The organism is Streptomyces sp. NBC_00654, from assembly GCF_026341775.1.
Classification (GTDB): Bacteria; Actinomycetota; Actinomycetes; order Streptomycetales; family Streptomycetaceae; genus Streptomyces.
Map to the genome: position 1 here is coordinate 516,975 of NZ_JAPEOB010000001.1, position 56,842 is coordinate 573,816.

General features: G+C 71.4%; 52 protein-coding genes (2 of these 52 only partly in view). 30 read left to right on the forward strand and 22 right to left on the reverse strand.

Annotated elements, in window-relative coordinates; translation table 11 throughout:
* Positions 1-108, reverse strand: partial view of an NAD(P)-dependent oxidoreductase gene (locus OHA98_RS02340; protein WP_266922424.1) — the start only. Its footprint begins 828 nt before the window's first position; 108 of the gene's 936 nt are visible here — the first part of the coding sequence; the start codon lies at positions 106-108; its stop codon lies off the left edge, out of view.
* The gene (locus OHA98_RS02345) at positions 105-764 is read right to left on the reverse strand and encodes a ScbR family autoregulator-binding transcription factor (protein WP_266922425.1); all 660 of its coding nucleotides are present in this window, start codon (positions 762-764) and stop codon (positions 105-107) included. The genes OHA98_RS02340 and OHA98_RS02345 overlap by 4 nt, the downstream gene beginning before the upstream one ends.
* Before the next feature lie 84 nt (positions 765-848).
* Here OHA98_RS02345 and OHA98_RS02350 point away from each other — a divergent pair, with 84 nt between their 5' ends.
* On the forward strand, positions 849-1,907 hold the full coding sequence (locus tag OHA98_RS02350) for a ScbA/BarX family gamma-butyrolactone biosynthesis protein (RefSeq protein ID WP_266922426.1): 1,059 nt from the start codon (positions 849-851) through the stop codon (positions 1,905-1,907).
* Positions 1,904-2,974, forward strand: a complete 1,071-nt coding sequence (locus OHA98_RS02355; protein ID WP_266922427.1) for a LysR family transcriptional regulator — start codon at positions 1,904-1,906, stop codon at positions 2,972-2,974. The genes OHA98_RS02350 and OHA98_RS02355 overlap by 4 nt, the downstream gene beginning before the upstream one ends.
* 88 nt (positions 2,975-3,062) lie before the next feature.
* Here OHA98_RS02355 and OHA98_RS02360 read toward each other — a convergent pair whose 3' ends face one another.
* Together OHA98_RS02360 and hemA are read right to left on the reverse strand one after the other, a co-directional pair.
* Complete coding sequence (locus OHA98_RS02360; RefSeq protein WP_266922428.1) at positions 3,063-3,506, reverse strand: NAD(P)-dependent oxidoreductase; 444 nt, start codon at positions 3,504-3,506, stop codon at positions 3,063-3,065.
* Entirely contained in the window at positions 3,503-4,732 is a 1,230-nt protein-coding gene (gene hemA, locus OHA98_RS02365) for a 5-aminolevulinate synthase (RefSeq protein ID WP_266922429.1), read from the reverse strand. Before hemA ends, OHA98_RS02360 begins: the two co-directional genes overlap by 4 nt.
* A gap of 209 nt (positions 4,733-4,941) precedes the next feature.
* Between hemA and OHA98_RS02370 the strand changes: the two genes are divergently transcribed.
* The 3 genes from OHA98_RS02370 (at position 4,942) to asnB (ending at position 8,605) form a co-directional block, all read left to right on the forward strand.
* Positions 4,942-5,469, forward strand: a complete 528-nt coding sequence (locus OHA98_RS02370; protein WP_266922430.1) for a GNAT family N-acetyltransferase — start codon at positions 4,942-4,944, stop codon at positions 5,467-5,469.
* Positions 5,470-5,472: 3 nt separating this feature from the next.
* Complete coding sequence (locus tag OHA98_RS02375; protein ID WP_266922431.1) at positions 5,473-6,528, forward strand: Gfo/Idh/MocA family oxidoreductase; 1,056 nt, start codon at positions 5,473-5,475, stop codon at positions 6,526-6,528.
* Between the two features lie 226 nt (positions 6,529-6,754).
* Entirely contained in the window at positions 6,755-8,605 is a 1,851-nt protein-coding gene (gene asnB / locus OHA98_RS02380) for an asparagine synthase (glutamine-hydrolyzing) (RefSeq protein WP_266922432.1), read from the forward strand.
* 108 nt (positions 8,606-8,713) lie between these two features.
* On the opposite strand, the gene OHA98_RS02385 is transcribed toward asnB, so the two are convergent.
* On the reverse strand, positions 8,714-9,049 hold the full coding sequence (locus tag OHA98_RS02385) for a helix-turn-helix transcriptional regulator (protein ID WP_266922433.1): 336 nt from the start codon (positions 9,047-9,049) through the stop codon (positions 8,714-8,716).
* 125 nt (positions 9,050-9,174) lie between these two features.
* On the opposite strand from OHA98_RS02385, the gene OHA98_RS02390 reads away from it, so the two are divergent.
* Positions 9,175-10,380, forward strand: coding sequence for an MFS transporter (locus tag OHA98_RS02390; protein WP_266922434.1), 1,206 nt, complete (start codon positions 9,175-9,177; stop codon positions 10,378-10,380).
* A 25-nt stretch (positions 10,381-10,405) separates the two neighbouring features.
* On the opposite strand, the gene OHA98_RS02395 is transcribed toward OHA98_RS02390, so the two are convergent.
* Both OHA98_RS02395 and OHA98_RS02400 read right to left on the reverse strand, forming a co-directional pair.
* Entirely contained in the window at positions 10,406-12,031 is a 1,626-nt protein-coding gene (locus OHA98_RS02395) for an ABC transporter permease (RefSeq protein WP_266922435.1), read from the reverse strand.
* Positions 12,028-12,939: an ABC transporter ATP-binding protein gene (locus tag OHA98_RS02400; RefSeq protein ID WP_266922436.1), complete on the reverse strand. Its 912-nt coding sequence runs from the start codon at positions 12,937-12,939 to the stop codon at positions 12,028-12,030. The genes OHA98_RS02395 and OHA98_RS02400 overlap by 4 nt, the downstream gene beginning before the upstream one ends.
* An 89-nt stretch (positions 12,940-13,028) precedes the next feature.
* Between OHA98_RS02400 and OHA98_RS02405 the strand changes: the two genes are divergently transcribed.
* Complete coding sequence (locus OHA98_RS02405) at positions 13,029-13,562, forward strand: GbsR/MarR family transcriptional regulator (RefSeq protein WP_266922437.1); 534 nt, start codon at positions 13,029-13,031, stop codon at positions 13,560-13,562.
* A 114-nt stretch (positions 13,563-13,676) separates the two neighbouring features.
* Here the strand turns inward: OHA98_RS02405 and OHA98_RS02410 are convergent, their stop codons facing one another.
* Entirely contained in the window at positions 13,677-13,949 is a 273-nt protein-coding gene (locus OHA98_RS02410; RefSeq protein ID WP_266922438.1) for a DUF1876 domain-containing protein, read from the reverse strand.
* 149 nt (positions 13,950-14,098) lie between these two features.
* The gene (locus OHA98_RS02415) at positions 14,099-15,004 is read right to left on the reverse strand and encodes a diacylglycerol kinase (RefSeq protein ID WP_266922439.1); all 906 of its coding nucleotides are present in this window, start codon (positions 15,002-15,004) and stop codon (positions 14,099-14,101) included.
* A gap of 186 nt (positions 15,005-15,190) precedes the next feature.
* On the opposite strand from OHA98_RS02415, the gene OHA98_RS02420 reads away from it, so the two are divergent.
* Complete coding sequence (locus tag OHA98_RS02420; protein WP_266922440.1) at positions 15,191-16,474, forward strand: adenylosuccinate synthase; 1,284 nt, start codon at positions 15,191-15,193, stop codon at positions 16,472-16,474.
* Positions 16,475-16,557: 83 nt separating this feature from the next.
* Here the strand turns inward: OHA98_RS02420 and OHA98_RS02425 are convergent, their stop codons facing one another.
* Positions 16,558-16,686: a hypothetical protein gene (locus OHA98_RS02425; protein ID WP_266922441.1), complete on the reverse strand. Its 129-nt coding sequence runs from the start codon at positions 16,684-16,686 to the stop codon at positions 16,558-16,560.
* A gap of 196 nt (positions 16,687-16,882) precedes the next feature.
* On the opposite strand from OHA98_RS02425, the gene OHA98_RS02430 reads away from it, so the two are divergent.
* From OHA98_RS02430 to OHA98_RS02450, 5 genes are all read left to right on the forward strand, one after another.
* Entirely contained in the window at positions 16,883-17,806 is a 924-nt protein-coding gene (locus tag OHA98_RS02430; protein WP_266927659.1) for a glycoside hydrolase family 19 protein, read from the forward strand.
* 311 nt (positions 17,807-18,117) lie between these two features.
* Positions 18,118-19,005 carry a glycoside hydrolase family 19 protein gene (locus OHA98_RS02435; protein ID WP_266922442.1) on the forward strand — a complete coding sequence of 296 codons (888 nt, stop codon included), beginning with the start codon at positions 18,118-18,120 and terminating at the stop codon, positions 19,003-19,005.
* A 276-nt stretch (positions 19,006-19,281) separates the two neighbouring features.
* Complete coding sequence (locus tag OHA98_RS02440) at positions 19,282-20,478, forward strand: hypothetical protein (protein WP_266922443.1); 1,197 nt, start codon at positions 19,282-19,284, stop codon at positions 20,476-20,478.
* Positions 20,475-24,050 (forward strand): CHAT domain-containing tetratricopeptide repeat protein, encoded by a 3,576-nt coding sequence (locus tag OHA98_RS02445; protein ID WP_266922444.1) that lies wholly within the window; start codon positions 20,475-20,477, stop codon positions 24,048-24,050. Before OHA98_RS02440 ends, OHA98_RS02445 begins: the two co-directional genes overlap by 4 nt.
* 2 nt (positions 24,051-24,052) lie before the next feature.
* Positions 24,053-24,541, forward strand: coding sequence for a hypothetical protein (locus OHA98_RS02450; RefSeq protein WP_266922445.1), 489 nt, complete (start codon positions 24,053-24,055; stop codon positions 24,539-24,541).
* Positions 24,542-24,562: 21 nt separating this feature from the next.
* On the opposite strand, the gene OHA98_RS02455 is transcribed toward OHA98_RS02450, so the two are convergent.
* A complete protein-coding gene (locus OHA98_RS02455) occupies positions 24,563-25,099 on the reverse strand; it encodes a nucleotidyltransferase domain-containing protein (protein WP_266922446.1) in 537 nt (178 codons plus the stop codon).
* 383 nt (positions 25,100-25,482) lie between these two features.
* On the opposite strand from OHA98_RS02455, the gene OHA98_RS02460 reads away from it, so the two are divergent.
* Positions 25,483-27,039: a helix-turn-helix domain-containing protein gene (locus OHA98_RS02460; RefSeq protein ID WP_266927660.1), complete on the forward strand. Its 1,557-nt coding sequence runs from the start codon at positions 25,483-25,485 to the stop codon at positions 27,037-27,039.
* On the opposite strand, the gene OHA98_RS02465 is transcribed toward OHA98_RS02460, so the two are convergent.
* The 4 genes from OHA98_RS02465 to OHA98_RS02480 all read right to left on the reverse strand — a co-directional run bounded on the left by OHA98_RS02465 (position 27,029) and on the right by OHA98_RS02480 (position 31,912).
* The gene (locus tag OHA98_RS02465) at positions 27,029-29,047 is read right to left on the reverse strand and encodes a YncE family protein (RefSeq protein ID WP_266922447.1); all 2,019 of its coding nucleotides are present in this window, start codon (positions 29,045-29,047) and stop codon (positions 27,029-27,031) included. The genes OHA98_RS02460 and OHA98_RS02465 overlap by 11 nt on opposite strands.
* Positions 29,048-29,316: 269 nt before the next feature.
* The gene (locus OHA98_RS02470; RefSeq protein WP_266922448.1) at positions 29,317-30,744 is read right to left on the reverse strand and encodes an FG-GAP repeat protein; all 1,428 of its coding nucleotides are present in this window, start codon (positions 30,742-30,744) and stop codon (positions 29,317-29,319) included.
* A gap of 98 nt (positions 30,745-30,842) precedes the next feature.
* On the reverse strand, positions 30,843-31,079 hold the full coding sequence (locus OHA98_RS02475; protein ID WP_266922449.1) for a DUF397 domain-containing protein: 237 nt from the start codon (positions 31,077-31,079) through the stop codon (positions 30,843-30,845).
* Positions 31,076-31,912 (reverse strand): helix-turn-helix transcriptional regulator, encoded by an 837-nt coding sequence (locus OHA98_RS02480; RefSeq protein ID WP_266922450.1) that lies wholly within the window; start codon positions 31,910-31,912, stop codon positions 31,076-31,078. Before OHA98_RS02480 ends, OHA98_RS02475 begins: the two co-directional genes overlap by 4 nt.
* 154 nt (positions 31,913-32,066) lie before the next feature.
* Here OHA98_RS02480 and OHA98_RS02485 point away from each other — a divergent pair, with 154 nt between their 5' ends.
* Positions 32,067-32,474 carry a hypothetical protein gene (locus OHA98_RS02485; RefSeq protein WP_266922451.1) on the forward strand — a complete coding sequence of 136 codons (408 nt, stop codon included), beginning with the start codon at positions 32,067-32,069 and terminating at the stop codon, positions 32,472-32,474.
* A 58-nt stretch (positions 32,475-32,532) separates the two neighbouring features.
* Here OHA98_RS02485 and OHA98_RS02490 read toward each other — a convergent pair whose 3' ends face one another.
* Both OHA98_RS02490 and OHA98_RS02495 read right to left on the reverse strand, forming a co-directional pair.
* A complete protein-coding gene (locus tag OHA98_RS02490) occupies positions 32,533-33,174 on the reverse strand; it encodes a hypothetical protein (RefSeq protein WP_266922452.1) in 642 nt (213 codons plus the stop codon).
* Positions 33,175-33,254: 80 nt separating this feature from the next.
* On the reverse strand, positions 33,255-33,926 hold the full coding sequence (locus tag OHA98_RS02495) for a hypothetical protein (protein WP_266922453.1): 672 nt from the start codon (positions 33,924-33,926) through the stop codon (positions 33,255-33,257).
* A 300-nt stretch (positions 33,927-34,226) separates the two neighbouring features.
* Between OHA98_RS02495 and OHA98_RS02500 the strand changes: the two genes are divergently transcribed.
* Genes OHA98_RS02500 through OHA98_RS02510 form a run of 3 tightly spaced genes read left to right on the forward strand, consistent with a single transcriptional unit; the run spans position 34,227 to position 38,694 of the window.
* The gene (locus OHA98_RS02500) at positions 34,227-35,735 is read left to right on the forward strand and encodes a DUF4331 domain-containing protein (protein ID WP_266922454.1); all 1,509 of its coding nucleotides are present in this window, start codon (positions 34,227-34,229) and stop codon (positions 35,733-35,735) included.
* Positions 35,732-37,099, forward strand: coding sequence for a lipopolysaccharide assembly protein LapB (locus OHA98_RS02505; RefSeq protein WP_266922455.1), 1,368 nt, complete (start codon positions 35,732-35,734; stop codon positions 37,097-37,099). The genes OHA98_RS02500 and OHA98_RS02505 overlap by 4 nt, the downstream gene beginning before the upstream one ends.
* Positions 37,096-38,694, forward strand: a complete 1,599-nt coding sequence (locus tag OHA98_RS02510) for a nickel transporter (RefSeq protein WP_266922456.1) — start codon at positions 37,096-37,098, stop codon at positions 38,692-38,694. Before OHA98_RS02505 ends, OHA98_RS02510 begins: the two co-directional genes overlap by 4 nt.
* A 25-nt stretch (positions 38,695-38,719) precedes the next feature.
* On the opposite strand, the gene OHA98_RS02515 is transcribed toward OHA98_RS02510, so the two are convergent.
* A complete protein-coding gene (locus OHA98_RS02515; protein ID WP_266922457.1) occupies positions 38,720-40,537 on the reverse strand; it encodes a serine/threonine-protein kinase in 1,818 nt (605 codons plus the stop codon).
* 195 nt (positions 40,538-40,732) lie between these two features.
* On the opposite strand from OHA98_RS02515, the gene OHA98_RS02520 reads away from it, so the two are divergent.
* Both OHA98_RS02520 and OHA98_RS02525 read left to right on the forward strand, forming a co-directional pair.
* Positions 40,733-41,557 carry a mycofactocin-coupled SDR family oxidoreductase gene (locus OHA98_RS02520; RefSeq protein ID WP_266922458.1) on the forward strand — a complete coding sequence of 275 codons (825 nt, stop codon included), beginning with the start codon at positions 40,733-40,735 and terminating at the stop codon, positions 41,555-41,557.
* A 115-nt stretch (positions 41,558-41,672) separates the two neighbouring features.
* Positions 41,673-44,849 carry an amino acid adenylation domain-containing protein gene (locus tag OHA98_RS02525; protein ID WP_266922459.1) on the forward strand — a complete coding sequence of 1,059 codons (3,177 nt, stop codon included), beginning with the start codon at positions 41,673-41,675 and terminating at the stop codon, positions 44,847-44,849.
* A 22-nt stretch (positions 44,850-44,871) separates the two neighbouring features.
* On the opposite strand, the gene OHA98_RS02530 is transcribed toward OHA98_RS02525, so the two are convergent.
* Complete coding sequence (locus OHA98_RS02530) at positions 44,872-45,393, reverse strand: MarR family winged helix-turn-helix transcriptional regulator (protein ID WP_266922460.1); 522 nt, start codon at positions 45,391-45,393, stop codon at positions 44,872-44,874.
* On the reverse strand, positions 45,390-45,986 hold the full coding sequence (locus OHA98_RS02535; RefSeq protein ID WP_266922461.1) for a DJ-1/PfpI family protein: 597 nt from the start codon (positions 45,984-45,986) through the stop codon (positions 45,390-45,392). Before OHA98_RS02535 ends, OHA98_RS02530 begins: the two co-directional genes overlap by 4 nt.
* 160 nt (positions 45,987-46,146) lie before the next feature.
* On the opposite strand from OHA98_RS02535, the gene OHA98_RS02540 reads away from it, so the two are divergent.
* The 3 genes from OHA98_RS02540 to OHA98_RS02550 all read left to right on the forward strand — a co-directional run bounded on the left by OHA98_RS02540 (position 46,147) and on the right by OHA98_RS02550 (position 49,283).
* Positions 46,147-47,520 (forward strand): aspartate aminotransferase family protein, encoded by a 1,374-nt coding sequence (locus OHA98_RS02540; protein WP_266922462.1) that lies wholly within the window; start codon positions 46,147-46,149, stop codon positions 47,518-47,520.
* Positions 47,521-47,630: 110 nt separating this feature from the next.
* Positions 47,631-48,428 (forward strand): GntR family transcriptional regulator, encoded by a 798-nt coding sequence (locus tag OHA98_RS02545; RefSeq protein WP_266922463.1) that lies wholly within the window; start codon positions 47,631-47,633, stop codon positions 48,426-48,428.
* Between the two features lie 204 nt (positions 48,429-48,632).
* Positions 48,633-49,283, forward strand: coding sequence for a hypothetical protein (locus OHA98_RS02550; protein WP_266922464.1), 651 nt, complete (start codon positions 48,633-48,635; stop codon positions 49,281-49,283).
* A 92-nt stretch (positions 49,284-49,375) separates the two neighbouring features.
* Here the strand turns inward: OHA98_RS02550 and OHA98_RS02555 are convergent, their stop codons facing one another.
* On the reverse strand, positions 49,376-50,167 hold the full coding sequence (locus OHA98_RS02555) for an SLATT domain-containing protein (protein ID WP_266922465.1): 792 nt from the start codon (positions 50,165-50,167) through the stop codon (positions 49,376-49,378).
* Between the two features lie 419 nt (positions 50,168-50,586).
* On the opposite strand from OHA98_RS02555, the gene OHA98_RS02560 reads away from it, so the two are divergent.
* The 3 genes from OHA98_RS02560 (at position 50,587) to OHA98_RS02570 (ending at position 52,313) form a co-directional block, all read left to right on the forward strand.
* A complete protein-coding gene (locus tag OHA98_RS02560; RefSeq protein ID WP_266927662.1) occupies positions 50,587-50,922 on the forward strand; it encodes a YbaB/EbfC family nucleoid-associated protein in 336 nt (111 codons plus the stop codon).
* A gap of 66 nt (positions 50,923-50,988) precedes the next feature.
* Positions 50,989-51,588 carry a recombination mediator RecR gene (gene recR / locus OHA98_RS02565; protein ID WP_266922466.1) on the forward strand — a complete coding sequence of 200 codons (600 nt, stop codon included), beginning with the start codon at positions 50,989-50,991 and terminating at the stop codon, positions 51,586-51,588.
* A gap of 65 nt (positions 51,589-51,653) precedes the next feature.
* A complete protein-coding gene (locus OHA98_RS02570; RefSeq protein ID WP_266922467.1) occupies positions 51,654-52,313 on the forward strand; it encodes a DUF5063 domain-containing protein in 660 nt (219 codons plus the stop codon).
* Between the two features lie 76 nt (positions 52,314-52,389).
* On the opposite strand, the gene OHA98_RS02575 is transcribed toward OHA98_RS02570, so the two are convergent.
* A complete protein-coding gene (locus tag OHA98_RS02575) occupies positions 52,390-52,764 on the reverse strand; it encodes a PaaI family thioesterase (RefSeq protein ID WP_266927663.1) in 375 nt (124 codons plus the stop codon).
* 655 nt (positions 52,765-53,419) lie between these two features.
* On the opposite strand from OHA98_RS02575, the gene OHA98_RS02580 reads away from it, so the two are divergent.
* The 4 genes from OHA98_RS02580 to OHA98_RS02595 form a co-directional block, all read left to right on the forward strand.
* Positions 53,420-54,430, forward strand: a complete 1,011-nt coding sequence (locus OHA98_RS02580) for a hypothetical protein (protein WP_266922468.1) — start codon at positions 53,420-53,422, stop codon at positions 54,428-54,430.
* Positions 54,431-54,480: 50 nt separating this feature from the next.
* Entirely contained in the window at positions 54,481-55,059 is a 579-nt protein-coding gene (locus OHA98_RS02585) for a Uma2 family endonuclease (RefSeq protein ID WP_266922469.1), read from the forward strand.
* A gap of 208 nt (positions 55,060-55,267) precedes the next feature.
* Positions 55,268-56,539, forward strand: coding sequence for an aspartate kinase (locus OHA98_RS02590; RefSeq protein WP_266922470.1), 1,272 nt, complete (start codon positions 55,268-55,270; stop codon positions 56,537-56,539).
* A protein-coding gene (locus tag OHA98_RS02595; protein ID WP_266922471.1) for an aspartate-semialdehyde dehydrogenase crosses the window boundary here: on the forward strand, positions 56,536-56,842 show its start. The gene runs 758 nt beyond the window's last position; 307 of the gene's 1,065 nt are visible here — the first part of the coding sequence; its start codon is at positions 56,536-56,538; its stop codon lies off the right edge, out of view. The genes OHA98_RS02590 and OHA98_RS02595 overlap by 4 nt, the downstream gene beginning before the upstream one ends.

A 56,842-nucleotide genomic window follows, 5' to 3' on the forward strand; every position in this document is an offset into this window, starting at 1 on the left:
CCGGCCGGCGAGGCGGACGGTCACCCCGTCGCGGGCGGCCAGTGCCCTGACGACGTGTGTGCCGACGAACCCCGTGCCACCGGTGACGACGATCCGGGTGCTGTTCATCCCGCACTCATGACGGGCTCGCCGTTCAGGTCGAGTGCGGCGAGCATGTCCGGTGTGGCGATGCCGGGCAGCAGGAAGCGCCACAGGGTCATGATGCGCGGGGTCAGGTCCGAGCGGCCCGTCGTTATCTCCGACATCAGCTGCGTCCCGGTGTACGCGCCGACCAGGGTGAGCGAGAAGCTCTCCTCGTCGACCTCCGGCCGGAGTTCGCCCGCCTCGCGGGCCACGACCAGCTCCTTGTGGAAGAGCGCCGCCCACCAGGCGTAGATCGAGTCGTCGTTCCGGGCCGGCCCTCCGGGGTCCACGGCGAGCCGTACTCCGGCGCGCAGCAGGACATTGTGCTGCATCTCCACGGCCAGCATGAGGGTGATGTTCACCAGCTGTTGCAACCCGCGTGGTTCCGGCGGGAGTACGAGGTCGGCCGCCTGCTCCAGCATGACGGCGTGGGCCAGTTCCTCCTTCGACTTGAAGTGGAAGTACATGGCCCCCTGCGTCATGCCCGCACGGGCGAGGATCTTGTTGGTGCCCGCTCCGTAGTACCCGCTTTCGTCGAAACACTCGGCTGCGGCCTTGAGGAGAGCCCTCCGCGTGCGGATGGCTCGTTCCTGCGGTTGTTTGGACTTCATCTGGATGACCCATGCTTTCTCGACAAACAAACAGACCTCCCTCTATGTTAAATGAAATGATGATCGCCGCTCAACTAGGCGGCGACGGTTCTTACTCGGAGGGGGGCGGTCCTCGTGCCCGCACACGACGCTGCCGGAAACTGCATCCTCGATCCAGTCATCGACCAAGTGCCGCAGCACTACGTCCATAAGTCGAACGCCGCCGAGGTCTACCTCGCGGAATGGACCAGGACGGGCCCCGACGCCTTTCGCATCGCCGCGAACTGGCCGTCCACACACACTTTCTACCGTGCGGGGGCGGCCCTCGACCCGCTGTTGCTCTGCGAGGCGATCCGTCAGACGTTCCCGCTGCTGTGCCACGCCGCGTACGAGGTTCCGGTCGGACACCAGCTCATCTGGGAGGACTTCGCCTATCGGATCGACAGTGCCGCGTACGGTGCCGATCTCGGCCATCAGGTCGAACTCCAGGTCGAGTGCTTCGATCTGTCGTACCGGGGAAGCCGGCCCACCGCCCTTTCCCTGCGCATGGTCATCACCCGGGGCGGGGTCCGCGTGGCCACGGCGCGGACCCGGTTCACCACGCACACCGCGGGGGTCTACCGGCGGCTGCGCGGCGACCGGGCCGACGCGTCCGCGGTGATGGCCCGTTCCGTGCCCGCCCCGATACCGGCCGCCGCCGGGGACGTACGGCGTTCCCGCGCGGACGATGTCGTGATCGGCCCCGGCGGCTCCGGCGTTCAGGGCGGCTCCGGCGTTCAGGGCGGTCCCGGTGTCCAGGGCGGTCCCGGTGTCCGGGGCGGGGCGGACGGCGGCAGGCGGCTCAGGGTCCCCGTCCCGCACCCCATCTATTTCGATCACCCCGTGGACCATGTGCCGGGGATGATACTGCTGGAGGCGGCCCACCAACTGACCTACGACCACGTGCGTTTCACTGACGCCAGGGTCGAAATAGCCGCCCTGGACTGTGCGTTCTTCCACTACGTGGAGCTGGACGAGCCCTGTGCGCTCCGCTCCGAGCCCCTCGACCCCGATGCCGCGGGCCGCGCCCGGCTCCGGGTCGAAGCCGTGCAGGCCGGCCGGGTCGCCTTCGCGGCCACGGTCACGGTCACCGCGCCGGTGACGGCCGCCGAGACCGGGGCCGACGGACCGGCAGGGGACGGTAGAGCGGCATGAGACAGCAGCCCGAGGACATACCCCGGACACCCGACCGCCCCGGCCCCGGCAACGGCTCCGCCTCCGCCTCCGGTGAGGGAATCGCCCCCGGCGACGGATACGCCCCCGGCCCCGGCCCCGGAAAGGGAACCGGCCCCGGCACCGTCCCCGCCGCGCGCCTCGCAGGCGTCAGCCTGCGCCATCTGCACGCCTTCCTCGCCGTCGCCGACACCTTGAGCTTCACCGACGCCGCCGCCAGGATGTCGAGCAACCAGCCCGCACTGACCCGTTCCATCCGCCGGCTCGAAGAACACATGGGCGTACGCCTCTTCCACCGCACCACCCGCCAGGTCTGCCTGACCCCGGCGGGCGCGACCCTGCGTGAAGAACTCCAGGTGCTGCTGCCCCGCTTCGAGAAGGCCCTGTTCCCCGACGGCTCCGCGCCCGGCCTGCGGCTCGGGTTCGCCTGGCTGCTCCCCGACGAGTGGGTCCATGAGGCCATCCGGCGCTTCGAGGCGGAGACCGGTGCCCGGGTCGAACTGCGGCGCTGCGACGACGCGGGCGCCGGAGTGGGCCGGGCGACGGTCGATGTCGCGATCCTGCGCGGCCGGCTGCGGCGCAGCGGGGTGAAGGAGACCCCGCTCGGCACCGAGCGCTATGTCGCCGCCGTGCCGCGCCGGCATCCGCTCGCCGCCCGGGAGCGGGTGGACTGGTTCGAACTGGCCGAGTACCCCTTGGTCCTCAACGAGGTCACCGGTCCGATCCAGCAGCGGGACTGGGGTATCGCCCGTCGCCCCAGCACCGTCCTGCACTGCCTCAACTTCGACGAGTGCATCGAGTCGGTGGCCGCGGGCAAGGGCATCAGCGTGGTGCCCGACCTGGTGCTCCGGCGCAACGTCCACCCCTCCGTCGCCTTCGTGCCCCTGCGCGGAGGCCCCTCCATCGGTATCTCGCTGATCCAGCCGGTGCAGGGCAGTCATCCCCTGGCCGACCGGTTCGTCCGGGTGGTCCAGCAGGTCCTGGCACCGGCCGGGCGGCGGGGCGGAGCCGCCGAATCGGCCCTGGCGGCTCCGGCGGCGGGGGACTGACCGCGCGGGCCGGCGGACGGCGTTGATGACATGTGTGGGGTGACCGTCCGGCACGACGGCCACCCCACACGCTCCTGCCGCCCGCTGCTCAGACCCGGCCGGGCGCCCCCGGCGTACGGGCGCCCGCGGCACGGGAGTTGACCGCGTGGTCGGGGACACCTCCCGTGAGGGCCCGCACCACGGCCTCCACCGCGACCCGCCCGGCCCGCTCCTGGGCCTCCGCGGTACCGGCGCCCAGACGGGGGGTGGCGACCACGGAGTCGAAGGCCAACAGGGGGTTTCCCACCGTCGGGTCGATCTCGAGGACATCGAGTGCGGCGCCCGCCACCCGGCCTTCCTTGAGGGCGAGGGCGAGGGCGAGCGCGTTCTCGTCGACGATGCCGCCCCGGGCGGTGTCCACCAGCCGGAGGGACGGTTTGGCCGGCCGCAGCTCCCGCTCCCCGATGAGCCCCACGGTCGCGGGAGGGGCGGCGGGGCCCGGAGGCACGGGGGCGGGCGCTTCGGTGGGGGACGCGGGGCCCGGCGAGGTCACGCGGGTACCCGGGTGAGTGTGCGGGGCAGGTTCTCCCGCTCCCATATGGAGTCCAGCGCACGGGCGAACCCGACGATCTCGTCATCGCTGTGGTGCGGTGTGGGCGTGACGCGCAGCCGTTCCGAACCCACCGGCACACTCGGCGCGTTGATGGGCTGGACGTAGCAGCCGTACTGGTCCAGGAGCTGACGGGCGACATTGCGGCACTTGACGGCGTCGCCGACGAGGACGGGCACGATGTGCGCGGCCTCGGACGCCACGGGGATGCCGCTGTCGCGCAGCAGGCCCTGGAGGAGCGCCGCCTTGTGGTGCAGCGCCGCCCGCTCCGTCTCCGAGCGCTTGAGATGACGTACGGCGGCGAGCGCCCCGGCCGCGACGGCGGGGGGCAGCGAGGTGGTGAAGATGAACGCGGAGGCGAAGCTCCGGATCGCGTCGATCGCCGGGGCGGACCCGGCGACATAGCCGCCCGCCGTGCCGAACGCCTTCGCCAGTGTTCCCTGGACGACGTCGAAGTGTGCGCCGATACCTCGCTCGGCGGCCAGACCGGCACCTCGCGGCCCGTACATGCCCACCGCGTGCACCTCATCGAGATAGGTGAACGCCCCGTGCTGCGCGGCGAGTTCGGCGATCCGCTCCAGTGGGGCCATGTCGCTCTCCATGGAGTAGACGCTCTCCAGGGCGATGATCTTCGGCAGCGACGGATCCGTACCGGCCAGCAGCTCCTCCAGATGATCGGTGTCGTTGTGCCGGAAGACGTGCTTCTCGGCGCCGCTGTGCCGGATACCGGCGATCATCGAGGCGTGGTTGAGGGCGTCCGAGAACACGACGCATCCGGGCAGCCGCCCCGCCAGCACCGTCAGCGCGGCGTCGTTCGCCGAGTAGCCGGAGGGGAAGATGAGTGCCGACTCCATGCCGTGGAGGTCCGCCAACTCCTCCTCCAGCGCCACATGGTGACGGTTGTTGCCCGAGATGTTGCGCGAGCCGCCGCTGCCGGCGCCCGCCTCGTCCACGGCCTTCTTCATCGCGGCCAGGACGAGCGGGTGCTGCCCCATCCCGAGGTAGTCGTTGCTGCACCACACACTGATCCGCCTGCCGTCACCGGGCCCGTACTTCAGTGCGGTGGGGAAGGAACCGGCGCGGCGTTCGATCTCCAGGAACGTGCGGTATCCGCCCTGTTCCTTGAGTGTGTCAATCTCGGACGTGAAGAATTCATCGTAACGAAACATTGATCCTCCGGTGAACTCGGCTTTCCGGATCTGGCGCCAGGAACGTATAGGCCGTCCCCGGGTGCAGGGAAATGTCGAATCCGCTGGGTCATGGCAGGACTGTATAAATCGAGGTCGGAGCGGAGCCGGGAACACTCATTCCGAAAGTGCATAGACGGTCGAGCGGACCCATTTCTCATGGTGCGGATATCGCCCTAGAGTCCCTCGGTATGAGTTCCCAGCAGAAACCGCAGCCGCGGTCGGCCGGCATGGGTGACATAGAAGAACTCGTGCGCCTGCGCGGCTATTTGCTCAGCTCCGGGAGCGGTGCCTATGTGGCCCGCACCCCCGAGGAGGACGCCCTCTGGAAGCGCGCCTACCGGGCCTGGCTCCGCCGTGTGCTCGCCAGTGACGGTGACGGTGACGGTGACGCCGGCGGCGGCGCCGTGCAGGTGTCGGTGATCGGCGCGGCGCCCGCCCTGCTCGCCTGCGCCGTCGCTGTCGTGGACCAGCGCGCCCCCACCGCGCACTGTCCCAGCGGCAGGTCGGGCTGGGTGCAGACGGTGGTCGTCGACCCGGCGGCGCGCCGGGGCGGACTCGGGGGGCTCGTGATGGACCACGCTCTCGGCTGGCTCCGGGGCGCCGGCGCCGAGGAGGTCGTCCTGCAGACCACCGACGCCGGTTCCCCGCTGTACCGCAAGCTCGGGTTCCGGCCGTCGGGTGAGGAGCTTCTTTCCCTGAGCCTTGGAGGTGCCTGACCCATGAAGGTTCTGATCGTCGGACTCGGATATGCGGGGACGCGTTTCCGTACCGCCTTCGCCAACACCCGGGTGCCGATGGAAGTCTCGTATGTGGGGCGCACGCGCAAGGACGTGGACATCCCCTATTTTCCGTCCGTTTCCGATGCGCTGCGCGACGGCCGTCCCGATGTCGTTGTCGTCACCGTGCCCGACATGGCGCACGCGGGTATCCTCTCCGAGCTCGACGGCTATGACGGGTTCGTGGTCGCGGAGAAGCCACTGGCGATACCGGGGGACGACCTGACCGCCGTGGAGTCCGCGCTCGGCAAGGCGTCAGGATTCTGTCTGGATCTGGTGGAACGCTATTCCGAGGCGTCCCGCTTTCTGCGTACCCATGTCCTGCGGAACGGTCTGGAACTGGTCCGGGCGCACTTCACCTGGGGCAAGGACCGGATCAATGACCACCGCCCCACCAGCGGGGTGCAGAGCGAGGTCGTCCATCCGCTGGACCTGGTCCAGTGGATCGCGGGGCGCAGCGGCGAACTCGTCCTGGAATCCGCCCTGGGGACCCGCTCGGACTTCTCCGTCTCGGGCCCTCGGGTGCTCGACAGCGTCGCCCTGTCCGGGACGCTCGGGCCCGGGACCGTCACCGGCTACAGCAGCTTCGTGAACATCACGCGCAAGCGCGAGGTCGACTTCGTCTTCCGCGACGCCCGGGGGGACATCCTCTACGCGGCCCTGGTCCTCGACACCCCGGCCTGGGACGCGGACCGGCTGCGCCTGTGGCGCCGTACGTCCGGGGGCGACGAGGTGATCCACGAGCTCGACACCGGGGACCGGCCGGTGCCCGCGGGTTTCGAGACCGTCGTGAAGCTGGGCCGCATGGCCCTGGACGTCACCGAGTTCGTCACGCGCGGGCGGACCCCGGAGTTCGCCTTTCCCGGCATCGCCGACGCGCTGGCCCTCCAGCACCGGCTGAACGAGATGGACGGGCAGGTACGCCGAGTGCGCCCCGTCAGCTACTTCCCGCACGGCCGGACGGTCCTTGAGGAAGCCGACTGGGAGCGGCTGGGCTGACGGAGCCCCGCATCCCGGATCGCCCCCGCCGTACCGCCCCGTACGCGGTACCCGCCCCGTATGCGGTACCCGCCCCGTACGCCGTACCGACCGTGCGCCGTGCCGACCGTGCGCCGTGCCGACCGTACGGCGTACCGCCCCGAACGACCCGTACGAATCCGACCCGTAGGACCCGTACCACGTCCGGCGGCGCGCCCCCGCGCCGTCGTCGAGCAAGGAGACAGCCATGTGTGGAATCGCCGGTTGGGTGGACTTCGCCCGCGACGTACGTCAGCAGCAGGAGACGCTGGAGGCCGTCACACAGACGATGGCCTGCCGGGGTCCCGACGCCGAGGGCAGGTGGACGGACGAGCACGTGGCCCTCGGCCACCGGCGGCTGTCCATCATCGACCTGGACGGTGGCCGCCAGCCGATGACGGCGGACGCGGACGGGCGCACCCTCGCCTGCCTGACCTACAGCGGCGAGGTCTACAACTTCAAGGAGCTGCGTGCCGAACTGATCTCGCGAGGGCACTCCTTCCGCACGCGCAGCGACACCGAGGTCGTGGTACGGGGCTACCTCGAATGGGGCGAGGGCGTCGTCGACCGCCTCAACGGCATGTTCGCCTTCGCGCTCTGGGACGTCAGGACGCAGACGCTGCTCCTGGTGCGCGACCGGATGGGCGTCAAGCCGCTCTACTACTACCCGACGCCGGACGGGGTGGTGTTCGGGTCCGAGCCGAAGGCCATTCTCGGACATCCCACGGTGCCCCGGAAGGTCGGGGCCGAGGGGCTGCGCGAGGTGCTGGAGATGGTGAAGACGCCTGAGCAGGGCATATTCGCAGGGATGTACGAGGTCCGCCCCGGCCAGATCGTGAAGGTGGGGCGCTCCGGGCTGACCAAGCGGGTGTACTGGGCCCTGGAGGCCAAGGAGCACACCGACGACCTCCCCACCACCATCGACACCGTCCGGGGACTCCTTGAGGACATCGTCGAGCGGCAGATCATCTCGGACGTCCCGCTCTGCTCCCTGCTCTCCGGCGGACTGGACTCCTCCGTCATCACCGCGCTGGCCTCGCAGAAGCTCGCGGCGCGCGGCGACGGCCCGGTGCGGTCCTTCTCCGTCGACTTCGAGGAGCACGGCGCGGGCTTCGTGGTGGACCCGGTGCGCGGCTCCTCGGACGCGCCCTTCGTCCGGGACCTCGTGGAGCACGTCGGGGCAGACCACTCCGAGATCATCATGAACAGCGCCTCGCTGGCCGATCCCGGGCTGCGGGCGAAGGTGCTGCGGGCGCTCGACCTCCCGCCGGCCTACTGGGGGGACATGTGGCCCTCGCTCTACCGGCTCTTCCAGTCCGTGCGGGAACGGTCGACGGTCGCGCTCTCCGGGGAGTCGGCCGACGAGGTGTTCGGCGGGTACCGGTGGTTCTTCGACGACGAGGCCGTCGAGGCGGAGACCTTTCCCTGGCTCACCTCGGCGACCGGCAAGTACTTCGACGGCAAGTCGCTCTTCGACCCCGGCCTCATCCAGAAGCTGGACATGGGCGGCTTCCTGCGGGACAGCTACGCGCAGGCGGTCGCCGAGACGCCGGTCCTGGCCGGGGAGGGCGCGACCGAGCGCCGGATGCGCCAAATGGGATACGTGAACCTCACCCGGTTCGTACAGACCCTGCTGGACCGGAAGGACCGGATGAGCATGGCCGTCGGCCTGGAGGTCCGGGTGCCGTTCTGCGACCACCGGCTCGTGGAGTACGTCTTCAACACGCCGTGGGAGATGAAGTCCTTCGACGGGCGGGAGAAGAGCCTGCTCAGGGCGGCCACGAAGGATCTGCTGCCGGAGTCCATCGTGCGGCGGGTCAAGAGCCCGTACCCCACCACGCAGGACCCGGCCTATGAGACCGGCCTGCGGAACGCGTTCACCGAGGTCCTCGCCGACTCCTCGTCGCCGGTGCTGCCGCTGCTCGACCACGCCGCGGGCCGCGCTCTGCTGGCGCGGCCGGTGGGTGACATGAGCGCCCAGTACGACCGTTCGGGGCTGGAGATGGCGCTGGGGCTGAACTCCTGGCTGTCGGCCTACGGGATCGAACTGGACCTCTGATCCCCGGCGGAACGCCCGCCGTCCGGCGTCCGTCGCTGTGGCCGTCCTCGGCCCGGCCGCTCATCGATGCGGCCGCTCATCGCTGCGGCGGCTCAGCGGCTCAGCGGCTCAGCGCCGGGCGTCGGCGGAGGTGTAGCCGCATCTGACCGCGAAGCCGAGGAGCTGGTCGAGCAGACCGGGGAAGCGGGACTCCAGCTCCTCCAGGCGCAGGGAGTTGAAGCAGCGGGTGCCCTCGGACCGCACGTACAGGGTGCCGGCCTCGCGAAGAATCTTGAGGTGGTGGGTCATGGTCGACTTGGCGATGGAGCCGCCGAGCTCTCCTGCGGTCCGCTCCTGGCCGTCCGCGAGCGTGACGGCGATGCCCAGGCGGGTCGCGTCGCTCAGCGCGAAGAGGACGTCGGGCAGACAGACGTCCTCGATGTCCGGGTGGAAGTAGTGGCGCACCCTTCAAGAATCGCACAGCCAATCGTGTGGACGCGGTGTCCGATTTTCGCTCCCTCCGGTTGCGCGGCGGTCCCGCACCGGCATGATGTCTGTATGTCCTGCGACCTTCGAACATTGAGGAACCGGTGAAACTCGTCTATCTGTTGGGCCTCGGAGCGTTCGCGCTCGGCCTGGACGCCTACGTCACAGCGGGTCTGCTGCCGTCCATCGCGGACGACTTCGACTCGTCCGTCTCGGCCACCGGCCAGATGGTCACCGCCTTCACGCTCGCGTACGCCATCGCCTCCCCGATCTTCGCCACACTGCTGTCCGCCTCCCGCGTGCGGGCCGGGCTGCTGGCCTCGCTGGCCGTCTTCGCCCTGGCCAACGCCGCCTCCGCGGTCTCCACCTCCCTGACCTTCCTCCTGGTCACACGGGCCTTCGCGGGCGTCGGCGCGGGTCTCTACCTGGCTCTCGCCGCGGCGGCCGCGGCGTCCCTGGTCGATCGTGAGCGCCGCGGCAGGGCACTCGCCGTGATCATGGGCGGGATGAGCTCGGGCACCGTCCTCGGTGTCCCCGCGGGTGTCTACATCGCCGAGCACACCAGCTGGCGGGCGACTCTCTGGCTCGTCACCGTCATCGGCGCCGTGTCGTTCGTCGGGCTCGCCGTCCGGCTGCCGGCGCTGCCCGCCACCGAGTCGGTGACCCTCCGGCAGCGTGCCCAGGTCGTCACCGACCCGCGCGTCGCGTCGATCGTCGGCGTCTCGCTCCTCGCCGCCATCGCCAGCCTCGGCCTGTACACCTACTTCGTGCCCGTCATGGCGACCGGGGCCATGGGCGGCGTCGAGACCATCACCCCCTATCTCTGGGCCTGGGGCATCGGCGGTGTGGTGGGCAGTTTCCTGATCGGATCCCTCGTCGACCGTGTCCGCCGTCCCGCGACGCTGGTCGTCGGCATCCTGGCCATCCTCGTCGTGGCCCTGCTCGCCTTCCGGCTCGCGGCGTCCATCACGCCACTGCTGGCACTGCTGCCCATCGCGGTCTGGGGTGCGGTCGGCTGGGCCCTTCAGGTGCCGCAGCAGAGCGACCTGCTCGCCGCCCGCAGCGAACGCGGCGGTCCTGTCGCCGTCGCGCTCAACGAATCGGCGCTCTACCTCGGCAGCGCCATCGGTTCGGGCCTCGGTGGCGTGGCCTTCGCCTTCGGCTGGAGCGGATCGGTCCTCCCCCTCTGGGCCGCGGGCTTCGCCGCCGCCGCGCTGCTCCTCCAGCTCACGGCGGTCCGCGCCGCCGCCGTGAAACACCCCGTCCCCGCCACCGCCGCCGCCCCGGCCGCGGTCTCCGAACGGCCGTGACGACAGCGGGACCTCGGTAGCGGGGTCAGGTCACTATGTCGCGGCGTCGCAGCGCCACCAGCCCCGCCGCGACCACGGCCGCCGCGACCGCGGTCAGCAGCAGCACCGGGGTCCAGGCCATCTCCCCGCCCGGCAGCTTCGGCAGATGGCTGAACGGGGAGAGGTTCGTCGCCGCCCGGGGCAGGTCCACCGCCGGGCCGATCCAGCCGATCGCCAGGCAGATCCCGGCGACGCCCCACGAGGCCGATGCCAGCTTCGGCGCGGCCCCGTGGAGCAGGACCGCGAGACCGCCGAGCAGCCAGATCGCGGGCAGCTGGACCAGGGCCGCGCCGAGGATCTCCGGCAGCCGGTGGCCGTAGCCGAGGGCCAGGCCGAGGCCTCCGACCGCCATGATGAGCGCGGCCCCGCCGAAGGCGATGACCAGGTGTCCGGCGGCCCAGGCGATACGTCCCACGCCGCCCGCGAGAACGGGTTCGGCGCGCTGGGCGCTCTCCTCGCCGTGCAGCCGGAGCACCGAGGAGACGATGTAGAGCGCGGCCACCATCCCGAGCATCCCGGTCATCGCCGCCAGGAAGGCGTCGGTCAGCCCGGACTGGCCGCCCATCCGCTCGAAGATCTGCCGCGTCTTCTCGTTGTCGCCGACCAGGTCCGCCGCGCCGGCGGTCAGCCCGCCGAAGATCACGCCGACCGCGGCGAAGGAGAGTGTCCAGCCGGCCAGCGAACCGCGCTGGAGCCGCAGTGCCAGACCGGACGCCGTGGCGATCCGCCCGGTGGCCGGACCGGGGCGCGTCGGCAGGAAGCTCATGCCCACATCGCGCCGGCCCGCCAGCGTGTACGCCAGGGCGGCCTGCGCCCCGATCGCAGCGGCCAGGACCAGCAGGACCCACCAGCGCTCGTCGGCGTAGGCGCGGACGTTCTCCGCCCAGCCGATGGGGGAGAGCCAGGTCAGCACGGAGGAGCCGTCGCCCGTGGCCGAGTCGCCGGCCGCCTTCAGGACGAACGCGGCCCCGATCGCCGCCGCCGTGAGCCCCTTCGCCGGCCGCGCGCTCTCGGTGAACTGGGCGGCGACGCCGGCCGTGCAGGCGAAGAGCACACCGGTGCCGGACACCGACAGGGCCAGGGCCACCGCACCCGCGCCGCCCACACCCGCCCCCGCCAGCGCGCCGACGATCACCAGGGCCAGCGCGGCGTTGGCGATCACGGCGGCCAGCAGAGCGGCGGTCAGCGGCGCGCGCCGCCCCACCATGGCGGAGGAGAGCATCTCCTGGCGGCCGGTCTCCTCCTCCTCACGGGTGTGCCGGATCACGATGATCAGGCTCATCACGGCGGCCAGCGCGGCCCCGAAGCCGACCATGCGCCAGGTGACGAGCCCGCCGAGCGAGTCGTCGAAGATCGGCCCGTACAGCGCGCGGAACGAGCTGTTGCCGCTCATCGAGGCGGCCATTTCGGCGCGCTGGGCGGCCGTCCCGTACAGCGAGGAGAAGGAGGTGGCCACGGAGGAGAAGGACGCTCCGAGCGCCAGCACCCAGACCGGCATCATCAGCCGGTCGCGGCGCAGGGCGAGCCGCAGCAGGGCCCCGGTCCCGGCGAGCGGGCCGTGGCGGGGCGCCGGACGCGGCACGGCGGCGGGGACGGTCGTGAGGGCGGTCATCGCGCCGTCACCCCCTCGGGCGCCTCGTCCGCCGCGTAATGCCGCAGGAACAGCTCCTCCAGCGTGGGCGGGGTGCTGGTCAGTGAGCGGACCCCGGAGGCGGTGAGCGAGACGAGCACCGCGTCCAGCTTGTCCGTGTCCACCTGGAGCGTGACCCGGCTGCCCCGGACGTTCAGATCGTGCACCCCGGGCAGGTGGGCGAGCCCGTCGGGCGCGCCGGACAGCTCGGCGGTGATGCTCGTACGGGTCAGGTGGCGCATGTCCGCCAGCGAACCCGTCTCCACCGTCCGGCCCTGCCGGATGATGCTGATCCGGTCGCAGAGCGCCTCGACCTCGCTGAGGATGTGGCTGGAGAGCAGCACGGTCCGCCCGCGCTCCCGCTCCTCCTCGACACAGCTCTGGAAGACCTCCTCCATGAGCGGGTCGAGCCCGCTGGTCGGCTCGTCCAGGATCAGCAGGTCGACATCGGAGGCGAACGCGGCGACCAGGGCGACCTTCTGCCGGTTGCCCTTGGAGTACGTACGCCCCTTCTTCGTCGGGTCCAGCTCGAACCGCTCGACCAGATCGGCGCGGCGGGAGCGGTCCAGGCCGCCGCGCAGCCGCCCGTAGAGGTCTATGACCTCACCGCCGGAGAGGTTGCGCCACAGGGTGACATCACCGGGGACGTACGCCACGCGCCGGTGCAGGGCTACCGCGTCGTGCCACGGGTCCCCGCCCAGCAGCTGCGCGGCGCCCGAGTCGGCCCGCAACAGCCCGAGCAGGACCCGGATGGTGGTGGACTTCCCGGCGCCGTTCGGCCCGAGGAAGCCGTGAACCTCACCGGTCTCGACCGTGAGGTCGAGGCCGTCCAGCGCGTGTGTCCGCCCGAACGACTTGTGCAGTCCGGCCACGGTGATTGCCTTCGTCATGTTCTGAACGTACGCTACTTTCACAAACTTGTGAAGTTAAGGAAGCGTATAAAATTGAGGCAGGACCGGCCAGGGGAGACGATGGGGCGATGAGCAGCGACAACGGCGCGGACACGCGCGACGAGCAGGACGGGCGGGACATGGAGGCCGTGTCGCGGTTCGTCGAGCGGTTCGCCGCGGACATGACCGACGCAGGCATGCAGCGCATGGCTTCCCGCGTCTTCGCGGCGCTCCTCGTCGACGACGACGCCTCGATGACCTCGGCCGAGCTGGCCCTCGCGCTCCAGATCTCCCCGGCCGCGGTGTCCGGTGCGGTCAGCTATCTCACTCAGGTCAGCATGGTCAGCCGCGAGCGCGAGCCGGGCTCGCGCCGGGACCGCTACCGCCTGCAGAACGAGGTCTGGTACACCGCGTTCGCCAGCCGGGACCGAGTGCTCACGCGCTGGGAGGACACCCTCCGGGAGGGCGCCCGCACGCTGGGCGTGGATTCACCGGCAGGGGCCCGGCTCGCGGAGACGGCGGCGTTCTTCGAGTTCGTCCAGGCGGAGTTGGTGGGGATGCTGGACCGTTGGAAGGCCCACCGCGAGACGCTGGGCCTCACGCCGGACGCGGTGAAGCGCTGAAGGCTTCCCCGCGCCGGCGGGCGCGGCGCCCTGTACGCGGCGCCCTGTACGCGGCGCCTTGTGCGCGGTGCCTTGTCCGCGACGCCCTGTAGGCGATGCCCTGTACGCGGTGCCCTACACCAGCGGGTGCGACGTCCTGCCGGACGCCTCGTCGATCTCCTCGTGCGCCTTGGTCAGCAGCCTCATCGCCAGTTCGTTGAGCGCCCGCGCGCCCGCGATCTCCTCGCCGACCCTCTGCTGGTCGGAGTCGGAGGGGTGGCGGCTGGCGTAGCCGTGCGCCCGCATCTCCGTACCGTCGGAGAGCCTCACCATGGCCGCCGCACGGGTGCGGTGGGTGTCTTCCTCGAATTCCAGCTCGATGTGCCAGCCCACAGCGGTCCGGGTCATGACGGTCACCTCCGAAACCTCAGAACCTCAGCAACGCGGAACCTCGGTGACTCGGAACCTCGGAACCCCGAAACCTCAGTAACTCGGAAACCTGAGGGCCCCACGGTCCCCAGGGTCCCCCGCAGCCCCCAAAGCCCCCGGCCTCTCTCTCAGAGTGCGCCCGTTGCCCCGTCCGCGCTCGCCGGGCACGGCAGCATCAGCCCCCACGCCCCCGCCCGCACCGTCCAGGTCCGGGTCCGCACCGGGCCGCCGACCTGTATGTCCGCCCGGTAGCGGAAGTCCGCGCCGGAGACCGTGACGGACAACGCCTCCGCCGTGACCTTCTCGCCCGACGAGGTGTGCACCACCACACCGGCGAGGCCGCCGTCGCCCCGGGCGGCCACCGAGACGCACTCGACCGGCCGGTCCAGGTCATTGAGCAGGACCCCGTCGGCCTCGACGCGCAGCCGGTGCCTGCGCGGCGGCGCGGCATGGCCGGGCGGCGCCGGGCGGACGAGGGACGCGACCAGCGAGCGGCAGGTGTCCCAGACCGCCGTGACGCCCGTGTGCGGCTCGCCCGGGTCCGGATCGGCGTGGTCCGCGCCGGTGCCGGGAGCCGGGGGCGGGCCGGGGATGCGCAGATGGCCCAGGACCACGCCGTCGCTGTCGTCCACCAGCAGGTCCAGCTTCCGTACGGCCCCGTCGAGGGCCGTCCTCGCGGCCGCCACCGCGCCCCGGGGCACGCCGAGCGCATACGCCAGCTCCAGCGCATGCGCGGCGCCGACCGGGATGAGGGACAGCGCGCCGTCGGACAGCTCCCGCTCGCGGTGCAGCTGGGCCACCGCGCGCAGCAGCGCGTGATCGTCGCCGACGACCACCGGCCTGCGATTGCCCCGCCGGGCCAGGGCCCGCGCGAACTCCTCCGGACTGTCCGGAAGGCAGATCTTGGCGTGCGAGCCGGCGCTCAGCACGTCCTTGGCGATACGTACGGACTCGCCGTCGGTCCGGCGGGCAACCGGGTCGATGAGCACCAGGAGCTGGTGGTCGCCGTCGCCGGGGGGCTCTGCAGCCGACACCTCGGTCCTTCCTCGGGTAGCATCTTGGTGCAAGAGCCCCTTGCGCTATTGCGCCAGGGGCTTCGTCTATTCCGGGGCACCCGGTTCGACGGCTCAGGCTTTGCCGTACATCGTCGTGCGGCAGGTACGACCTTTACGTACGCCCCCTGGCCTTGGACATGCCCCGCCCGGAAGGGGTGTACGCCTGTGCCCGCACTTGTGCTGCTCGGTGCTCAGTGGGGTGACGAGGGCAAGGGGAAGGCCACCGACCTCCTCGGTGGATCCGTGGACTATGTGGTGCGTTACCAAGGCGGCAACAACGCCGGTCACACGGTCGTCGTAGGCGACCAGAAGTACGCACTGCATCTCCTCCCCTCCGGAATCCTGTCGCCGGGATGTACTCCGGTCATCGGTAACGGTGTCGTGGTCGACCCGGCGGTCCTGCTCTCCGAGCTGAGCGGTCTGAACGAGCGTGGCGTCGACACGTCCAAGCTTCTGATCAGCGGCAACGCTCATTTGATCACTCCGTACAACGTCACGCTCGACAAGGTGACGGAACGCTTCCTCGGGAAGCGCAAGATCGGCACGACCGGCCGCGGCATCGGCCCGACGTACGCCGACAAGATCAACCGTGTGGGCATCCGTGTCCAGGACCTCTACGACGAGTCGATCCTGGAGCAGAAGGTCGAAGCGGCCCTGGAGCAGAAGAACCAGCTCCTGGCCAAGGTCTTCAACCGGCGCGCGATCGAGGCCGGGAAGATCGTCGAGGAGATGCTCCAGTACGCGGAGCAGATCAAGCCCTACGTCGCCGACACGACGCTGATCCTGAACGACGCCATCGACGAGGGCAAGGTCGTCCTGTTCGAGGGCGGCCAGGGCACCCTGCTCGACGTCGACCACGGCACGTACCCCTTCGTCACCTCGTCGAACCCGACCGCCGGCGGTGCCTGCACCGGTTCCGGCGTGGGCCCGACGAAGATCAGCCGGGTCATCGGCATCCTCAAGGCCTATACGACGCGCGTCGGCGCCGGTCCGTTCCCCACGGAGCTGCTCGACGAGGACGGCGAGGCGCTGCGGCGCATCGGTGGCGAGCGCGGTGTGACCACCGGCCGTGACCGTCGCTGCGGCTGGTTCGACGCCCCGATCGCGCGGTACGCGACCCGGGTCAACGGCCTCACCGACTTCTTCCTCACCAAGCTCGACGTGCTCACCGGCTGGGAGCAGATCCCGGTCTGTGTGGCGTACGAGATCGACGGCAAGCGCGTCGAGGAACTCCCGTACAGCCAGACCGACTTCCACCACGCGAAGCCGATCTACGAGATGCTGCCGGGCTGGTCCGAGGACATCACCAAGGCCAAGACCTTCGACGACCTGCCGAAGAACGCGCGGGCGTACGTGAAGGCACTGGAGGAGATGTCGGGCGCGCCGATCTCCGCGATCGGTGTCGGCCCCGGCCGCACCGAGACCATCGAGATCAACTCGTTCCTGTAAGGGGAGCGGGCGCCCGTAGCACTGTGTGGGGAAGGGCCCCCGGACCGGTACGCCGGTCCGGGGGCCCTTCCGTGCGCCGCGGGTCAGCGGACGCGCCGGCAGGAGGAGGGCGCGGATGCCGGATGCACCTCGCCCATGCCGTCCGCGCCGAGCCGGGCAAGCAGTCGGTAGGGGCCGATATGTGAGGGGTCGTCATGTGTCAGCTGATCCACTCGGGAATCCTCGCACAGGGGCTGTTTCGCGGCTCCGGGGAGCGTGACCAGTGGTGCCGGTGGCCAGGATGCTCCTGTCTGGTCCAGACCTTGACAGGTCCAGACCAGTAGGGCTTGAGTGTTCGGCACGCCGAGTCGGCCCGTCGGCTCCGCCGGTCGCGGCGTTCGGCGCGCCGCGCCGAAGGAGTGAGCAGCGCTGAACCGCATCAAGAGCCTTCTGACCGTCCTGAGCGCCGTTGTCGCGACGGCCGTCCTCGCCCCCGGCGCCTCGGCCTCCCCGGCCGCCGGGCCTTCCGTCACCGCCCGGCCTTCCGCTGCCGCCGCACCCTCCGGTGCCACGGAGCCGTGCGCGCCGCTGTGGAGTTCCTCCACCGCCTACACGGCCGGTGGCACCGTCTCGCACCACGGGCGCAACTGGAGCGCCAAGTGGTGGACGCGGAACGAGAATCCGGGGGCCACCTCCGTCTGGTCCGACCTCGGTGCCTGTACGGGCGGGGTCTCGGACTTCGTGATCAGTGAGGCGCAGTTCGACGAGATCTTCCCGGACCGCGCCTCCTTCTACACGTACCAGGGTCTGATCGACGCCCTGCACGCCTACCCGCGCTTCGCGAACACCGGGACTCCCGCGACGCGCGCCCGCGAGGCCGCGGCCTTCCTGACGCACGCGGACTTCGAGTCGGTCGGACTGAAGTACGTGAAGGAGATCAACGAGGCCAACTACTGGCGCAAGTGCGACTACAGCCGGCCCTATGGCTGCCCGGCGGGCCAGAAGGCGTACTACGGGCGCGGCCCGATCATGTTCAGCTGGAACTTCAACTACAAGGCCGCCGGGGACGCGTTGGGCCTCGATCTGCTGAACAACCCGTGGCTCGTCGAGCAGGACCCGTCGGTCGCCTGGCAGACCGCCCTCTGGTACTGGAACACCCAGAACGGCCCCGGCACCATGACCTCCCACGAGGCCATGGTCAGCGGCGCGGGCTTCGGTGAGACCATCCGCTCGCTCAACGGCGCGCTGGAGTGCGACGGCGGCAACCCCGAATCGGTGGCAGCGCGGGTCGCCGCGTACGAGCGCGTCACCGGGATCATCGGTACGGCCCCGGGGGCTGGGCTCACCTGCTGAGCCGCGCCCGGACGGGCCCGTCCACATGCTGGACGGGCCCGAAGGTTTTCTCCCCGGGTCCGCCGGTTCCTCCGGGGCCGCGACCTGTTGATCCGGACCGACCACCTCCGGAATTCCCGCTGTTGAGAGCGCTTCCAGCCGTACGGTCCGGACGTCGGGGTGTCCGCCGCGCGCGCGTGGACCTCGGATCCGCAGATGTGTTCGACATGGTCTAGACCTTGACAGGTCCAGACCATGTCGCTTGAGTGACGGGCACCCCCATGGCGGCGTTTCACAGTCGGACGTGGCGCCGCGCCCTAAGGAGTGTTCACGTGGTCAAACGCGTCATGAGTCTTCTGGCCGCACTCGGCGCGATCGTCGCGACGATCGTCGTTCTCCCCGCCTCCACGGCCGTGGCGGCCGACTGCGCCCCGGCCTGGAACTCCTCGTCCGTGTACACGGGCGGCGGGTCCGCCTCGTACAACGGGCACAACTGGTCCGCCAAGTGGTGGACCCAGAACGAGACTCCGGGCACCTCGGACGTCTGGGCGGACAAGGGCGCCTGCGGCGGCGGTACGGACCCGGGTGAGCCCAACCCCTCGGGCTTCGTCGTCAGCGAGGCGCAGTTCAACCAGATGTTCCCGAACCGGAATTCGTTCTACACCTACAGCGGTCTGACCGCCGCGCTGAGCGCCTACCCGGCCTTCGCCAACACCGGCAGCGACACGGTCAAGCGCCAGGAGGCGGCGGCGTTCCTCGCCAACGTCAGCCACGAGACCGGTGGTCTGGTGCACATCGTCGAGCAGAACCAGTCCAACTACCCGCACTACTGCGACGCGACCCAGCCCTACGGCTGCCCGGCGGGACAGGCCGCCTACTACGGCCGTGGTCCCATCCAGCTCAGCTGGAACTTCAACTACAAGGCGGCGGGTGACGCCCTCGGCATCGACCTGCTCGGCAACCCGTACCTGGTGGAGCAGAACGCTTCCGTGGCCTGGAAGACCGGCCTCTGGTACTGGAACACGCAGAACGGCCCCGGCACCATGACGCCCCACAACGCCATGGTCAACGGCGCCGGTTTCGGCGAGACGATCCGCTCGATCAACGGCAGCCTGGAGTGCAACGGCGGCAACCCCGGCCAGGTCCAGAGCCGCATCGACAAGTACACGGCCTTCACCCAGATCCTCGGCACGACCACCGGTTCGAACCTGAGCTGCTGACTCCACGGTCCCCCACCCGGGCGGGGGGTGCGTCCGGCTCCGGCCGGATGCACCCCCCGCTTCGGCGTTCCGCCCCCGTACGCCGAAGGGCCTGTACTCGCTGTACGTCGAAGGGCCCTACGCCGGAGGGTTCCGTACGCCGGAGGTTCCGTACGCCGGAGGTTCCGTACGCCGGAGGGGCGCTCGGGGGGTGGGCGCTCGGGCCGAGTGCGCCTCTTGTGCGGTGCGGCGGGGCCTGACCATCATGGATTTTCGACCAGCCTCGGGGGACGGCGTATGGATGTGGCTTCTTCGGCACGGGAGTGGTCGTTCCCGTTCTCCACGGCGGCCCTGCCCCGGCGCAGCCTCACGACGGTCCACGGCATCGGCCTGAGCCCGGGGCCCGACCGGATGCGCGGCATGGAACTGCTGGCGTCCGAGGCCGGCCTGAGCCCGGCGCACCGCCACGCCCACGGAGTGGCGGCCCTGCTGTGCGGCATGCCCTGCCGGGCGGTTCACACGCTGATGCAGGCAACCGGCGAGAACCCCGACGAGTGCGCGGCCTGGGTCGACCTGGCGACCGCGCTGGCCCGCGCGGGACGGCCCGAGCCGGCCGCCTGGGCCCTGTCGCGGACGCTGGCCCCCACGGTGTCCGGCCCGGACGACGGCGGAGCCCGTCCGGCCCGGCCCTATCCGGCCGGGAGCGGGGAGGAGCACGAGGCCGCCCGGCGGCTGCGGTCGCTCATGGGACTGATCGAACGGCAGGAAGTGGAACGGGACTTCCTGCGCCTGCGGATCGCCGCCTTCGCGGAGGTCTTCGAGAAGGGTGAGGGAACGCCCGTCGTGGAGGTGTTCATGGCGCTGGCCACGGCCCTCATGGAACTGGGCCGGAGCCTCGACGCCGCACAGCCGTACCACGAGGCGGCGTCGGTGCTGGACGAAGCCCTGGCGGCGCATCCGGGCGCGCAGGTGCTCGAACACCTCGCGACCGCCCGGATGGCCGGGGGGCCGGTCGCCGAGCGGGACCGGGTGCTGGCCGAGCTCAACCGGGTCATGCCCGGATCACGCGTGGCCCGCGAGGCCCGTCAGCCGTCCATGGCCGACCGGTACTTCAAGCAGTCGGAGGCCGAGTTCGAGGCCTCGCTACTGTACACCGAGATCTGCCAGGACCAGCAGGGCGGCCAGAACCCGGTGGAGCGGATACATCTGCGCTTCGTCTCCTCCGACCACCCGGCCCCGTATCTGGTGGCCTGGATCCGGGCCTCGGTGGACTCCGGCCGGCTCGACAGTGCCCGGGGGCTGTCGAGGGCCTCGCTGAGCGGCTCGTTCCTGTCCGGCCAGGACCATCTGGTCCTGGCCCTCGAATTCGGGAAGGGCGGCGTGGCGGACGAGACCCGCGCCCACGCGGAACGGGCGCTGGAGCTGTGCGAGGACGAGGGGGAGCGCGCGGTCGCCGCGGAGCTGCTGACGAGGACCGGCGGGGGAGGCTCATGAGGGACCGGGGCGGCGCGATGATGAGCGTCGCGCTGCGCATGCTGCACATGCCCACCTTCGACGAGGTCCTGGCGGCCATCGACCAGGTTCCGGAGTCGCAACGGCTCGATCTGGCCGCGTCGTTGAGGTCGATGTCGGAGATCCACCGGGACATCGGGCGGCCCGTCTTCGCCGATCTGGGGGACTTCCTCGCCACGCTCTGCACGCGGGACGTGCCCGGCGGTTCCGGCGACAAACACCCGGAGCCGGAGCCGGAGCCGGAGCCGGTCCCGGTCCCCGAGCAGGGCCGCCCTGGAGGCCGGTGGCGCGGATTCGGGCAGGGCCGGCGGAACGACCGGCGGAAAGCCCGGGAGGAGGGCCGGGAGGAAGCCCGGGAAGGCCGGGACGAAGCCCGGGAGAGGAGCCTGCCGGCGGAGCCCCAGGACTTCCGGACGCTGATACGGATGGCCCACGCCGCCGACAGCCCGCTCACCGCCCATACGCTGCTGCGCCGCCACCGGCACCTGCTGCCGCCCTCCCCGGTGCGGGCCGTGCTCCACCTCATCGGCGACGACACCGAGGCGCGGAACACCTACGCCCATGTGATGGGCGCCCTCGCCCTGCTGGCCGAGGACGGAGCGGGACGTGTCACCGCCCGGTCCGACTGGGCGACGCACCTGCGCGCCCGGGGGCGGTACCGAAGGGCGCTGTTCCATGCCTCGCGGGCCGTGGCGGAGCAGCGTGCCGCCGGGGATTCCGGCTCCCTCACGAACGCGTATCTGGGGCTGGCCGCCGTCCTGGCCGAGATGGGTGACGCGGTGGCCGCGGCACAGGTGTACGTCGACGCGGTCGCCGCGGTGGAGGCCGACGGCACCGTGGACCGGCCCCATGAGAAGGCGCTCCGGGTCGAATGCGCCGGTGCCCTGGCCGGGGTGCACCGCTACCGCGAGGCGCTCCGGCAGCTCGACGCGGCGCAGGCCCTGCCCGACGCCCCCGCCGGCGTTCCGCTGCACACCCCGGTCGCCATCCTGGCTCTGCACGCCCGGGTCTGGCGGGAGGCGGGTGCGCTCGGGGCGGCCACCGATGTCTACCGCCGGATTCTCGAAGCCGTCGACCGGGCGCATCCGTCGCAGGAGGCGGTCTGGTACGAGACGGTGCTGGAGCTCGCCGGGTGCCTGGAGGAGCGGGGCAGGGGCCGGGAGGCCGCGGAGCTGGTGGAGGAGTCCGTCCTCACCGGTGAACGGACGGACTCCCGCTTCCTCGCCCCGCTGCGGCACGAGCTGGGCCGGGTCCACATCCGGCAGGGCCGGTTCGCCGAGGCCGCGCGGCAGTTGCTGCTGAGTCTGTTCGCCGGAATGACGCCCGGCCCCTTCTGGCCCGGCGTGGGGAACGTCTTCGTGGCGCTGGGCGATCTCGCCCGCGAGGACGACCGCCCGGAGGAGGCCGCGGGCTACTACCGGGACGCGCTGCTCTTCGAACCGGGAAGCGCCGCAGGTACGGGAGGCCCGGGAAGCGTCGCAGCCACGGGAGGCCCGGGAAGCGGGGAAGGGGAGCGGTCCGCCGTCCATGTCACGGAGCGTCTTCTCCTCGTGCTTCCCGAGGGCGAGGAGAGGGACGGGCTCACCGACGTGGTCACCACCGGCTGCGCCCGCATCCGTGAACGGCTCGACAGGCTCGATGCCGTCGACGGTGTCCCGCCGCTCCGGATGCGGGTCATGGAGCGGCTGTGGCAGGTCTCCGAGGACGACGGGGAACGCCGGGAGCTGGCGCGCGAACTGCGGTCCGGCATCGAGGGGGCCGTCGAGCGCGACGCCTGGAGCGCCCTGAAGGAACTGGCGGTCCGGGCCGCCGGGGTGGTGGCGGACAGCGAGGGCGCCGAAGGTGAGGTGGCCCTGCTGCGCACCGTCCTGGCCCATGAGGAGAGGCAGGGCCGCTCCGAGGACAGCATGTGGGTCAGGCTCCCGCTGGCCCGGCTGCTCGCCGGGCTCCCCGGCCATGACCAGGAAGCGTTCGACGAACTGTGGACCTGCCGTGAACTGCTGGGGAAACGCGGTGTCTTCGGTCCGGTCCGGATGTCCAGCGACGAGCTGGCGGGCCAGGCACTGCCCGTGTACGAGGAACTGATCGGGCTGCTCCTGGACCGGGGGGAGCGGCTGAGCCTGCCGGACGGCGGCACGGCCGAACAGCTCGCGTTCGTCCTGCACGAGGAGGGGAAGTCCCGTTCCGTGGTCGAGGGGCTGGCCCTCCATCCGCTGCCGCCGCCCCTGGGGGTGTCCCGGGAGGTGCTGGCGGAGGAGGCCGGACTGCTCCTGACCGTGCGCCGGATTCTGGCGGGTCTGGAGAGCGGGGCGCCGACGGCCCGCGTCGGTGCCTCGTACGTGACGTCGTTCCAGCAGCGGCTCGACAGCATCAGCGCGTCCATCGGCAGGGTCGCCCCGGGGTACGAGCGGCTGCGCCGCGCCCTCGGCGCCGATGTGCGGGACGCCGCCCGGCTGGTGGAGCGGCACGCACCGGACGAGGGGATGCTCCTCGTCTCGTACTTCGTGGGGCACCGCGAGACGTTCTGCTTCGTCATCGCCTCGGGCGAACTCCGGCTGCGCACCTACCGCATCGCGCTGGGCCGGGCGGAGCTGCACACGAGGGTGGAGGCCGTGAGGCGGCTGGTGGACGGGGACGGGTCCGTGTTCCCCAGCATTCCGCCCATCCGGCCCCGCCGCCCGGTGCCGCTGCCCCTGGAGGAGCTGTCCGCGTTGCTGCTGCCGTTCCAGGACGCGCTGGGTGACCGGGAGCTGATCTGTGCGGCGCCGCACGGTCCGCTCGCCGTTCTTCCGCTCACCGCGCTCCGGCTGGCGGACGGGGCGTACGTCGGGGAGCGCGCGGCCACGGTGTACGCCCCCAGCGTCTCGGCCCTGGAGTACCTGCTCGGCGCCGGGCCCGTACCGCGCGGACGCGCCCTGTGCGTGAACGTGGCGGCGGACGAGGACCTGGCGGCCTCGGGCGACACGGACTTCGAGTCGTACCGGCTGCCCGGGGCGGACGGCTGGCAGGTGACCGAGCTGTCCGGGCTCGCGGCGACACCCCACGCGGTGCTGAGCGCGTTCGAGGAGTGCGACCTGGCGTACGTCGCCTGCCACGGGTACGCCGGGGGCAGCGACCCCCGGGACGCGGCGCTGATCCTCTCCGACGGCCGGAGGCGCCCGAGCCGGGACCTGTCCACCGGTTCCCCGGACGCCCTGCCCTTCCTGCTGCGGGCCCGTGAACTCACCACGCCGCGCGGCCTGCCGGGCACGGTGGTCCTGCGGGCCTGTTCGGCGGGCTGGCAGGCCCCCGCCCACCGGGGCGAGGACTTCACGGGGCTGACCCGGTCCCTGTTCCGCGAGGGAACCAGGACGGTGGTGGCTCCCGTCTGGCGTGTGTACAGCCGCAGTTCGGCGGAGCTGCTGGACCTGTTCATCCGCAACCGCATGGCGGGGCTGCCGGTCTGGAAGGCCATGTGGCGGGCGCAGCAGAGCTTTCTGACCGACACCGAGCGGCCGTATCTTTCGCATCCGTACCACTGGGCGGGCTTCGTCCCGCTGGGAGACTGGAGATGACCATGAGGGAAGCTGACCTCGACACTCTGGACGACCGTGCCGTGGTCCTGGCGCTCGAAGAGATCTCGTACGCCCTGGCGGCACGGCATCCGGACGGTCCCCGGGATCAGTTCGAGGCGTGGGACGTGCTGGAGGCGGTCTGTGCGGCGGCCGGTGAACTGGGCCCCACGCGCAGGGAACTGGCGTCACCGGAGACCGCGCGCCGGGTCCTCTCCGCGCTCGCGGAGGACGAGCGCAGCGCCGATCTGGTCGGTCCCGTCCTCGCCGATCCGCCCGCCGACGACCAGATGGCGCTGGAGAATCTGACCGACGACCTGATCGTGCTGGGCGCGGTGGTCGGCTGGCTCCGGCTCCGGGTCGGTGTCTCGTTCAAGCGGAAGGACGGCAGGAACACGGTCTCCTTCGAGGTGGAACAGAAGCCGGCCTCCGACCGGGTCCTCCAGTCGCTGGCCCGCGCCGTCCTGGAATTCATCCAGCAGCGCCAGCCCTGACGACCGGCTTCCGGACCGCGGTCAGGCCCCGGCGGCCAGGTCGGCGTACGGCGGCGGCAGCGGCATGCCGAAGCGCCGGTGCAGTGCCAGCACATCGCGGATGTCGTTGTCGTCGATGGCGTAGCCGGTGTGCGACTGCACCTGGAACTCGGCGGTCCCGCAGGCCACCGTCCGGCCCAGGACCGTACCGCTTCCGTCGAGGGAACCCACGGGATAGGCAAGGCCGTTGGGGCCGTGGACGAGGTTGCCCCGTTCGTCGGGAAGGGTCGTGGAGAGGTCCACGAGGTGGACGTCGACCCGCCGGTCCGCCGTGTCGCTCAGCACCCAGTTGAAGGGGCCGCCGTCGTGCCAGAGCGTGAAGGAGGCGTTCGCCATGACGTCGGTGTACCGGTCCCGGTCGGAGTGCCGGACCACGATGTCGAGATCGTCGTGTGCGCGGGTCTGCCTGCCGAGCAGGGCGTCCACGCCCCAGCCCCCGTCGAGCCACACGTCCACCCCGGCGTTGCCGAGAAGGTCGAGGATGTCCAGCACGTCTTCGGCGCTCATCATGATGCTCATGATCACAGGAAACCGACGACAGCGACCACCCCCGTGAGCCGCTGCCGCCGCGCTCCCCGTGCGTTCCGGCCCCGTCCCCCGTCGTCCCCCGACGACTCCCGATGTCCCCCGTCGTCGCCGACGTGCCGGAACACGTTCGGACCTTAGGGCGTCGGGCGGTGGAGCGGCAGGTTCATTTCGCCCTGTGTGGCGCGGCGGGGGTATCAGTCCGCACAATCAAACCGGTACGCTGCACTCCGGTTTCAGGCCGAACGGATGGTTTCCGGCCAGTCGCGAGCTCGCGGGCCGGGCGCGGCGAACCGAGCGGCACCACCGGAATCGGGACGATCAGCGAGAAGAGGACCCTGTTGCGCGCGCGGGAACGGGCCGACGACGTACTGCGGATGCACCGGCTGGTGCGCACCGGCGGCACGCCCGAGCTGCTGCGCTGGCTGTCGGGACGCGCGGGCGGCTGGGCCGGTCTCGTCGACGGCGACGGCACCGTACTGCACGCGGCATCCGCCGCCCCGGCCCCGCACCTCCCGGCCCCCGACGCCCCCGACGCCGCCGAGCTGGCGGCCGAGGGCGCACGGGCCCTGACGGCACGCGGCGCCCAGGCGCACTCCCTCGATTCGGCCACGCACACCGCGCTGCTGTTCCCGCTCGACGCACCGCCCGCCCCGGCGCTGGCCGTCGTCGTCCCCCGGCCCGTGCCCGCCGGGCTCACCGCCCTGCTGGCCGACGCGCTGGCGCCGGTGGCCCTGTGCTGGCGGGCCGAGACGGTCGAACGCAAGCGGCGCCGGGTCGACCTCGCGGAGTCGCGGGGCCGGGAGGCGGTGCTGCACCTGCTGATGACGGGCCAGCTGTCCATCGCCCACCAGGTGGCCGGCGCGCTGCGCCCCAGGCTCCCCGACCCGGTGCGGGTGTGCGTCGTGGAGTGTGCGGGCGGGCAGCGCGACGAGGTGGCGCGGGTCTGCGCGGAGGCGGACGGCGGCCGCTCCTGGATCGTGCGGTGTCCCGTCTACGCCAGCCACCTCATCCTCGTCATGCCCGCGGGAGGGAAGGGGGACGAACCGCTCGACGAGAACGTCGCCGCTCTCGTGGCCGACTGCGTCGTGGGTGTCAGCGAACAGCTGCCGCTCCCGGACACCGCGACCGGATACCGCCAGGCCTTCCACGCCCTCGCCGTCGCCCGTGGGCTCCCCGGCCGGCACGCCAGGTTCGGGGCCTCGCCGGAACCGGCACTCGTCGTCGGCCGGGCCGGCGCGCTGTGGGCCGACGCCTTGCTCGCCCCGCTCCTGCACCACCTGCCACGCCGCTCGCAGGACCCGGGAAGCCAGGAACTGGCGGCCACCGCCGCGTCCTGGCTGTCCTTCTCGACCCACGCCACGGAGCACCTGAAGGTCCACCGCAACACCCTGGCCGCCCGGCTCAAGCTCATCGGCGAACTGCTCGGCCTCGACCTGGGCACCCTCGCCGACCAGGCCGCCCTGGACCTGGCCCTCCGCATCCGGGCCACCCCGGCCCCCCACCGGGCGGCCGCCGGGACGGCGCCGGGCGGGGAAACAGCAGAAACGGCGGGAACGACAGGAACAAAAGGAACAACAGGGGCGACAGGAACAGCGGGAACGGCAGAGGCGGCGCACGACCTCGAAGAGATCCTGCGCCGCCCCGCCGTCCGCGCCTGGGCAACCCAGCAACTGCGCCCCCTGGACACGGTGGACACACCCGCCCCGGACACCGCCCGTGCCACCCTGCGCACCTGGCTGGACCGCGAGGCCCAGCTCGGCCCGACCGCCGCCGCGCTCGGCATCTCCGTACCCGGGGCCCGCAAACGCCTGGCCCGGCTCGAAACCGTGCTCCGGCGCTCGCTGCTCCAGGCCCCGAGCGCCCGCTACGACCTGTGGCTGGCGTTCAGGGCACTGGAGCTCGAACCGGCGCCGGAGGCCGCTACTTCGTGAAGATGAAGTACTTCCAGGCGCCGTGGGTCGTCGAGTTCACGCTGTCACCCGAGGAACCGTTCACGTACGAGGCGCGTACCCGCATCTTGTAGCCGGTCTCGTGGGTACCGGTGAGCGTCACGATCGACTTCCCGTTGGTGCCCAGCTTGAAGTACTGCTGGCCCGCGTCGTACCACTTGCCCTGGTAGTAGAGCTCCAGGGACAGCTTGTGCGAGCGGCCCTTGTAGTAGCTCATGGTGTTCGTGAAGACCGGGTTCTTCTTCTTGTGGAAGTACGCGTACGACGTCTTGCCGATCTTCGCCGTCTTGTACTGCTTGGAGAGGGAGGTCGAGACCTTCACCTTCGCGTACGCGGTCGACCTGACCGACTTCGACGCGCTCCGGGCATCCCCGGCGAACACGGCGGTGACCGTCGTGTCGCGCTTCATGTCGACCGTGACGGACAGGTTCCCCTTGGAGTTGACCTTGCCCTTCTTGGCCAGCTTCTTCGGCTTGTCCGAGCCGAAGGGGTCCACCCACAGCTCGACGACGCGGTTCTTGTACGTCTTGCCGAGGTGCGCCGTGAACGAGACGTCCTTGCCGTACGAGTAGACGTCCTTGTTCCGGTTCAGCGTCAGCGAGGTCGCGGCGCGGGAGACGGCGACCGAGTCGGCCCCGGAGGCGGCGGAGTGCGTCGCGTCGCCCGCGTAGGCGACCCGGTACGTCACCGTGCCGCCGGCGGGCGGGGTGTCGGTGAACGAGAACGTGCCGTTCGACGCCAGAGACACCGAGCCGAGCGACTTGCCCTTCGGTGAGTCGACGTCGGTGCGCACGACGGAGACCTTGGTGCCCGCCGGGAACGCCGCCCCGGACGCGGCCTTGCCGGTCACCGTGAGCTTCTTGGCGCGGGTCGCCTTGGACGGCGCGTTCACCGTGAGGCTCACCGCCGACTTGGTCGGGTCGGTCAGCACCCGCAGGGCGTAGACGTCGCTGTACACGTTGGTCGTGACGGCGAAGACCCGGCTGCGGTCCGGCGCCCAGGCGAGACCCGCCTCATGGAGGTCGTTGGTCGCCGTGATGCTGCCGGTCGAGTACGGGATGTCGTAGGTGCGCAGCGGCTTTGCGGCGCCCTGCTTGTAGACGAAGACGTCGGGGGACGACTGGGTCGTCCCGGCGGCCACCATGCCGTCCGGCGCGACGGCCACCGCCGCGCCGTGACTGCCGGTGTTGTACGCGCCCACCCGGGACAGGTCCGAGGTCGAGTACGCCTGCGCCTGGTACGGGGACCCGCCGCCCGTCACCAGCAGCTGCTTGCCGTCCGGTGTGACGTCGAAGTCGGACAGGTAGGACTGGTACTCGCCGCCGGAGCTGTCGGGGCCGTAGGCCACGCGCTGGGGCGTCCCCTCCGCCACGTCGTACACCGCGAGCGTGATGAAGCTGCTGCCCTCCTGGGCGGCGGCCAGCACGTTGGGTGCGGCGGGGTCGGAGGCCAGCCTCGGGGCCGAGTACCAGCTGTTCCCCCCGCCCTCGGGAAGCGTCACGGTGGCTTCCGGAACAGTCAGGTCGATCGAACCGATCTGGCCCCGGTAGGCGACGTCCAGGGCGTTGAAGCCGAACCAGAGCTTGCCGCCCGCGAGAGCCGGATACTTCGGCTCGATGCCCTTGCCGAGCGCGTACCGCTTGCTCTCGGTGAGGGAGGCGGTGTCGATCGCGGCGATCGATCCGTCGCCGGGCACCGCCGCGTACACGGTGCCGGAGTCCTTGGACAGTTCGAGTCCGAGCACGCCGGGCAGGGAGGAGATCGTGCCGACGACCTTGCCGCTGTAGTCGGTCGCGACGACCTTGCCCGACTTCGGGTCACTGATGAAGACCCGGTGGTGGACGCCGTCCACCACGATGTCGCCGCTCGATGTGATCGGCAGCGACGCACTGGAGTCGGCGGCGGCCGGGTTCGCCGCACCGCCGACCAGTACTACGGAGCTGAAGAGGACCGCGAGCGCTGTCGCGGTCGAGATTCTGCGCGTACGCACAGTGACGTATACCCCCACGGTAAGCGGGCCGCGTGGCACCCGGAGATGAGAGAGGGGTGCGGCCCGAATCGCAGGGTATGGCACGACAATGACACCCAGGGCGCAATTATGGTGACGATAGGGGAGCGAAGGGTGTCCCCCCGCTCCCCGTCGTACCGTCGCGGCCGTTGCCGGTGTCGCGGGTGTCGCGGGTGTCGCGGGTGTCGAGGGCGTCGAGGGTGTTGCGGGCGTTGCTGGTGTCGCGGACGTTGCTGGAAAGGACGCCGCTACTACTGCTGGTGGTCGCCGCCGAGGAGGGTTCCCGAGATCGAGGGCAGCCCGAGCTGCGCCGTCCCGAACGAGACCGACGACGTGAACACCGGCTTCGTCGCCCCTCCCGGGAGCACCCACACCGCGCCCCGGCCGTCCTCCCAGCAGGCTCCGACGGCCAGTTCGGGCCGGGCGTCACGGGTGAGGTCGGAGGCCGTGACCGTGCAGCCGAACTCGTCCCGCTCCTCGGCCCCGCCCGGAACCCCGGCGGTGTTCTGCGTGAAGCTGTAGGAGCCCGCCCCGAGTTGTCCCGTACGGAGACCGGGTACGACGACCACGGCCCCCGCCGCCTGCTTCGTGCCGATGCCCTCACCGGGCGAACCCACGACGATGTCGTCGAGCCCGTCCCGGTTCAGGTCGGCGACGGCCACGGAGGCGCCGAACCTGTCGTACCGCTCACCGCCGCCCGGCACCCCTGCCGTGTCCTGGTGGATGGTCATGGGCGCCTTGTCGTACGAGACACCCTTGGCGGACCCGAACCACACGTGCACCGCACCGCCGAGGTGGCCGAAGGGCCCCTCGACGGCATCCGGTTCGTCGGGGTCGCCGAGGACCAGATCCCCGTAGCCGTCCCCGTTGACATCCCCGATCACCGGGGTGAGGCCGTCGCCGCCCTTCATCCTGTGGGTCGACTGCAAGGGGTCGCTCAACGCGGAGTTCACGTACGCGAGTCCGCCGCTCCACCCGCCCATCCGGCCGCTGACCAGCACCCGGTCCGCCGCCCGGTCCCCGTTCAGGTCGCCGAACGTGGCGGAGCGCATCCAACCGGTCTCGTCGTGCAGCGTGGACGCACCCACCTTCCCCGCGCGGGTGAACGGGCCGGTCAGCCGCGTGGTGGTGTTGTCGTTGACGACCAGGACCGACGTGCCGTCCGGTCCCGCCCAGGCGGCCACGTCCCGGCCGGCCTGCCCGTTCTTCTCCACCCGTGCCGGCAGCGCGGCCCCGGACACCAGGCCCTGCTTGCTGCCCCACAGAACGGTGGCCGATCCCGCCGACGTCGCGGAACCGATGCTCTCGCCCGGCGCCCCCACCACCAGGTCGGCGAACCCGTCCCGGTCCAGGTCGGCCAGCGACGCGGACGCGCCGAACATGTCTCCCGCCTCGGCGGCCCCCGGCACCCCCGGCGAACTCTGGCTGATCACCGCCCGCTTGGCGGCGGAAACGCCCTTGGCCGAGCCGTAGAGGACGACGACGGACCCGGCGTAGTCGAGGCCCTTCACGGCGGCCCCGGGCGCGGGGACGACGAGGTCCCGGTACCCGTCCCCGTTGATGTCCTGCGGTACGGGCATCGGCGCCGCGTGAACCGTCCCCCCGGACAGCCCGGCCGCGACGGCGGTCATCGCGGCCAGCGCGGCGATACGTCTGGTACGTGAAGCGTGTCCAGCCATGGTGTTTGTTGCCCCCACCCCTGAGAGATCCAGTGTTGTGAGGGCATTCAGCCACGAACGATCACGCTCCCGCAATCGGGAAGCGGAGGGCGATTCGCTCAGTTCGCCCAGGTGAGAAACGCCGACCAGGCGTCGGGGGCGACGGTGAACGTGGGGCCCTCGTGGACCTTGGAGTCCCGGACGTGGACGGCGTGGGGGCAGGTGGCCACCTCGACGCACTCGCCTCCGCTGCCGCTGCTGTAGGAGGACGTGCGCCAGTCGTAGGCGACTTCGACGCACTCGCCTCCGCTGGATCCGCTGTAGCTGGACGTGAACCACCGAAGGGTGTCGCTCATTCCTCTACTCCTGCCAACCGCATGATGAGGTCCAGCGATTCACGAGGACCCAGGGCCTGTGATCGGATCTTCGCATAACGCTGGGCGTATGTACTTACCTTTGCCGGGTCGCTGATCAGCAGACTCTCGTCCTGGGGCTCCAGGTAAACGAGGTGCTGGTGCTCCGGTGTTTCCACCAGGGTCATCTCGCCGCGATCACCCGCGTACTCCCCGAACGTCCCGGCGTTCAGCGGCAGCACGTAGAGCGTGACGTTGCGACGCTGTGCGCACTCCACCAGGTACCGCATCTGTTCGCGCATGATCATCTCGTTGCCGATGACCCGGGTGAGCACGGACTCTTCGAGGATCAGCTCGATCATCGGCATCGGGTCCCGGTCGAACAGCTCCTTGCGGATGACGCGGCCCTTCACCAGTTGCTCCACCCGCTGCTCGGGCAGCGGCGGGAAGCTGCCGCCGATCAGTGCCCTCGCGTATTCCTCCGTCTGGAACAGGCCGTGCACGACCTGCATCGAGCACAAGTGGAGGCTTACGGCTGTCTGCTCCAGTGGCGCGTAGTTCTTGAACTGCGGCGGGTACGCCTCCATCCGCATGTACTGCCGCGCCTGCTCGAAGGTGCCCATGCCGTCCCCGACCACCTCCTCCAGCTTCATCAGCAGATGGTCGCTCGCGGGCTGGGCACAGGTTTCCATCGCGCTGATCGCCGCCGCCGAGTAGCCGGTCTGCTTGCCCAGTTGCTCCTGGGTCAGGCCCTTTCGGACACGCGCCATTCTGGCGAGATCGGCCACCAGCCTGACCGTTGGACTGGCCGATTCCCTGTTCTGCGCACTCGCCATGTCGATCTCTTTCCGACTCAACCGAACTCAACCGGTCACTACTCGATGATGCGGAACTCAACTAAAACTCGGGCGAGTTCGCGCAGGTCAACGGGTGTGCGACGCCCCTCGCCAGTTGTGGAAAACGCTAGGTGATCGGCGTCACAATCGTCTCGTGAATGCACCGAATCGTGGGCTGAACATTGAGTGGATCCCGGACTCCGGCTTCCAGCTCCGCAAAGCGGGCGTGCAATTCGACGCCGTCCGTGTCGACGGCGACGACGGGAGGCGGCTGGCCGACCTGATGGAGGCCATCGTCGGGGGCGAGCCGGGGCCGGTCGTCACCGAGGCGAACGGGCGGCGGGCGGTGTACTTCCTCGTTCCGGCCGGTACGACGGTGAGACGGGCGTGGCCGAAGGGTGTGCTGCCCTTCAACGCGGCGGCCGGGTCCATCAGCTACGTACCCGTCCCGGCGCTGCTCGGCCGGACCTGGCCGATCTCGTGGCGGTACCCGCCGACGTACCCCGGCAGGTTCGTCCACACGCTGATCCTGTTGAACGCCGCGTGCCTGCTGCTCGGGTAGTGGCGGGAAGCGCGGGAGGCGCGGGAAGCGTGCGGCGGGTGATGGCGGTGGGCCGCGCTCAGTCGATCAGGTTGCTGAGGCTGATGTAGAGCACCGGGTACTGGCCGTTGTCCGTGACGCCGATGCACAGGTCTCGCCGGTCCAGGAGCCAGCCGTTGGGGCGGCAGGTCTCGTGGGGGCGGTTCAGGCGGCGGATGATCTCCTGGCGGGACAGGTTGTCCTTGCTGCCGATCCGCACCGTGCGGTAGCAGCCGCCGGACCCGCAGCCGGTGCCCTGTGACTCGATGGTGAGGCCGGCGGGCAGTGGGGGGACCGCGTCGGCGGGCGGGGCGTCGGAACCCTCGCTGTTGAGTACGACGTACAGCAGGGAGGCCACCAGGACGAGGGCGAACTGCATGCCCAGGAAGCCGATGGCGCCGTTGCGCCGGGGGATCCAGTCCGCCGGGCCGGGGCCCTTCTCGCCGTGCTCCAGGATCGCGCCGAACGCGATGATGATCGGGGCGAGGACCGTGTGGATGAGGTGGGCGTCGGCCCTGGGTATGTCCAGCCAGGACTGCTGGGCGGCGACCAGCAGGCACGCCTCGGCCAGCAGGAACCCGCCCACGGTCAGGCCGACGCCACGGCTGCGGGAGAGCATCCTCCAGACGACCAGGGGCGCGGCGGCGAAGAGAATCCCCAGGACGGACCACATGTGACGCATGCCCCCCACAAGACGACAACGGCAGCACGACGGGGGACGTCGTACTGCCGCTGTCCGGTTCCGAGGAGGAAGAGTGGTGACTACTTGGTGGGGACGTAGTCGAAGTTCGGCGTCAGGGTGCCGAAGAGCGAGCCGACACGCGGTGCTTCGCCGCCGGTCACGGAGGCGAAGATGCTCGACGCCTCTTCCGTCATGTAGAACGGCGCCTGCTTGATGCGGAAGCCGGTGAGGCTGGGACGGGCCCCGGCCATCACCTCCACATAGGTGGACTCCGCGATCGTGACCTCGTCGTCGAACGGCACGCCGTCGACCAGGACGCCCGCCGAGTAGGCCGGGGTCGGCATCACGCGGATGTAGGTCGGCTTGAGGGTGATGGTCTTGCCGGAGGCCGCGTGGCGGAAGTTCAGGCCGCCCGGGTAGAAGATCCGGCCCTGGGAGTCGAGGCCGTCACCCGCGGTCGAGCCGATCGGCATGGAGAAGCCGCGGGCGTCCTTGTCCATGGCGAACGGGCCGATGGCATCCAGCGTGATGCCCTCGCGCTTCATCCAGTCGATGGCCTCGTCGCTCAGGGCGACCTGCGCGTCGCCCCACGGGGAGATGTACGCGCCCGGGAACGGTGCCGCGACGGCGGTCCTGGGGGCGGCCGCGGCCTGCTGCGGGGCGGAGGCTCCGGCGGAGGTCATCCCCAGCGGGAGTGCGAGGGCGGCCACGGCGGCGAGGACGGTGAGGCGGCGGAATCCGTGCATGGTCATTGACCTTCTTCTGTGTGTGGGGGGAAGGGGCGGAGCCGGAGATCCGGTCCGCGGTGCGCCCAACAGGGTGGGGGGCAGGCCGAGTTCGTCGGAGGTCGGCGAGACCGAGGAACGCCCGGCCTCCTGTTGGGGCAGGTCCATCCATGCATAGTCGAGCCGAAGATCAAACCGCGGCTCACCCCATAGACGGAAAACTGCACGCGACTGGGTGCCTTGGGGGTGAGAAGGTCGCGTGGAGACCGGCGAAACGATCACCCTGGTGCGGCTCGACTCCCCCCACACCCAGCACTGGAGATCCGCATGTCCGGACCGGACGAAGCTCCCGGATTCAACAGACTTCCGCGTCCTGAGCCGCGCTTCTCGCGCCGCAGGCTCTGCGCGCTCGCCGCCTCCGTCGCCGCCCTGGCGGCCGCGTCCGTCGCGGGCCCGCTCACCGGGACCGGGGAGGCGGGCGGCCACATCGACGCACCGTCGTCCGTGTCCGACGCCCCGGCGGACATCACCGACGTCTATGCCTTCACCAGCCCCGACGACACCGACATGGTGACCCTGATCGCCAATGTCCGGCCGTTCCAGGTGCCGGGGACCGCCGCGAACGCCCTGGTGGACTTCCCGTTCGCCACCGGGGCGCGGTACGAGATCCACACGGACGCCGACGGGGACGGGGCGCCGGACGCCACGTACCGCTGGACGTTCCGCGACGAGGACCGCCGGCCGTTCGGGATGGGTCCGAAGGTCGGCCCGCTACCGGTGACCTCGCTGGAGGACCGTTCGCTGGGGGTCCGGCAGAAGTACACGCTGGAGAAGGTCGCGGCGGACGGCACGAGCAGGACACTGCTGCGCGACGCCATCGCCTCGCCCACCAACACCGGCCGTGTGCTGATGCCCGACTACGGCAGGCTGCGCGCCCAGGCGACCCGTGATCTGCCGGGCGGCGGCCGTACGGTCGCCACCCAGGCGGCGGACTCGTTCAAGGCGGACACCCAGGTGTTCGGGCTGTTCACCGTCGGCACCTCGGGCCCGGTGCCCGGCTGGCTGCCCGACGCCCAGCCGCTGTCGGCGCTCAATGTGAACAGCCTGGTGCTCCAGGTGCCCAAGAGCGAGGTGGCGCTGAACGGCGACGCCGAGCGCAACCCGGTCATCGGCGTCTGGTCGACCGTCTCGCGCCAGGGCGCCGACCTCGGCAGCGGTCTGGCCGCCCAGGCGCCCTCGTACCGGCAGGTCTCCCGCAACGGCACCCCGCACCTCGCGTTCGCGGTCTACGGCTCGACGATCGGCCTGTCGAAGCCCGGCGGGCCCGAGGACCGGTTCCAGGCCCGTGCCCCGAAGGACGATCACCTGGACGACGCCTTCGTCGCCGCGATGCTCGACCCGGCGCCGCCGCACCGGATCGAGGCGGCGCAGGGGCGCAAGGCTCCGGCCACCCCGCGCCGTGACATCCAGGCGCTCTTCATGAAGGGGATCGCCAAGGGCAACGGTTCGCTGTTCGGGTTCGACCTCAACAGCCATGCCCTGAACGGCGATGCGGACGCCTCGCGCATCGTGCTCGCCGAGCAGCTCCGCCTCAACCTCACCACGCCCGTCACCGCCGATCCCCAGGCACACGGGGTCCTCGACGGTGACCTCCAGGGCTTCCCCAACGGCCGCCGTCTGAACGACAACATCGACGGACCGCTGATCCGCATGCTGGAGGGCGAACCGGCGGGCCCGTCCGCACGCGGTCTGCTGCCGGACCCGATCGTGCGCCTCGAACCCGCCGACGCGCGGGCGACGTTCCCCTACGTCAACCTCCCGCACGCGGGCCCGTGAGGGGTCTGATCACCGGGGCGGCCGGCGCCGTGGCCGTGACCGGCTGTGTGGCGGGCCTCCTGTACCTGGGGCCCGGCACCGGCCGGCCCTCGGCGGACGCCCCGGCCGCCGCCCCGCCCGCCGCGACCGCTGCGGCGGGCGGGGCGGGGGGAGCCGGGGGCGCGGGTGGCGCGGTCGAGGCCGCACGCGAGCGCACGCGGGCGTACCCCGACGACCCCACCGTCTGGGCCGCCCTCGGCCACGCCGAGATCGAGGCGGCCCGCACCACGCTGGACGCGGCGCGGCTGGACGCGGCCGGGAGGGCCCTGCGCCGTTCGCTGGACCTCGACGGCACGGACAACTACGCCGCGCTCACCGGACAGGGGCTGCTGGCCAACGCCCGGCACGAGTTCACCGAGGGGCGCGCACACGCGCTGAGGGCCACCGGGATGGCCCCGGACCGGCCCGACGGGTACGCGATCCTGGCCGACGCGGAGATCCAGCTCGGCCACTACCCGGCGGCCCGCACCGCCGTGCAGCGGATGCTGGACCTCGCCCCGGCCTCGGCGGCGTACAGCAGGGCCGCCTACGACCTGGAGACGAACGGCCGTCCCGAGGACGCCGCCATCGCTCTCCAACGGGCCGTGGACAGCTCCGCCACGCGTGACGAACGGGCCTTCGCGGAAGCCCGGCTGGGCGACCTCGCCTGGTCCCGGGGCGCGGTCGGCCGGGCGGAGAAGCACTACCGGCGTGCCCTGGACGCCGTACCCGGCCACCCCTACGCGCAGGCCGGCACGGCCAGGGTGCTCGCCGCACGCGGGCGGACGGACGAGGCGATGGCCGCGTACGAACGGCTGCTGGACCGGACCCCGCTGCCGCAGTTCCTCCTGGAAGCCGTGGAGTTGAGGCGTTCGGCGGACGGCGGCAGAGAAGGCAGTGGCAGCGGCAGTGAGAGCGGCAGTGACAGCGGCAGTGACAGCGGCAGTGGTGGGGAGCGGGCCGCGCTGGACGCGCAGGTACGGCTGTCGCGGGCGGACGGCGGACCCGTCGATCCGCACGTCGCGCTGTACGCGGCCGACCACGGTGACCCGGCCGTCGCGGTGGAGCTGATGCGCCGCGAGTGGAAGCACACCCGCGGTGTGATCGCCGCCGACGCGCTGGCATGGGCACTGCACCGGGACGGACGGAACGCGGAGGCGATGGAGTACGCGCGCAGGGCGTCCGCGACCGGGTGGAAGAACGCCCTGTTCCGCTACCACCTGGGAGCGATCGAGCACGCGCTCGGACTGCCCGGAGCCACCGGCCACCTGCGCGAGGCGCTGGCGCTGAACCCGCGCTTCTCCCCGTACCACGCGCCGCGCGCCGAGGAGCTGAGCCGGACATGAGCCATCCACGCCGGGCTGCGGCTGTCCTGCCCGCCGCGATCCTGCTGGCGCTCGCGGCAGCCCCTCCGGCTCTCGCACACCCCTTGGGCAACTTCAGCGTCAACCACCACGACGGGCTTCGCCTGACCCGGGACGCGATCGAGGACACGGCGGTCGTCGACAGCGCGGAGATCCCCACCGCACAGGACGCCGACGCCACGGACACCGACCACGACGGGTCCGTCTCGCGCCGCGAGGCCACCGCGCGGGCCGCCGGCCGCTGTGCGGACCTGGCCCGCCGGACCCGGGCTTCGGTGGACGGGCAGCGGCTCGACTGGCGGGTGCGGAGAGCGCACCTCACGTACGCCGACGGTGCGGCCGGTCTGTCCGTGGCGCGGCTGACCTGTGTGCTGCGGGCCGATGCGGACCTGTCGGCACCCGCAGCGATCACGTTCGCCTCGTCGGCGGACGCGTCGCGCACGGGCTGGAAGGAGATCACGGCGGTCGCGGGGGCGGGTGTGCGGGTGACGGCTTCCCCGGTGCCCGCGACCAGCCCGAGCGGCGTGCTGCGCCGCTACCCGGCGAACGGCGGCGACGAGCCCTCGGCCGTGGTGGCCGCGACGCTGCGTACGGAACCGGGGGGCGCGGGGGCGGGCGCGCCCGGTCCCGGAGCGGTCGCGGGCGGGGGCGCGGGGGCGGACGAGGCGCCGGGCGCGGGGGCGGTGGACCGGGGTGCGGTGCTCTTCCCCGCCCTGGAGAACCGGCTCACCGACCTCATGGCGGGCCGTGATCTCACCCTGCCGGTCGGTCTGCTGGCGGTGCTGCTGACTCTGCTGCTGGGTGCGGGCCACGCGGCACTCCCGGGCCACGCCAAGCTCGCGGTGGCCGCCTGTCTGGCCCGCCGGGAGGGCGGCGTACGGGCGGCGGTCGCGGTGGGCGCGACGGTGACCGTGACGCACACGGCCGGGGTGCTCGTGATGGGCCTCGCGCTGACAGCGGGCGGCGGGCTCCTGGGGGAGCAACTGCTGGGCCGGCTGGGCGCGGTGAGCGGGATGGTGCTCGCGGTGCTGGGAACGGTGCTGGTGGTGTCGGCGGTGCGGGGCGTGCGGTCGGGGGGCGGCTCGGGCCGCCTGCTGCACGGGCACCACCATCACGATCACCCTCACCCTCACCCTCACGACGGTCATCACGGGCACGGGCACGGGGGTGAGCATGCGCACGGGGGTGAGCATGCGCACGAGCACGAGCACGAGCACGATCACGGGCACCGTCACGAACAGGGTTCTGCGGGCCGTCGCAAGGGGCTTCCCGCGCTGCTCGGTGTCGGGCTCGCGGGCGGTCTGGTCCCCAGCCCCTCCGCGCTCGTCGTCCTGCTGGGCGCGATCGCGCTGAGCCGTACGTACTTCGGCGTGCTGCTGGTCGTCGCCTACGGCCTGGGCATGGCGCTCACCCTGACCTCCGCCGGGCTGCTGCTCGCCGGAGGCGGGGGCAGGCTCGCGGCGCTGGGTGAGCGGCGGCTCCCGGCGCTGCGCCGCTACACCCCGTACGGCGCGGTCCTGACGGCCGTGGCGGTTCTGGCGGTCGGCATCGGTCTGACGGCGCGCAGCCTGCTGTGAGGGGGCTCGTGGCGTGCGGGGAGGGTCACTCGGACTTCGTGTAGACGAGGCTCTCGTCGGTTCCGGCGGTCGCCCGGCGCAGGGTGCCGTCCGGGAGCAGGGTCAGATCGGTGGCCCGGCCGGGGCTGCACGAGGTCGAGGGCTCGCCCTCGGAGACGGTGGAGGGGCCGATGCGGACCTGGTCGTCGGAGGCGGGCTTTTCCGCCAGCGGGGCCTTGAACACACAGTGGTACGTACCGCCGGAGGCCAGCGGGCCGTCCGCCGTCAGGGAGAGGACGGGGTCGCCCACCCCGCCCTGCCGGATGACGAGGCGGCGGGTCGACGGTCCGGAGGCGCCGTCGATGGTGCCGGTCCAGGTGCCTATGTAGTCGCCGGGGACGTGGCCGTCGCCGTTCTTCGCGTCCGGGGAAGGGGAGTCGGCCGAGGTGGTGGCGCCGGTGCCCTTGCCGTTCATGAAGGCGTACACGGACCCGCCCGCCCCGACGGCGACGATCAGGGCGACGACCACGAGGGCGACGGTGGAACCGGCGGAGCGGCGCCGTGGCGGGGCGGGGGTCTGATACGTCGTTGCGAACGGCTGGCTGAAGGTCTGGTGGTGCACCTGCTGAGCCTGGTGGCCCGGGTGAGGCTGAGGACTCGGCTGAGGCTGAGGACTCGGGTGAGGCTGAGGATGGTGCAGGGGAGTCCGGGCCTGGTGGGTCTGGTGAGCCTGGTGAGCCTGGTGGGGCTGAGGGTGCGTCTGCTGGGCCTGGTGGGGCTGATGGTGGGGCCGGCTCTGCTGCCCGTCGGCCGTCCGCTGGTACGCCGGTGGGGTGGGTGCCCCGCCGTTCGCTCCACCCCGCGCTCCACCCTGCGCGCCGCCGTCCGCCCCGCCGTCCGCCCCGCCGTTCGCCCCTGAGGGCGGCTGCTCCGGATCCTCGGAGTCGAGCAACTCCACCGCATGGCGGCCGAGTTGGGCGATGAGCCTGCCGGGGAGCCAGGTCTCGGTCGCCTCGGACTCGCCCAGCCGCTCCAGGATCTCGTCCGTGGACGGACGCGCAGCCGGATCCTTGGCGAGGCAGTCGGCGATCACCTCGACCAGGCCAACCGGGACGCCCGTCAGGTCCGGGTCCGCGTGCGCGATGCGGAACATCAGGGCATGGACGCCACCGCTGTCGGCGGAACCGAACGGCAGGCGGCCCGTCGCCGCGTACGCGAGGACGGAGCCGAGGCAGAAGACATCGCAGGCGGTGGTCACGCGCTCGCCGCGTACCTGCTCCGGGGCCATGAAGCCCGGCGATCCCACCAGTGCGCCGGTGCGCGTGAGGCCGCCGTCGGCGACGGACTCCATGGCGCGGGCGATGCCGAAGTCGATGACCCGGGGGCCGTCGATGGTCAGCAGGACGTTGGACGGCTTGAGGTCGCGGTGGATGAGCCCGGCGCCGTGGATGTGCTGGAGGGCGTGGGCCAGACCGGACCCCAGCTGCTGGACCGAGCGTTCTGGCAGGGGGCCGTACGCCCCGGAGGCCGACACGGGCCCGCTCTGGCGGCCGGAGACGATGTGCTGGAGGGAGGGCCCGGCGACATAGCCGGTGGCGACCCATGGGACGGGGGCCTCGGTGTCGGCGTCCAGTACCGGGGCGGTCCAGGCCGCGCCCACCCGATGGGCGGCGCGGACCTCCTGGCGGAACCGGGCGCGGAACTCGGGCTGTTCGGCCAGTTCACGGCGGACGAGCTTGAGGGCGACGGTGCGGCCGCGGTCGGACCGGGCGAGAAAGACCATGCCCATGCCGCCCTCTCCCAGGCGGCCCAGGAGCCGGTACGCCCCGATCCGGTGCGGGTCGTCCGACCTCAGCTGCTCCATGGTGCGATTCCTCCCCCGTACGGCCGTGGCAGACCGTGCTTGAGAATAGCGCCGGACGCCGGTCCCCGGCCCGGGGCCCAGGGCCCGACAGGTCCTGCGGACACATCCTGCGGGACAGCCCTTAGGGTTCCGGGCGGGGAGTCGCGGAGCGGGTGGAGCGCGGGGCCACCGACCGCCCCGACGTGAGGAGACTGGGTGCGCCTGCAGGGAAAGACCGTCATCGTGACGGGAGCCGCACGGGGCGTCGGCCGGGCCTGTGCACTGGCGTTCGGCCGGGAGGGCGCCGATCTGGCGCTGCTCGACGTGTGCGGTGACATCGAGGGCGTTCCCTACCCGCTGGGTACCGCGAGCCAGCTCGCGTACACGGCGGAGCTGTGCCGTGAACAGGGGGCCGCCGTACTCACCGCCGAGGCCGACGTCCGCGACCGCGCGGCGCTGCGCGCGGCCGTGGACCGGACGGTCGAGCGGTTCGGCCGCGTCGACGTGCTCCTCAACAACGCCGGGATCGCGGCGCCTTCGGGAAGGGCGGCCCATGAGGTCACCGAGGACGAGTGGCAGGTGATGCTCGACATCAACCTGTCCGGTGCCTGGCGGATGACCTCCGTGGTCGGCCCCCTGATGATCGCCCAGCGGTCGGGCAGCGTGATCAACGTCGCCTCCACCGCCGGTCTGGTCGGATACCGGAACTTCGCCGGATACACGGCGTCCAAACACGGGCTGATCGGCCTGACCAGGGCGACCGCGCTCGACTACGCGCCGCTGAAGGTACGGGTCAACGCCCTGTGTCCCGGGTCGATCCGGGACGACGGCCCGGCCGAGGGTCGGATGCTCTCCGAGATCGCGAGGTCGCTCGACCTCCCGGTCGCCGGACATGAGGAGACGTTTGTCCAGTCGCAGCCGATGAACGCGCTGATCGAACCGGAGGACGTGGCCGGGGCAGCCGTCTGGCTCGCCTCGGACGAGTCCCGGCAGGTGACCGGCTCCGTACTCACCGTCGACGGAGGCTTCACCGCACGGTGACGGCTGCGAGCGGTGTGCGGGCGCGTGCGGGCCGCGCCCGCACACAGGGGGCCGTCCGGCGGGAGGATCCCACCGGATCCGTTGGTGATGAATGACAAGCCGAGGGGAAACACTCGTGTCGATCTCTGAACAGGGCGCCGTCGAGGCTCTGACTCCGGCGCGGCGCACCGTCGTTCGCCCCGGTGACAGGGTCCGGGGGAGTGACCGGGAAGCCCTCGGCGAGGTGTGCCACGCGTTGTGCGTACGGTTCACCGGCACCGGGGAGCCGGGCCTGGACCGTGGGCCGGACCCGCGGAACGGGCCGTCGGGGCCGCAGGGGCTGTCCGGGCGGTTCGCCGCCCTGGCCGCCGCGCTTCCGCCCGCCACCGGGACGGCGGCGGTGTTCCGCTCGGCCGCCCGGTTGTGGCGGCAGCCGGTGCCGTGCCGCTCCGACGCGTCCGGCGCGGAACGGTGGCGGAGCCGGGAGCTCGCCCGGCCGCTGGTGGCGCACCGGGACGCGGCGGTGCGCGCCGTGCTGCTGGAGTACGCCGACGGCGTGGCCGAACTGGTCGTGATCGCGCACCGCGCGGTGCTCGGCGCCGAGGCGCTGCACGGCTTCACCGCCGCGCTGCTGGGCCGCGCCCCGGCCCCGGACCTGGCACCCGCCGCCGGGCGGGAGAGCGAGAGGAAGCGTTCCGGCACCGCCGCGCAAGCGGCCGCGCTCGCCGGATGCCGGTTCGAGATGCGGACGGACTGGGGGCTCGGTTCCCCGGACGGTCCGGAGACGCCGGGAACCCGTGTGCTGCCGCTGCCCGCCGATCACCCGCCGGGCGACACCGAGAGCTGGGTGGCCGCGCTGGGCATCGTCCTCGCCCGTTACGAGGGCGTTGCCCGGCCCGTGCTCGCGGCGATGGTCACCGACACCTCGGACCCCTCGGACCCCTCGGACCCCTCGGACCCCTCTGAAGCCACCGGAACGATGGGAGCGTACGCCGTCGAGGGGATAGCACTGATACCCGTGGACGCCGACCCGGCGAGCACGCTCGGCACCGTCGACAAGCGCGTCCGGGCGGGACTGGCGGACGGTCCGGCCTGGCACACCGAGGAGCTTCGGCGGCAACTGGCGGCCGGGGACGGGGACGTCACGGGCGGGCCCGCCGTTGGGGTCGTCGTCGTGCGGGACTGTGATCACCTCGGCGGGGACCACGTGTACCGGCCGTTCCAGCGCGCCCCGTTCCCGGTGACCGTCTCGGTGGCGCGTGACAGCGCGCGCAACCGGGAACTGCGCTGCGACTTCTCGTCGCGGACCCTGAACCCCGGGATCGCCGACCAGCTTCTCCGGCATGTGCGCCGGGTGCACAGGATGCTCGCCGAATCGCCGGACATCCCGGTCGTGCGCGTGGAACTGCTGGACGAGGAGGAGCGGGACGGAGTGGCGGCCCTCGGCCGGTTCGCCCCGCCCGGCCCGTCAGCCCGGTCAGCCCGGCCGGTCCGGCTGCCGTCGTTCGCGTCGGGACGGATCGACGCGGTGCTCGCCGCCGTCGCGGCCTCCCGCCCCGACGCCGTCGCCGTGTCCTTCGACGGCCTTCAGCTCTCCTACCGCGAACTCGTCGACCGGGCCGATCGGTTGGCGCACGCGCTCCGCCGGATCGGTGTGGCGGACGGCGACCTGGTCGGGGTGTGTCTGGAGCGGTCCGCCGACCTCGTCGTCACCCTGCTCGCCGTGCTCAGGGCGGGCGCCGCCTATGTGCCGATGGACCCCGCGTACCCGCAGGAGCGGCTGGTCCGTACCGTCGCCGATGCCGCCCCGGCCACAGTCGTCACGGACCTCGGCCCTGCGGAGTTCCCTGTCGGCGGGGACGTCCGGGTGATCGGTACGGCCGCGCTCGCGAAGCTGGCCCCCGGGGTGTGCGACGGACCGCCGCCCTCGACGACCGGCCCGCAGGACCCGGCGTACGTCATCCACACCTCCGGTTCGACCGGCCGCCCCAAGGGGGTGGTGGTCCCGCACATGAACGTGCTCAGCCTGATGGCCGCCACCGCCGGGGACTTCGGCCTCGGAGAGGACGACACCTGGACGCTGTTCCACTCCAGCGCCTTCGACTTCTCGGTGTGGGAGATCTGGGGCTGCCTGCTCACCGGTGGCCGACTGGTCGTCGTTCCGTACTGGGTGTCGCGTTCGCCGGAGGAGTTCCGCCGACTGCTCGTGACGGAGCGGGTCTCGGTGCTCAGCCAGACTCCGTCGGCCTTCGCCCACCTGGTGGACGCCGAGCGGGACGGCGCGGGCCCCGGTCCCGTCCCCGTACGGCTGGTGATTCTCGGCGGTGAGGGCCTCGAACCGCGCATGCTCCTGCCCTGGTTCGACCGGCACCCGGAGACCGCGTGCCGGGTGGTCAACATGTACGGCATCACCGAGACCACGGTGCATGTGACCGCGCAGACCGTCACCCGGGCCGAAGCGCTCACCGGATCGAGGTCGGTCGGGCACCCCCTGCCCGGCTGGTGGGTGCGGGTCGCCGACCCCGAGGGCGGGCCATTGCCGGTCGGTGTCGCCGGAGAGATCCTGGTGGGCGGGGCCGGGGTCGCGTCGCGCTACCTGAACAGGCCGGACCTCACCGAGCGGCGCTTCCTCGTCGATCCGCGCACCGGGGAGCGGATGTACCGCAGCGGCGACCGGGGCAGGCTGCTGCCGGACGGCCGGCTGGAGCATCTCGGCCGGCTGGACAACCAGGTCAAGCTGCGCGGCTTCCGCATCGAGCCGGACGAGATCCGCGCGGTGCTGCTGGACGACCCGCTGGTCGGCGCGGCCGCCGTCGTGCTCAACCGGACCGATCCGGAGGACCCGGCCACCGCCCGGCTCGACGCGTTCGTGGTGCTGGAGGGGGACGACACCGCCGCTGTGCGGCAGCGTGCGGCCAGGTACCTGCCCGAGTACATGGTGCCCTCGACGGTCACCGCGCTCGACAGGCTGCCGCTGACGACGAACGGCAAGCTCGACACGGGCAGGCTTCCGGCCCCCGGCCCGGCGGTGGCCGCCGTGGCTGCTCCGGCCTCCCGTGCCGCCACCGATCCCTCGCGGGGCGCCGGGGACCGGGACGACGCGTTCACGACCGTCCTCCTCGGCATCTGGCAGGACGTGCTCGGTGTCGCCGTCGGCCCGGACGACAACTTCTTCGACCTCGGCGGCAATTCGCTGCTGGCCATGCGGGTCGGCGCGGCGCTGCGCCGGCACGGCGGCGGCTTCACGGTCGCCATGCGCGACCTGTACATGTCCCCGACCATCCGCCAACTGGCCGCCGACCGCTCGGAGTGACCCGGACGGTGCGGTGACCCGGTCAAACCGCCTGCGCGTCCGGGGGAGCGGCCGCCGGCCCTGCCGGGCCCTCCGCCCGGGAGCCCGCCGTCACCACGTCCAGGGCTGCCGACAGCCGTTCCAGCGCCTCCACCGTCCGCGCGAACCCCTCCTCGCCCAGCTCCTCGGCCAGCCGCTCCGCGAACTCCGCGTGTCCGGGGTTGATCCGGCCCACCGAGGCCAGCCCCTCCCGGGTGGGCCGGAGCAGCTTGGCCCGGCGGTGGGCCGGGTTCGGCGCGTACTCCGCGAGCCCCTTGGTGACCAGCAGGTCCGCGATCCGCTGCACGCTCTGCCGGGTGATCCCCATCGCCCGCGCGATCCCGGCCACCGGCAACGGCTCGTGCAGCACCGCGCCCAGCACCTGCCACCACGCCGCCGTCAGCCCGCCCGGCCGGGCCAGCTCGTCCGCGACGCCGAGGAACTGGCCGTTGAGCCGGAAGGCCGTGAGCGCGGCGCTGCTCAACCGGTCCTGGTTCTCCCGGCCCCGGTCCCGTTCCCCGCTCATCCCTCCAGCACCTCGAACGCGCTCACGTCCGAGTCGTGGAACAGCCGGTACCAGGCGTCCAGCTTCTTCGGCTCGTACACCCCGAGCAGGGCGAAAACCTCCCGTGCGAAGGCCACCGGCTCCGTCGGTCCGGCCGTCACGAGCAGGCCGCCGTCCGTGACCGCGTCGGTGTCCACGTACCGCTCGCCGCCTCCGTACCCCGTGGCGTCGAGGTAGAAGGAGACCGCGCTGGTGTGCGCCCGGTCGTCGAGCAGCCCTTCGCGGGCCAGTCCGGCCGTCGCTCCGCAGATCGCCGCGACCGGCACCCCCGCCGCGAGGAAGGCGCGGGCCTTGGCGGCGAACGGGGCCAGGGTGTCCCCGGAGTCCCAGAGGTCGGCCCCGGTGAGGATGAGCAACGCGCTGTCCTCGGGCCTGAGGGCGTCGAGCGTCAGGTCGGGCAGGACCCGCATGCCACCCATGGTGGTGACGGGCTCGGTGCCCGCCGCCACGGTCCGCACGGTGTAGCCGTTCCGGGCGAGATGGGCGGTGGTGTGCCCGGTCTCCCAGTCGGCGAACGTGTCGTAGACGGCCAGGTGAACGGTCTTGCCGGTCATGGTGAGCTCCTCAATCGTTATGACAGAATACTGTCATAACGACAGGGTGCTGTCAAAAGCTGCGGCCTCTCGCGAAACCCGACACCCTGCCGAACCACGCGCCCCATGCCATACAAGGTGGCCATGGAGTGCCGCCCCTGCCGCCGCCTACGCTCGCCGCATGACCCCTCATGCCCCTCATGTCCCGTTCATCGACTCCGCGGCCGGTGCGGCCGTGAAGGCCGCGGACCGCGCGCACGTGTTCCACTCCTGGTCCGCCCAGGGCCTGATCGACCCGCTCGCCGTCGCCGGCGCCGAGGGGGCGTATTTCTGGGACTACGACGGCAACCGCTACCTGGACTTCACCAGCGGCCTCGTCTACACCAACATCGGTTACCAGCACCCGACCGTCGTCGCCGCGATCCAGGAACAGGCGGGCAAGCTCGCCACCTTCGCGCCCGCCTTCGCCATCGAGGCGCGCTCCGAGGCCGCCCGCCTCATCGCCGAGCGCACCCCCGGCGACCTGGACAAGATCTTCTTCACCAACGGCGGTGCCGAGGCCGTCGAGAACGCCGTCCGCATGGCCCGGCTGCACACTGGGCGTACGAAGGTGCTCTCCGCCTACCGCTCGTACCACGGGGCCACCTCCACCGCGATCAACCTCACGGGCGACCCGCGCCGTTGGCCCTCCGACACCGGCTCCGCGGGCGTCGTCCGCTTCTGGGCCCCGTTCCTCTACCGCTCGCCGTTCCACGCCGGGACCGAGGCCGAGGAGTGCGCCCGCGCGCTCCAGCACCTGGAGGACACCCTCGCCTTCGAGGGACCGGCCACCATCGCCGCGATCATCCTGGAGACGATCCCCGGCACGGCCGGGATCATGACCCCGCCGCCCGGCTACCTCGCGGGCGTCCGCGAGATCTGCGACCGGTACGGGATCGTGTTCGTCCTCGACGAGGTCATGGCGGGCTTCGGCCGTACGGGCAAGTGGTTCGCCGCCGACCACTACGACGTGGTGCCGGACCTGATGACCTTCGCCAAGGGCGTCAACTCCGGTTACGTACCGCTCGGAGGCGTCGCCATCAACGCGGAGATCGCCGCCACCTTCGACACCCGCCCCTACCCGGGCGGCCTCACCTACTCCGGCCACCCGCTGGCCTGCGCCGCCGCCGTCGCCACCATCCATGTGATGGAGGACGAGAAGGTCATCGAGAACGCCGCGCACATCGGTGAGACGGTCCTCGGCCCCGGCCTGCGCGAACTGGCCGAGCGCCACCCCTCGGTCGGCGAGGTCCGCGGCCTCGGCGCGTTCTGGGCGCTGGACCTGGTCCGGAACAAGGAGACCCGCGAACCCCTCGTCCCGTACAACGCCGCGGGCGAGGCCAACGCGCCGATGGCGGCCTTCGGCGCCGCCGCCAAGAAGCACGGCCTGTGGCCCTTCATCAACATGAACCGCACCCACGCCGTCCCCGCCTGCAACGTCACCGAGGCCGAGGCCAAGGAAGGGCTCGCTGCCCTGGACGCGGCCCTCGCGGTCGCCGACGAGCACACGGCGTAGCCGACCGCACACGACGCCCCCTCCCCGCCCTCCCCTCCTGCCCGCCCTGCCCGGATCCGGGCACAACGGCCTGGCTTAAGGTGACCGGAGCGAAAAGGGGAGGGGGCGTCATGTGTGCGAGCGGAGGTGTGACCCGCAGTACGTTGCGTCAGCAGATCGCTGACGCACTGCGTGACGAGGTACTGGCGGGACGTCTGACACCGGGGCGGGAGTTCACGGTCAAGCAGATCGCCGAGCAGTACGGCGTTTCCGCGACGCCCGTCCGCGAAGCGCTCTTCGACCTCTCCGCGCAGGGGCTGCTCGCATCCGACCAGCACCGCGGCTTCCAGGTCCGTGAGTTCACCGTCGCCGACTACCGGGCCATGGTGGAAGCGCGCTCCCTCGTCGTGGAGGGCATCTTCCGCAGTCCCGGGGACCAGGTGGCCGTACGCGGCGACGGGATGGCATCGATCCGGCGCCGCGCGGCGGAGGCGGTACGCGCGGCGAAGGGCGGCGACCTCGACGTACTGATCGGGTACGACCTGCGGTTCTGGCGGGAGTTGGGGGCGTTCGTCCTGAACCCGTACATCACCGACTTCCTCAGCAGGCTGCGCGTCCAGGCGTGGGTGTTCGCCGTGCACCGGCTGCGCGGCAACGAGGACAGCGGGAGCTGGCTGTGGTTCGGCCACGAGGAACTGGTCGAGGCGATCGCGCGCGACGACCGCGACCAGGTCCACGCGACGATGCGGGCGTACTACCTGCACGCGCTGGCGTGGGCGGACCGGCTGGCGGAGGAGGAGAGCCGGGCCGGCGCCCCGGACCCCGCCTCGTCCGATCCCGATCCCGATCCCGATCTCGTCCCCGATCCCGTTCCGGCTTCTGTTCCCGATCCCGTCCCCGATCCCGCCTCCGGGGGGACGCGGGACTGACGGCGGGGGCGCGCGGCTCGGCGGGCTCCCGGCTCGGCCGGGGCTCCGGCTCCTTGCCAACGGCTGCCTGCCCCCTGCCACTTCCTTCCCCCACCACCATCACTTCCGTCCCCGCCGCAGTCCGTGCAGGGGCACTGTGCGCGACGTACGGGTCGCATTACGCTGTCCCGACGACCGCCCGAACCCGTTGGAGAGCGAGACTTCGTGGCCTGTGACCTGTGGCTGGTCCCCCTCGTCGATGTGCTGTGCCACAGCCCCGACAACCCGTTCGCCGAAGAGATCGCCATCTACGACAAGGCGCTGAGCGACGCGGGGCTGCCACCCGTCCCCGTCTACGCCTATATGCCGGGCCTGACCGGGGACGTCGCTCCCGTCGCGGGCTTCGACTACGACGCCCTGCACTTGCTGCGCCGCGCGTATCTCCTCCGGCTGAGCGGGCTCGCCGTCACTCCGGTCGACGCGCTGGGCGGGGACTACGAGCAACTGCTGGAGATGTTCGAGCAGAGCGCGCAGCAGTCGCACCTGGTCTGGCACTACGACCACGCCGGGGCGTACGTCCCGGTGGACTACCTGTACCCGCTCGCCGACGACCAGCTCCTGGAGGGCGGTGGTCCGCTGGGTTCGGCGCACGGGCTGCTGCGGGAGCTGCAGTTCGTGGCTCCGTCCATCGGCATAGACCCGGCCAACCCGCCGGTCGCTCCGCAGCCGCCCGCCCGGCCGACCTCGCTGGAGGAACCGGCGGCCCCGATCCCGTACGACGAGAGCCCGTTCGCGCGTGAGCGGCACGTCTGGCTGGGCCTGCACGCGGCCGTGACGCGCAGCCTGGCGCAGGGGTCGATGATCATCTTCAGCTGACCGAACGGGCCCGTTCCTGACCGGGGCCCGTCCCCGGCCCCGGTCAGGAACGGGCCACCCACGCTGAGGCCGCCCTCTCGGAGACCGCACCCTCAGCGGGGTGACTCCGGGGGTCGCTGCCGGGGCATGTTCGGCCGGGTGGCGACCGACGGCATCGAGAACCGCCCCGCCCCCGGCGCCGGCTCCGTACGGCTGTTGCCTCCGCCGGTCACCAGGGACTGCATGCCCATGGGCGCGGGACCGGCCCGGAACTCCACCATCCAGTCCGCGGTCTCCGACCGGACCAGCTCCGTGATGTCCTCCGAGAACCGGCGCAGCACCCCGAGGCACCGCTCCGCGGCCTCGCTGGCCGTGCCCTCGGTCGGCCCGAGCACCTCGCGCACGCACTCCGAGGCCCAGTCGAACTGGAGCACCTGGAGGCGCCGCTGCACGGCCTGAGCCGTCGCGAAATCCCTTATCCAGCCGGAGGTCAGACCGAAGTACCGGTCGCAGGACATGCAGGCGGCGCCCAGCAGCAGCGACATATAGCCCCAGCCGGCCGACCCGTCCAGCGCGCCCGTGAGGTCGAGCAGCGGCAGCGCCGCCCCCGCGACCACCCCGGCGGCGGTGCCGAGCCGCAGCGCGCGGGCGCAGCGCCGCTTCCGGACCCGGTCGCGGAGATACCAGTCGGCGGTGCGCAGGGCACCGGACTCGACCCAGCGGTAGAGCTCGTCGAGACGCTCGGCGGGATCGCCCCAGTCGCCGAGCGGGAAGGCGCGGGCGGTCAGGTCGCGGGGCCCCGCACCGGAACCCGGAACGGACCGCCCAGTTCCGGTACCTCCACCGGATCCCGCGTCGGTCTCCTTGCGGGGCGGCCCCTCGGGCTGCATCTCCGGCTGACTCACCGGGGCACTCCTCTGCACTCTGCTTAAGGACTCTGCTTAAGGACTCTGTCCAAGAACGCGACGGACTCGACGGACTCGGCGGAGCGACTGACTCGACTGACTCGACGTGCTTCCCGGGCGTGGCTCGGGGACGGGGGCAGCCGGCGCGGCCGACGGCCCCGCCCGGGTAACTCTGCGTTACCGGCGATGCCGGTGTGCGTACTGATGCGCGTGCCCTTCCTACCGCCGAATGGTGGGCCGTGGGGTCGAAATCGCGGGATTCCCGCCTGCACACGGCCTGTGATCAGGTATAGGAGGCTGCGAGAGGCCGTCGGAATCTCACCCGAAAGAGTTGGTCCCCGGCGGGTGGAGCGTGGCGACCGGCAAGCACGTAGGCTCGGCTTACCGAAACATTCGTCGTCGAAATGCCAGGAGTGACCGTGATACCCGGTGGTGGTCAGCCGAATATGCAGCAGCTGCTCCAGCAGGCCCAGAAGATGCAGCAGGACCTTGCCGTGGCCCAGGAGGAACTGGCCAGGACCGAGGTCGACGGCCAGGCGGGCGGCGGCCTGGTGAGGGCCACCGTGACCGGTGCCGGTGAGCTCCGCGGCCTGGTGATCGACCCGAAGGCCGTGGACCCGGAGGACACCGAGACCCTGGCCGACCTCGTGGTCGCCGCGGTGAAGGCGGCCAACGAGAACGCGCAGGCGCTCCAGCAGCAGAAGCTGGGCCCGCTGGCGCAGGGACTGGGCGGCATGCCCGGTCTGCCCTTCTGACCGAGCCCTACTGGTACCGACCCGTACCCACTACGGTACGAAGCAGCATTGAGGAAAGGCGTTCCGTTGTACGAAGGCGTTGTTCAGGACCTCATCGACGAGCTGGGCAGGCTGCCCGGCGTCGGTCCCAAGAGCGCGCAGCGGATCGCCTTCCATGTCCTGCAGGCCGAACCCACCGACGTACGCCGTCTCGCCCATGCCCTCCTGGAGGTCAAGGACAAGGTCCGGTTCTGCGCCGTGTGCGGGAACGTGGCCCAGCAGGAGCAGTGCGGGATCTGCCGGGACCCGCGCCGCGACCAGACGGTCATCTGTGTGGTCGAGGAGCCCAAGGACGTCGTCGCGATCGAGCGGACCCGCGAGTTCCGTGGGCGCTACCACGTCCTGGGCGGCGCGATCAGCCCGATCGAGGGCGTCGGCCCGGACGACCTGCGCATCCGGGAACTGCTGGCCCGGCTCGCGGACGGCTCCATCACGGAGCTGATCCTGGCGACCGACCCCAACCTGGAGGGCGAGGCCACCGCCACGTACCTGGCCCGGATGGTCAAGCCGATGGGGCTCAGGGTGACCCGGCTGGCCAGTGGCCTGCCCGTGGGCGGTGACCTGGAGTACGCCGACGAGGTCACCCTGGGCCGCGCCTTCGAAGGAAGGCGGCTGCTCGATGTCTGATGCCGCCGCCGTGCACGTCCGGCCCCACTCACCGTTCGAGACCGCGCCCACGGGAGGTCCCCTCGATGTCTGACGCCACGCTGAACTCCGTCACACAGGACCCGGACGACTTCGCCGTCCAGATCGCGGACCAGATCAAGACGTTCATCGTCGCGGTCACGGAGGTGTCCAAGGTCGAGGAGCCCGAGGAAGCCGTTCCGGTCCTGCTCCTCCAGGTCTCCCAGCTGCTGCTGGCGGGCGGCCGCCTCGGAGCGTACGAGGACGTCCTGCCCGACGAGCGCTACGAGCCGGACCTGGGCGCCGAGCCGGACGCGGACGGCCTGCGCGAGCGCTTCGCGGCCCTCCTGGAGCCGATCGACGTCTACTCCGAGGTCTTCGACCCGTACGAGCCCCGCAAGGCCCCGGTCCCGCACCGCATCTCCGACGACCTGGCCGATCTGGTCACCGACCTCGGCCACGGTCTGGCGCACTACGAGGCCGACCGCACCGCCGAGGCGCTGTGGTGGTGGCAGTTCTCGTACTTCTCCAACTGGGGCTCCACCGCCTCCGCCACCCTGCGCGCCCTCCAGTCCCTGATCGCCCACATCCGCCTCAACCAGCCCCTCGAAGAGCTGGACGGCCTGGACATCGACCAGGACCCGGGCGAGGACGACCTGGCGGAGGAGGCGGGCCGCGTGATGGTGCAGGAGATCGCGGGACCGCTGGGGCTGCGGCCGGTGAAGTAGCGGGCGCGATCCCTTCGGGCGTCCTTCCCCGGTGTCGTCCCGGCGAAAGTCGCACGGGACGGGGGCGGTCGGGGGCTCATTGGCCGGGCACGGTCACGCGGATCAGGGTCTGCTGGCCGTTGGCGACCAGTTTCCTCCGGCCGTCCTGGACGGCGAACACCTCCAGCCCGCACACGGTCAGGGTGCGTCCGGGCTTCAGGACGGTTCCGACCGCCTCGATGTGGTCGCCGAGGGCGGGTGCGAGGAGGTTGATCTTGTACTCGACCGTGAGCACCTCCGCGTTGTCCGGGAACAGGGTGACCGCCGCGAAGCCACCGGCGGTGTCCGCGATCGCGCCGGTGGCGCCCGCGTGGATGAAACCGTTGTGCTGGGTGACCTCGGGGCGGCTCGGAAGCACGATGTGCACGCGCCCCGGCGCGATCCGCGAGATCCGTGCGCCGAGGTGGTGCATCAGACCGTGGCGGTCGAATCCGGCCCGGATACGGGCCTGCACCTCGGGACTCGCCTGCTCCTGCTCCTGCTCCTGCTCCTGCCCCTGTTCCAGTTCCTGCTTCCGCTCCTGCTGTGACTGGTCTTCCACGGGCTCTCCTTCGGCAGGGATCACGATGCTCGAACCGGGTGAGGCGGGTCCACCGGCGGACCAGGTGGTCCACGAGCGGGAACCCGCCGAACGGCGATCATCATGGCACCGGGGGCGTGGTGACGGCCCGCCTTTTGCCGCCTTCCTGTCGCCTCCCCGCTGCCGTTCCGAGGCTGTTGCCGCAGGTCGTCCCGGGGCTCAAGCTCCGAGTTCCGAACCTCGGGCTCCGAGCTCTCTTCTGTAGGAACGGGTGGTGGAGGTTGAACCCACCCACCCTCCCAAGTCCCGTGCGGACCTGCGCGGATGAGCCGGCCGGCAGGGCGAGGGGTGACATTCGGTGATCGGTTTGCGCCGCAGCGTGTGTGCGCTCTAGATTCGTGCCGAGCAACCCACAGTCCGAAAAAACGGACGACCCCAGCGGTGCGCCAACACCAACCGGGGTCTGGCCGTATCAGATCGAAAAGAGACTTCGATCCACATGGCTGACGCCAATGTTAGTGCTGCCCTGCGTGCGCCCGCCCATCCCATGGCGAAAGCCGGGTATGGCAAGCGTCACGTCCCCGACGAAGCCCCGCGCGGCGCCGATGACTTCGGCCATCTGGACGCCCGGGAAGCCGCGCTCGCCGCGTACATCGACCGGCTCCCCGAAGGCGCCGCCATCGGCTACAAGGTGCTGGCCGAGGAGTTGCCGCAGTACGGCCAACAGGCCTGCCGCAGCGCGCTGGACCGGCTGACCCGGGCCGGGCACCTGCGGCGGATCAAGGTCCATGTCACCGTGGCCGACGGCGGGAAGCGCTGGGTGACGCGTACGCACTTCTCCCGCACCGCCCGCGACGCCGCCTGGTGGGCGCGGTACGTGCGGTTCGTCCGGGGCATCGACGCCCCCGGCCAGCCACCGGCCCCGGACGCGGTGGAGGGGGAGCGGCCCCGAGCGCAGCAGCCGCAGCCGCAGCAGCCCCGGCCGTCGCAACAGCCGCAGCGGCAGCCGGAGTCGGCGCCCGAGCCCGAGCCCGGTGTACCCGCCCCGCGCTCGGAGGCGTACGACGTGCTTGCCGCGCTCGGCGGTCAGGAGCCGAGGCTCCAGCTGTCCGACGGCGAGTGCGTGGCGCTGGAACACCTGGTCGACGAGTGGTTCGTGCGCGGGCTCGGCCGGGAGCAGATCACCCGGGCCCTGGTGGCGGGGCTGCCCGCCTCCGTGCATTCCGCCGGGGCCTTCCTCCGTACCCGATTGGAGAACAAGATGCCCCCTGTCCCGCAGCCCGCGAGGACCGAGAACGGCCACCGTGAGGAGATTCTCGGCGCCCTGATGATGTGCGCCTTCTGCGACGAGGACGAGACCACGACCACGCTGGTCGACGGTGTCTGCGGGGACTGCCGCGCCGACATCGACCGCGACGAGGCGAGCGGGGCGACCGGCGACGTACCGGACACCTTCCTGGCCCGGCCGTGTCAGCCGCTGGACGTCGCCGCCCGGGTGGCCGAACTGCGGTCGGCCGCGGGGCGCGGGACGGTCACGGTGCCGAGGCCGCGCCGATGAGCGTGCAGGAGATCCCGGTCGGGGCACCATGGAGTCAAGGAGGCGACGCCATGACCCCCAGGACCACCGCTCAGCCCCAGATGTCCGTCGAAGAGTTCGAGGAGCTCGCCCGCCGTGCTGCCGAGTTCGTGCGCCTTGAGTTCATCAGTGGAAAGGTCCAGGTAAAGCCCGTGCCCGACGGGAATCACGCGGAGATCGTCAAGTGGCTCCAGAGGCAGTGCATGCAGCACCGGCCGGAGCTCTGGCTCTACCCCGAACAGGGGCTGAAGGTCGAGGCGTACCGCAAGGGACGGGCCCGGCCCGACAGCGCACTCGCCCCTGATGACTACTTCGCCGGGGCGGGGGAGTGGGCGGACCCCACCGGCGTACTGATGGCGGTCGAGGTCACCTCCCACGACTCCGACACCAACCGGCGCGACCGGGTCGAGAAGCCCGATGGTTATGCGGCGGCCGGTATCCCGGTCTACCTGCTCATCGACCGTGAGGCGTGCTCGGTGACCGTGTGCACCGAGCCGGAGAAGGGGACGTACCGCTCCTCCACCACCCGGCCCTTCGGCGCGGTCGTCGAGCTGCCCGAACCGGTGGGCTTCACGCTGGAGACCGAGAAGCTCAAGGACTACGCGGACTGACCGCCGCCCCGGTGACACCGTGTGTGGGCTGGGACACATACGGGAGTGCGGGGGCGATCGGCGGGCAACAGCCCCGTACGAGCAGTCCGGGACGACACGCCGGATCATGTGGCGGGCGGGACATCTCACCATCTGGTATGAGGCGGGCGATTCCGGACTGCTCGTTAAACTGAGCCGACCGCAGTAATGGACTGAGCGAGGAGCGCACGTGGGCCTTGTCGTGCAGAAGTACGGAGGCTCCTCCGTAGCCGATGCCGAGGGCATCAAGCGGGTCGCCAAGCGAATCGTCGATGCCAAGAAGAACGGCAACCAAGTGGTTGTCGTGGTGTCAGCGATGGGCGACACGACGGACGAGCTGATCGATCTCGCCGAGCAGGTATCCCCGATTCCTGCCGGGCGTGAATTCGACATGCTGCTGACCGCGGGAGAGCGGATCTCCATGGCCCTGCTGGCCATGGCGATCAAAAACCTGGGCCACGAGGCCCAGTCGTTCACCGGCAGTCAGGCCGGTGTCATCACCGACTCGGTTCACAACAAAGCGCGGATCATCGATGTCACGCCGGGGCGGATTCGTACCGCGCTCGACGAGGGCAATATCGCGATCGTCGCCGGTTTCCAGGGTGTGTCCCAGGACAAGAAGGACATCACCACGCTGGGCCGGGGCGGATCCGACACCACCGCCGTCGCACTCGCGGCCGCGCTGGATGCCGAGGTCTGCGAGATCTACACCGATGTGGACGGTGTCTTCACCGCCGACCCGAGGGTCGTGAAGAAGGCCCGGAAGATCGACTGGATCTCCTTCGAGGACATGCTGGAGCTGGCCGCGTCCGGCTCCAAGGTGCTGCTGCACCGCTGTGTGGAGTACGCACGCCGATACGACATTCCGATCCACGTCCGCTCGTCCTTCTCCGGACTGCGCGGCACCTGGGTCAGCAACGAGCCGCAAGGGGACCAGCAGGTGGAGCACGCCATCATCTCCGGAGTCGCCCACGACGTCTCCGAGGCCAAGATCACCGTTGTCGGCGTCCCCGACAAGCCGGGCGAGGCCGCCGCGATCTTCCGCGCCATCGCGAACGCGGAAGTGAACATCGACATGGTGGTGCAGAACGTCTCCGCCGCGTCGACGGGGCTGACGGACATCTCCTTCACGCTTCCCAAGGCCGAGGGCCGCAAGGCCATCGACGCCCTGGAGCGGACCAAGGCCACCATCGGCTTCGACTCGCTGCGCTACGACGACCAGATCGCCAAGATCTCCCTGGTCGGCGCGGGTATGAAGACGAACCCGGGCGTCACGGCAGGCTTCTTCGAGGCGCTGTCCGACGCGGGCGTGAACATCGAGCTGATCTCGACCTCCGAGATCCGTATCTCGGTGGTCACCCGAGCCGACGACGTCAACGAGGCCGTGCGCGCCGTGCACACCGCCTTCGGCCTCGACAGCGACTCCGACGAGGCCGTCGTGTACGGGGGCACCGGACGATGACCGCCCGCCGCCCTTCGCTCGCGGTCGTCGGCGCGACCGGGGTGATCGGTGGCGTCATGCTCCAGATCCTTTCGCAGCACGCGGATGTCTGGGGCGAGGTGAAGCTGATCGCCTCACCGCGTTCGGCCGGCCGCAAGCTGGTCGTACGCGGTGAGGAGACCGAGGTCCTCGCGCTCGGCGAGGACGTGTTCGACGGCGTCGACGTGGCCCTGTTCCTGGTGCCGGACGAGGTGTCCGCCCGGTGGGGGCCGCTCGCCGCGTCCAAGGGCGCCGTGGTCATCGACGACTCGGCGGCCTTCCGGC

Bases quoted from the DNA above. Each gene is read 5' to 3' on its own strand.
- OHA98_RS02460 (WP_266927660.1), top strand. From the start codon at position 25,483: ATGCACCGGCTGGTGCGCACCGGCGGCACGCCCGAGCTGCTGCGCTGG.
- OHA98_RS02570 (WP_266922467.1), top strand. From the start codon at position 51,654: ATGTCTGACGCCACGCTGAACTCCGTCACACAGGACCCGGACGACTTC.
- OHA98_RS02540 (WP_266922462.1), top strand. From the start codon at position 46,147: ATGACCCCTCATGCCCCTCATGTCCCGTTCATCGACTCCGCGGCCGGT.
- hemA (WP_266922429.1), bottom strand. From the start codon at position 4,732: ATGTTTCGTTACGATGAATTCTTCACGTCCGAGATTGACACACTCAAG.
- OHA98_RS02575 (WP_266927663.1), bottom strand. From the start codon at position 52,764: ATGCACCACCTCGGCGCACGGATCTCGCGGATCGCGCCGGGGCGCGTG.
- OHA98_RS02375 (WP_266922431.1), top strand. From the start codon at position 5,473: ATGAAGGTTCTGATCGTCGGACTCGGATATGCGGGGACGCGTTTCCGT.
- OHA98_RS02445 (WP_266922444.1), top strand. From the start codon at position 20,475: ATGAGGGACCGGGGCGGCGCGATGATGAGCGTCGCGCTGCGCATGCTG.
- OHA98_RS02530 (WP_266922460.1), bottom strand. From the start codon at position 45,393: ATGAGCGGGGAACGGGACCGGGGCCGGGAGAACCAGGACCGGTTGAGC.
- OHA98_RS02400 (WP_266922436.1), bottom strand. From the start codon at position 12,939: ATGACGAAGGCAATCACCGTGGCCGGACTGCACAAGTCGTTCGGGCGG.
- OHA98_RS02405 (WP_266922437.1), top strand. From the start codon at position 13,029: ATGAGCAGCGACAACGGCGCGGACACGCGCGACGAGCAGGACGGGCGG.
- OHA98_RS02440 (WP_266922443.1), top strand. From the start codon at position 19,282: ATGGATGTGGCTTCTTCGGCACGGGAGTGGTCGTTCCCGTTCTCCACG.
- OHA98_RS02410 (WP_266922438.1), bottom strand. From the start codon at position 13,949: ATGACCCGGACCGCTGTGGGCTGGCACATCGAGCTGGAATTCGAGGAA.
- OHA98_RS02480 (WP_266922450.1), bottom strand. From the start codon at position 31,912: ATGGCGAGTGCGCAGAACAGGGAATCGGCCAGTCCAACGGTCAGGCTG.
- OHA98_RS02475 (WP_266922449.1), bottom strand. From the start codon at position 31,079: ATGAGCGACACCCTTCGGTGGTTCACGTCCAGCTACAGCGGATCCAGC.
- OHA98_RS02370 (WP_266922430.1), top strand. From the start codon at position 4,942: ATGAGTTCCCAGCAGAAACCGCAGCCGCGGTCGGCCGGCATGGGTGAC.
- OHA98_RS02470 (WP_266922448.1), bottom strand. From the start codon at position 30,744: ATGGCTGGACACGCTTCACGTACCAGACGTATCGCCGCGCTGGCCGCG.
- OHA98_RS02455 (WP_266922446.1), bottom strand. From the start codon at position 25,099: ATGAGCATCATGATGAGCGCCGAAGACGTGCTGGACATCCTCGACCTT.
- OHA98_RS02450 (WP_266922445.1), top strand. From the start codon at position 24,053: ATGAGGGAAGCTGACCTCGACACTCTGGACGACCGTGCCGTGGTCCTG.
- OHA98_RS02585 (WP_266922469.1), top strand. From the start codon at position 54,481: ATGACCCCCAGGACCACCGCTCAGCCCCAGATGTCCGTCGAAGAGTTC.
- OHA98_RS02515 (WP_266922457.1), bottom strand. From the start codon at position 40,537: ATGGAGCAGCTGAGGTCGGACGACCCGCACCGGATCGGGGCGTACCGG.
- OHA98_RS02580 (WP_266922468.1), top strand. From the start codon at position 53,420: ATGGCGAAAGCCGGGTATGGCAAGCGTCACGTCCCCGACGAAGCCCCG.
- asnB (WP_266922432.1), top strand. From the start codon at position 6,755: ATGTGTGGAATCGCCGGTTGGGTGGACTTCGCCCGCGACGTACGTCAG.
- OHA98_RS02510 (WP_266922456.1), top strand. From the start codon at position 37,096: ATGAGCCATCCACGCCGGGCTGCGGCTGTCCTGCCCGCCGCGATCCTG.
- OHA98_RS02490 (WP_266922452.1), bottom strand. From the start codon at position 33,174: ATGCGTCACATGTGGTCCGTCCTGGGGATTCTCTTCGCCGCCGCGCCC.
- OHA98_RS02355 (WP_266922427.1), top strand. From the start codon at position 1,904: ATGAGACAGCAGCCCGAGGACATACCCCGGACACCCGACCGCCCCGGC.
- OHA98_RS02535 (WP_266922461.1), bottom strand. From the start codon at position 45,986: ATGACCGGCAAGACCGTTCACCTGGCCGTCTACGACACGTTCGCCGAC.
- OHA98_RS02395 (WP_266922435.1), bottom strand. From the start codon at position 12,031: ATGACCGCCCTCACGACCGTCCCCGCCGCCGTGCCGCGTCCGGCGCCC.
- OHA98_RS02545 (WP_266922463.1), top strand. From the start codon at position 47,631: ATGTGTGCGAGCGGAGGTGTGACCCGCAGTACGTTGCGTCAGCAGATC.
- OHA98_RS02500 (WP_266922454.1), top strand. From the start codon at position 34,227: ATGTCCGGACCGGACGAAGCTCCCGGATTCAACAGACTTCCGCGTCCT.
- OHA98_RS02495 (WP_266922453.1), bottom strand. From the start codon at position 33,926: ATGACCATGCACGGATTCCGCCGCCTCACCGTCCTCGCCGCCGTGGCC.